Genomic DNA, 57,671 nt, shown 5'->3' on the forward strand with positions numbered 1-57,671 from the left:
CTTGATGCATCTTCGTTCCTTTTAAAAATGACGTGTAAGGACGTATCACTCCACGATATGATCGAAACGGATAAGCAAGGAAACGAAATTACGCTTATTGATATCCTCGGTATGGAAACGAATAAGGAAAAAGAAAAGTTATCTTCTCAAGTGGAACAGTCCAAACTAGAGATAGTTGAATTACTGTCCAATATAGGAGATACCGAAGATAAAGCAGTAGAAGATTACTTATATAAACATTTGAATGAGATTAGACGGATTGTAATATGAAGTGCGACACCTAGTTCAAAAAATATAAAAATGGCCCATGGCCTGATTCGTGTAGAATAAAGTTACCACACCAAATTCACACAGGAGAATCAGTCCATGAGCTACTCACATCTTACCATAATCGAACGAAGTAAACTAGAAGCACTCCATCAACTAGGGCTGTCTGCTCGAGCCATTGCTCGTGAATTGGAGCGGCACCACTCTACGATCAGCCGAGAATTAAAACGAAATCAAAGTTCAGATGGTTATCAGGCGGTAGCTTCAGACGAGCGGTATCAGTGTCTTCGCCAAGCCCAACGTTCACGAGGAAAGTGGACGAAGGCGCTTGGTGAAGAGATAGAGAAACGACTTCATGAAACCTGGTCACCTGAGCAAATTTCAATGAGCTATGCTTCAAAAGGCAAACTCATGGTTTCGTTCAAAACGATCTATCGGTGGCTCTATAAAGGTCGCTTGGCTCGTACGACAGTTCAACAGCTAAGGCACAAAGGCAAGAGACGAAAGCCTCAAGAAAGACGAGGTCGATTCCTCGTAGGCACTACTATCAAACAACGCCCTAAAGAGATTCGTTCCCGAGAAACCTTTGGTCACTGGGAACTGGACACGGTCGTGTCTAGCCGAGGAAAAAGCAAGGCTTGTGTGGCTACCTTTATCGAGCGAAAAACGCGGTTGTACACGGCCATTAAAATGCCAGATCGCACGGCATTATCTATGGAAATCGCTGTGGGCGTAGCTGCTGCACAGCACCCTTTGGGCACCTTCCAAACGGCTACCGTTGACCGTGGGAAGGAGTTCGCATGCTTTCATGATCTGGAAGCAATCCACGGCGTGAAGGTGTATTTTGCAGATCCTTATTCCTCATGGCAACGAGGATCCAATGAGAATGGAAACGGCCTCCTACGAGAGTTCTTCCCAAAAGGAAAGGACTTCGCAGAGGTATCTGAAGACGAGTTAGAACATGCCCTCCATCTCATTAACAACAGACCAAGAAAATGTTTAGGTTGGAAGACGGCTCACGAATCTTTTGAGAATGAAGTGTCGCACTTGGATTGACAATCTGTCAATAGAAAGAAGCAGCCGTGAACGGCTGCTTCTTTCTATTTTTAGCTACTGCTTAATATTTTTCAGCTGTTTTTGTAAATCAAAATTCTCTGGCTTAGGAAGGTAAACCCACTTCTCTCCATTTTGAATCCATTCTTTTAGATAACCCTCGTAGGTGTATTCCAGATCATCATCGTGAAAACCAAACTGAAATCCACAACATGGGCAAACGATAAATGTTTTATATCCATATTCATCTATAGGGGGTTCTTCCAATTCGTTGTATCCACATACAAGACAAATAAAAGTTTTCATATTAATCTCCTGATTTTATTATTGCCTTCTCCAATACTTCATCCCAGCTTTAGGTTTGTAATATGTTCTTATGTGACCTTTTCTATCTAATATTCCGAATTCATTTGTTTTTGGATTGTAATAGAGTCGATCTCCATTTGCTCTTGATTTCTTTAATACGTTCCGGCCATTTTTTGCTTTGAAGAATTTGTTAGCTTTTGTTGAGTATGCCCCTAAACTAAGTTTTTTAGCACCAAATTCATTCAAGTGGTGTTTATGATTCTTAGCAAATTTCATATTTCTAAAATTATAGTTCTTAGATTTAGATTTAGAAACTCTTCGAGCTGTGTAAGTAGCCTGTTTCGCTAATTTTTTTGGAGCTTGTTTCTTTAAATAATACTTCACTCCAATTTTAACTAATATAAATGTTACTTGAATAATAGCAAAGGGATTATCGCCATCATGGTCAACCAAATTCACTGGATTATTATCGCTATACGAATATTTGTTTTGGTTAATAGGGGAAGCACTATCTCCAGAATGTGAATCCATAGTTAGGAACACAGCTAGATCTGGATCATAATATCTCGCTGATAACAGATATAAACCAGTTTCATCATCATAGCGATATCCTGCGTAACGATAAGGGTTAACATCAGCAAGTTCACCACTTTGGGATATTATATTTCCCCAAGCATCGTAATCATAAGAAGCAACTATGTTCCCTGAATTATCAGTTAAACTGACAACGTCCCCGTGACCATTTAAGTGATAGTAATATGTTTGTCCTTCAAATATAAATGCAACTGGTACGTCACTTTCATCCCATATATATTCAATTACTATATTCCCGGATTCATCAGTTTCGTAGATAACTTTATCATCTTGGTAGAAATAGTTGCGTTTTTTATTTTTCGTCTCAGTACTGATACGTTTTCCATTATTATCATATCTAGCACTAAATATAGTAACATTATCAGTGTCCTTAATTTCCGTTAACTGATCAAAAACGTTATAAACATATACGTTTTGATTATCTTTAACTAAGTTACCATTCCGATCATACTCAAAAGCGGTACCATTAAATGTACTAATTTGATTAACTTTATTAAAAGTTAACTCATTGGTGGTAACATCGGAACCCTTTGTTACTTTTTTAGTATCTCGATTACCCATGAAATCATACGAATACTCAATTTTAGTACCATCAGTCAACGTTTCTGAAATCAACTGATTAAGGTTGTTATACTCGTATTCAACAGTTCCAGTGGAAGCAGTTACTGACTTAATCAGATTATTTTGGTCATAGGTATAATTGTATTCGTTGATGGCTGTTCCATCAGAACGATAATTTGCATAACCAGTTAAATTTTTAGCTTTATCATATTCAGTTTTTGTTGTTGCCCCATTACCTAGAGTAATATTTTTGAGGTCATCAGCGGTGTCATAACCATAGCTAATAATTTTAGTATTATTGAAATACAGATCTGTGAGTCTATCAAACTCATCGTAATTATAGTTAATTACGGAGTCAATAGCATTAACAGAGTACGTTAGAGACTTAACTTCCCCATTTTCAAAATATAGATATTTTTTTGAACTTCCTCTATCTATTTCTGAATCAATAGAACCACTATCCGTGTACTTAATAACTTTTTCGTCATCGTTAATGGTTTCCAAATTTCCATTCGGATCATATGTGTATGAGTAGATAACATTGTCATTTTCTTTGGTGGCAACCAATTGATTCAATTCGTTATAAACATAGGTAAAAATTCTGCCATTCGGAGTCTTAGTTTCAATAAGATTACCATTAGAATCATATTTATTATTTGTAGTGTTGCCCAAGGCATCTGTAGACAATAAGATCTGCCCAGTTCCATTGTAAGTATTTACCTCAACACTACCATTTGGATATGTTGTTCTTAAAAGGTTACCATTATTATCGTAGTCATACGTAGTAACCTGTTTGTTTGCATCAATAACTTTTACAAGTTCATTTTGTTGATTATATTCATAATAACTCGTATTTCCCTTACCATCAGTTTTGCTTAATTCATTCCCTTGTTTATCTGTTACCGATATTGTAATATTTCCATTCCCATCGGTTGTAGTTAATACTTCATTCCCAACTGCATTGTAAGAGTATGAATCCATAGAACCATCGGGTTTATCAACAGTTTTTAAGTTTCCGTATTGATCATAGGTATGCTTTGTTACCTGACCTTTTGAATCAGTAATGGTGTCTACTTTACCCTTATCATTATAAGCATAGGTTATAACATTCCCACTTGGATCTGTTTCTGTAGAAACAAAATTTAAAGAAGTATACGTGTATTTTGTTGTTCGATTTTCTTCATCAGTCTTCTCAAGAACATTACCGTATGAATCATATTTTTGAATATATTTCTTGCCAGCAGAATCAATAAAAATCTCTGGATTATAGTTTGTATCATATTCAACCTGTTCTTCTGTCCCGTCTGCATAAACAATTAATGTAGGGGTATAATTGCTATCCATGTGATACTCAGTTACATTACCTAGCGCATCGGTAACATAAGAGGTTCTTCCAGCAAATTGATAGGTTTTTCCCGGTCGTTCTAAACCATCTACACCAGAAACGTCTGTCGATGGCTCCTGAACTTTTACAACATATTCATTCTCATAAGTAAAGTCTGTCCTGCGGTTATTAGGATCAATAACTGAAGTAAGGTAACCTTCTGGGCTGTAACCATATTTTGTTCGGTTATAAGTTCCGTCAGTAGAATACTGATCCACCGAAACAAGTCTTTTATTAATATCGTAATTGTAATCTGTTTTTTGTCCTTCTAACATCGCATAGTCAACTAAACCACTAGTTGTATAAGTGAATACTAGTTCTCTACCCGTAGCATCGACTATACCAGTTAACTTTCCATCTGTTGAATATTTGTATTCAAGTTTATTTCCATATAGATCCTGTTCATAGCTTATTCTTGCAGTCACTACACTAAGTTCGTTATCTATATTTACAGTATCAAAATGAGTAATATATCCATTTTTATCAGTAATGGTGTATCCTGTTGTTCCTTTGTTTTGATCCGTTACTTTTGTTAACGTTAGGTATTTACCTGGTGGAGAAATATACTTCTTTGTAGATTGGTCATATTTGAAATAATGAGATGTTCCATCAGGTTCTGTATAAAGAACATTCCCTGTTTTATAAGCATCATAGATGCTTTCATACCCGTTATAAACCCATCCATACCCAAAAGGTGTTAATTCTACTGATTTAGAATTATATGTTCTACCAAATACTAGAGCAGTATCACCTCGTGAATCTAGATTATAATCTGTATACTGAATAACGTTATTACCAGTGCCTAAGTTGACGTTGCTAGTTCCTTCTCCCATACTAATGCCATCAAAAGTCCAATAATCTTCTAATCCTAGACGACTTGCTGAAGTGTAGGTCACACTAAGAAGAGGAGTATTTTTTGTGTTAGCGGTATCATCACCGGAAATAAATTTTTTATAGGTATTTGTGGTTTCAGATGAACTTTTGAGTAAAAAACCTAAATTCGAATCAGGATTATTAATCCACTTTTCCATCATGTACGGTGTGAGAGACCACTTATAATTGACATCCAAAGATGTAAGAGTATCTACATATGCAGTAGAAACTTGGGAAGCATTAAAATCTCCGCCTTGAGTATTCCACTGTGTTCCAGCATCAGAGTACATCCATGAAGCTGAATATTCTGTCCATGGTGTGTTTATTGAATGCAAGGTTACATTCATACCAGTGTCATTAGATACTGAAGCCAACCATAAATTCAAATCAGCTGTTAAAACATTTGCTCCTTGGGGAATTGAACTAGTATCAAATCTAATTAATGAACGAATAATATTATTTTGGGTTGCGTCTTTGTATAAACCTACTCCTAAGGTTGTTTCCGTTGGTGCTGTCTGTTTTGGGAATGCACTTCGAATGTTTGTATCAGAAAGTGCATATTTGGGCTGATATTTAACTATTGTAGGATCTAAAGTTATTGGATAGACCCTCTTGTCACTGAGCAACCATTCCTGATTGGGGACTAGGTCTATATACAACTGATTATTTTCAGTTCTCAGATCGTACTTAATATCATATGAAATTGCTTCCTCTGGTATTGTAGATATTCCTTCGTTCTCTTTATATCCATTAGGCTTAAAGGAATCATACATAATAGGTGCTTCAATATAATACTTTGTTTCACCTGACTCTTTATCTAATAAAAGGATTGAACCATTCTCTCGTTGCTTGTATGTTAAATTACCTAGATCTAATGAGAAGGTATAGATAACCGGTGTTTCCAGGTTAGCAGGTTTATCTTTTAAAATTATCTCCTCTTTAATACGATCGTTACCCAAGGAATATTTTAGATCCGCATTCTCAAACACTTCTGGATAGATTACAGTATTGTTAGAAACTTCCGCATCTATGGCAGTTTCTATTTCGGAGTAAGTAGTATTAGTAACCGATTCCTCCTTCATTGGAGTCAAATTTATCTCATAGTTATTTTCTGAAATTTCAAGTAGGTTGTCTTCGGAAGTGTGTTGTTTATCTAGTTTTACATCAAAAGAGTGGGCGTTATTGTAAATAGATGAATTATTCTCTTTAAGAACGTTATTAATTGGTTTCCATTTCTCCATGTTTTCATCAAAGTAATGGATCGGCGTTGGAGAAATGTCAGTTGTTAATGTACCATTGCTGTTTAGGTATGTTTTTGAATATTCACTTCGTTCTCCTATTAATTCCTGCCTTTCATTTTTGATATTTACGACATCAGATGTCTTGTTATCTTTAACATCTGCTATCGCTTTTGGATTAATTGCTGTTGAGGTCAATAATGAACCTGCCATTACAAGTATAATGGACTTTTGAAATAACCTATTCATTTTTCATCTCCTAATTAAAATTACTCTTCTTCTGAAATATAACCAATGAAAGTTATAACTATTTGAGAAGAAATTGGTAAGCAAAAATCATTATTACAAAAACAAATTTCAATAGCAATGAACAAAAAATTCCAAGTTGAAGCTAACAAAAATCAATCGAATTACCACTGGGGAGCTTGAGGAAAAGGAGAAGATCAATGCCCGAATTGCAGAAGCAGCATCCTATGTGCCGCTTGAACAGCTCTGCTTGAGTCCGCAATGCGGCTTCTCTTCGACAAAGGAGGGTAATATTCTATCGGAGGATGAGCAATGGGCCAAGCTTCGTTTTGTTAAAGAAATTGCAGATGAGATTTGGACATAACTCAGTTTATATGCAGCTTGAACCATTAAAGGGAGCGAATTTCGCTCCCTTTATGCTTTTGCGATAACGCTAAACGATATTGAATGGATTCAGTAGTGCATAAATTACATAATGAATATTTAACTGAGGATAATATTGGGTATACCCACACGAACATATGTGCTATAATGATGTCCATATTTCCCTTATGTAAGTTGCTCCTTCTTGTATATACATCAGGGGCTGTTCACAACTACAGATTGGGCAGAGAAAGGAAGTACAGGAATCATGATGGGCAGAACCCACATTATCGTCGGGACAGGTGTCTCGCTCTCACTCTTGCATATGGGAGGAATCAGCCTGTCCATTCCGGCGGCAGCCGTTGCCTTTATCAGCTCGGTGCTGCCTGACATTGACGAACCGAATTCACTGCTGGTTACTCGGGTCCTACCCAACTGGCTTCTTCGGATCGTTCAGGTGGCTCTTATTGCTGCGGCAGCTGTCGTGGGCATTTACGGGATGGAGAACTATCCATGGAATTTAATTCTTGCAGCACTAATTGCCATCGTATCCTTTATGCCCTCTCGATCACTTAGACAGTGGGTTATATTTTTTATTGGACTGGGGCTAATTGTTTATGGAGGGAGCTTTCATCCATGGCATTTGCTCGTGGGAAGTCTGCTTATATTGACAACGTTTTTGCCTCATCGTGGATTAACCCATACATTATATGGCGTAGGCGTTTGGACTTTTCTCCTCTATGGCTCGACGCAGTCTTATGGTGATGCGGTTTGGATGGCCGGCGGCCTGTCTTATTTGCTTCATTTGATTGCTGATAGTTTAACGAATCGCGGAATCAAGCCGCTTCCTCCATTCAAGTGGAAGCTTAAGTTCAAATTGATGAGTACAGGCACGAAGCAGGGAGCCTGGATAGAGATGTTCTTTATAGGAGCTACATTTATTATTGCTTGGATTGCATTCTCTCCTTTGTTTTTATAATGTCTCCAATAAAAGAGGTGTCTTGTTCGGCTTGCAGGCCGGTCAGGACACCTCTTTTCTATGCAATATTTAATTCTCTTGCTCCATCGTCTCTGGTGTATCCATCCCGAATGAATCTGACGAATCAAGAGTTTTCGATGATTGTATTAAGTGTTGTACGGTCTAAGCCTTTCACCAGCTTGATGAGCAGCTCCTTCGCAGCATCATAATCATCCGTATGCAGAATGGAAGTTGAGGTATGGATATATCTAGCACACACACCGATCACGGTCGATGGTACCCCGATACCACTCAAGTGCACCTGACCTGCATCTGTTCCCCCTGGTGAAATAAAATACTGATATTTAATCTTATGCGTCTCTGCTGTATCCTGTACGTATTCTACAACGCCGCGATGTGTAAGCATGCCGGGATCGAGGATACGGAGCAAGGCCCCATGGCCAATGTGTCCAAAAGCATTCTTATCTCCGGTCATATCATTGGCAGCACTGCAGTCAAGAGCGAAGAAAATATCCGGCTGAATCAAATTGGCCGAAGTGCGTGCACCACGCAGTCCGAGCTCCTCCTGAACGGTTGCGCCAGAATACAAGATATTCGGCAGCTTCTCCTTATGCAGTGCTTCCAGCAGCTCGATTGCAAGTCCTACACCATACCGGTTATCCCAGGCTTTAGCCATAATTTTCTTGGGATTCTTGAGTGGTGTAAACTCGCAGATCGGTACAATTTGCATACCTGGCTTGATGCCCCATGATTCGGCCTCCGCGCGATTGTCTGCACCGATATCGAGATACATGGAGTCCAGCTCTACAGGCTTAGCACGATCAGCTGGAGACAGCAGATGGGTCGGGGTTGAGCCTACAACACCTGTGATCGGGCCGTCTGGAGTAATAATTTGCAGACGCTGTGATAGAACAGCCTGGCTCCACCAGCCGCCAATCGGGCGGAATTTAACCATACCTGCTTCTGTGATGCCAGAAGTCATAAATCCGACCTCGTCAAAATGACCAGCCACCATGACCCGCGGGCCCTGCTCGTTGCCGCGAAGTACACCAAACAAGCTGCCAAGCCGATCCTGTACGAATTCTTCCGTGTATTGGGACATCAGGCCCTTGGCATATGCACGAAGCTCTCTCTCAAATCCTGGAGCCGAAGGGAATTCGGTGAGCGTCTTAAACAATTCTTTGGTTTTATTCTCCATCTTCATCTCTCCTTCTGATTGTAAGTACTTCTTTATGTACCACTGTTCAATTACTCTATTATGAACGGACGATCTTCGGTTGTCTATCCAATAAGAATGAGGATTTATGAAGCGGACTCACATGACAAGTGCCTAGTGCATATACTGAAGTGCATAGCTTTGTGAAACCATAAAATTCAGCCGACTTATGAAGGGAGTATGCGATCGATATGGACCCTCATGTACGAAAAGGATTAATTATGCTCGGCGTTTTGTTTATTTTAACTGTCTTTTTGCTTTTTTATAAATAATGCCTGATCGACCCTTTTTACAACAAAATAAATTTAATCCCCCATGCTCTATTGCACATAAAGCCTGCAAGAAAGGATGATTTACCATTCATAACATTTGCGGGCTTTAACCATAATTAAATTATCCTCGGTAAACAGTGTGAAAGACCCGAGTGAAATTTAAGACGGTAAGAGGGGGTGTCAACGATTCCAGATCAATCGCAGTCTCCATCGCAAGATACTAGCTCAAATACGCCATCGCTATCCCTTGATACGAAGGAATATAAGAAAATTGCCAAAAAACATGAACCGCCGAGAGCAGTACTTAAGAATTGTATCAAAGCTTTTTTTGTAGGCGGGTTCATCTGCTTCATAGGTCAGTGTGTTCAGCAGGCTTTTGTTGCCGGATTCGATATGAGCTCGAAGGAAGCATCGAGCCCGACCGTGGCGGTTATGATTCTAATCTCCATTATTTTAACCTGCCTCGGTGTATACGATAAGATCGCGCAATTTGCTGGAGCAGGTACCGCGGTCCCTGTTACAGGCTTTGCGAACTCCATGTGTTCGGCTGCACTGGAGCATCGGGCTGAAGGTCTTGTGCTCGGGGTAGGCGCCAACATGTTCAAGCTCGCTGGTTCAGTCATCGTGTTTGGTGTCGTTGCTGCATTTATTATTGGTATAATCTACGCTTGCCTTGGATTCGGAGGATACCATCTATGAGAAGAGTCGGAGGACAAACCTGGGAATTTGAGAACAAGCCGCGCATCATCGGTACATCCAGCGTGGTGGGACCTGAAGAAGGGGAAGGACCGCTGGCCGAGGATTTTGATTACATCTATGACAACCTGCAGATTGGCGAAAAAACATGGGAAAAAGCGGAGCGTCGGCTGTTTGAGCAGGCTGCTCAAATTGCGATCGCTAACGCAAACATATCGAAAAACGAACTGCAATATTTTGTGGGTGGTGATTTGATGAACCAAATCATCAGCAGTTCATTTTCTGCGCGGCAACTGGGTGTTCCATACTTAGGCTTATTCGGCGCTTGCTCAACGTCCATGGAAAGCCTTGCGCTAGCTTCCTTAATTGTCGATTCGGGAGGCGGAGATTACGTTCTGGCTGGCACTTCAAGCCACAATTGTACGGTTGAGAAGCAGTTCCGTTTTCCAACGGAATATGGGGCTCAGAAGCCGCCTACAGCGCAAAATACAGTAACAGGCTCCGGCTGCGCCATTGTAAGCAAGACGGGCAGCGGACCTGTCGTTCGCCGTGCAACCATTGGACGAGTTATGGATCTGGGCATCAAGGACCCTTATAACATGGGGGCAGCGATGGCACCTGCAGCAGCCGACACGCTCATATCTCATTTTCGGGATACGGGACTGGAGCCTGGATATTATGACTTGATCGTGACGGGAGACCTCGCCTCGGTTGGACTGCCTATAGCTAAGCAGCTGCTTCAAAAGGAAGGAATACCGATGGAGCAGACAGAGTTCAACGACTGCGGACTCATGATTTATGATATCAACACTCAGAAGTATGTATTTGCCGGAGGCAGCGGCTGCGGCTGTTCTGCAACAGTAACGTACGGACATTTAATCAAAAGAATTAAAAAAGGGGAATTAAATAAAGTATTGGTTGTAGCAACAGGCGCTTTATTATCTCCTTTGTCTTATCAGCAGGGCGAAACGATCCCTTGTATCGCTCATGCCGTAGCTATTGAGAGAGAGGAGGAATAAGACATGCAGTTTCTATGGGCTTTTCTTATTGGCGGACTGATCTGTGTGATCGGACAACTCATGTTCGATGTACTCAAGCTGACTCCAGCACACACGATGAGCACACTGGTCGTAACAGGCGCAGTTATGGATGCGGTGGGCTGGTATGATCCTTTAGTGAAGTTCGCCGGCGCCGGCGCTTCGATACCGATTACGAGCTTTGGCAACTCGCTTGTTCATGGAGCGCTGACCGAGCTGGAGCGGGATGGATGGCTTGGTGTCATCACAGGGGTGTTCAATCTTACCAGTGCAGGCATATCATCGGCTATTATATTTTCCTTTCTGGCTGCCTTGTTTTTTAAGCCGAAGGGCTGAGCTTAATAAAATGGGTTTCGTTATAAAGCTAAGATGAGGCAGAGAAAGAATGCCTCGTCTTTTTTTGTTGCTTAACAAGGATGAGTAAGTTACACTATCGAAGCTCGAGAGTCGTGTTTAAACCCCATAGTTTCAAATCTAGCAATTTCAATATGAAAAAAGGTAGAGCAAACATTGTACTTTGCCTACTCACTTCATGTACAATAAAAGGAAAATATACTGCCTATTAGGAGGTACATACGTACATGCCCGTAAGTAAGGAATCGATGCAGATCATATCCGAAGTAAAATCGAATCTCGAATCTACTATATTAGGCAAATCTTTTGAAATACAATTACTGCTCACAGCACTGCTGGCTGGAGGGCATGTTCTTATAGAAGACGTTCCCGGGACGGGGAAGACTCAGCTGATCAAGGCGTTAGCCCGCTCCATGCAGGGAGAATACCGCAGAATTCAATGTAATCCTGACATCCTGCCGAGTGATATTACAGGTGTATCCGTGTTCCATCCGAGGGATGAGCGTTTTTATTTCAGACCTGGTCCGGTCATGACCAATATTCTGCTCGCCGATGAGATTAACCGTGCCACCACAAAGACGCAATCCGCCCTGCTTGAAGTCATGGAGGAGCGAAGCGTCACGGTCGATGGAGACACGTATGAGCTTCCTAAACCGTTTATGATGTGCGCAACACAGAACCCAATAGATTTTGAAGGAACTTATATGCTCCCAGAGGCTCAGCTGGATCGGTTTATGCTCAAGATCAGCCTTGGCTATCCTGATGCCGCAACAGAGAAGCATTTATTGAGACAGCATCAGCAAGGACAACCGGCAGATAAGCTTAGACCTGTTACCCACATGGATCAAATTGCCGAAGTCCAGCAAGAAATTCGAAGTGTTTATATGGACGAGGCTGTAACCGATTATCTGCTTGGAATTGTGCGCAGCACAAGAGAGCATGCTTCCGTTCTGCTCGGGGCTAGTCCTCGTGCTTCCATTGCATTCATGAATGCGGTCAAAGCGTATGCCTTCTTGAACGGCAGAGACTACGTCATTCCAGATGACGTTAAAGTTCTTGCTCCGTACGTCATCTCGCACCGGGTTGTGCTGAAGCCTGAAGCAAGACTGGATCGAATGAGCCAGGAAGAAATTCTTGCCCAAATTATTGAACAGAAGCATGTTCCTGTATCGTTGGAGCGCTGAATATTATGCTGAAGTCAGTTCGCTATCGCACAGGTCGATATACGAAATCTAAAGCGTGGATTGTGCTCTTCGTCTGGATCATATGTTTATTTTATGTATTGTTTCAAGGAGGCAAGACCTCCATTATGCTGTTTGGCATGGTCACCTTGCTTAGCATCTACTTGCTGATTGGCCAATTCGGAGGCGCCAGAAGAGCTGTGGGAACACGGCAATTAACCTCGAGCGGAGAACATACAGAGCTGCTGCATGCAGGAGATCAGGTGCACGTTCAGCTTGGCCTTCAAATTCCAGGGCTGCTGCCGTTACCTTACGTTATCGTGAGGGAAGTGCTCAAGCGTCATAACGGAGAATCCTGGTCATTTGAAGAAAGTCTTGTTCCGAATATGCGGGGCAGCGGGAAATTGGTCTTTCTTACCCCTCCGCTTGAGCGGGGCAAATACAAGTTTATGGAGACAGAATGTATTAGCGAAGATATTTTCGGTCTTATTGAGCATAAAGGGACATTTAACGCCTACGGAAGCTTCAGAGTACTTCCAAGAACCGTATTTATTCCGTATTGGCAGCTCTACGATCAAAATTCTCGGCTGTCAGGTCCACAGGCTGCTCTCACACGGTCCCGCAGAGAAACCACGCAAATTAATGGAGTTCGAGACTATGTCTATGGAGACCGGTTATCTCGCATACACTGGAATGCGACAGCCAAGACGGGACAATGGAAATCCAAAGAGTTTGAGCATGAGTCGCTGCCGAAGACGATTCTGGTCTTGGATGCGACTGAGGAGGGCTACAAGAGCTCGGAGCAATTTGAACTTGCCGTCTCCACTGCTGCCTCGCTCCTTGAATATGGCAATCGTGAGCGTCTGAGCATGGGGCTGTGTACCATCAGTGAGGAGACCAAGCTGTTCCTGCCTACGGACAGTCAGAATGAGCGTCAGAAGATGGTTCAGCATCTTGTTGATCTGGATTATACAGGCACAAGTGATCTTCTCTCCAGCATTCAAGATTCCATCCGGTCCTTTCCGCAAGGCGCGTTTTTTGTACTCATCTCGCCGCTGGATAATGCAAATGTTCTGGAATCACTTCGATATGCCGGTACACGCGGAATGACTGCTTCTCATATTCGTATCGAGCAGCGTGCGAGCCAGGCGCATAAGAGTGAATGGCTGACACTTCTTCGTGGACGCGGGATCAAAGGATATGCGGTGTCTGATCTGCAAGAGCTGCCTTCAGCGATGGGAGGTGGAGGTCTATGAGAACATGGGCTGGCAAAGTTGTAGGGTCTTGGTACAATGCATTCGCCCTGTTGTGGATCGTCATGATCGGAATGCAATGGGTAGCTTATACGGAGCCGATCTGGTTTCAAGAAACGACCAGCTTGGTCGCTTTGACGCTGATTGGCATTAGTCTGGTAGAAATTATTTTTCCAATCAAGCAGGCGTACCGTTTTGTCATTAAAGCAATCGTTCTGTTATTCATTTTATATTATGTGCTCTCATCCTACTCCATTTTTAGCCCTGACGAAGAGTCGAGCTGGCTTATTGAATTTGTGCTTGCGACCAATCCTTATATCTGGTTTTCTGTAAGCACTTGGGTGATGCTGGAATGTATTATTCGGTTAGCAGTGAATGCCAAGCGAATTCTTGTATTTGTAGGACTTAACATTCTTGCTATGGGTATCCTGGATTCTTTTACAGTCGCTGTTCTGTGGGAAGAGGTGGCATGGATCGTGTTTGCCGCCATGGGCTGGCTTGTATGCCTTCATCTGCGCAGGTTCCAGCTTAAGTTTCCACAGGGATGGAAAAGGCTCAGACGGAATCCGCTCAAAGTCATCGCTAACGTGGTCGTCATCTTTGCACTGATTATTGTAGCGGGAGTAAATATGCCTGAAGTTCCGCCAGTTCTAACGGATCCTTATACAGCTTGGGTGAACTACCGAGGGGATGTTATCCCTGCGAGCAGCACGCCTGGAGGAGAAGGCGGACTCAATTCTGCCTCAGAATCCGGATACAGCAGGCAGGATAACAGCCTGGGCGGAGGCTTCAATTATGATTACTCTCCTGTAATGACAATTACTACGACAGAGCGAAGCTACTGGCGCGGAGAGACTCGGGATGAGTACTCGGGTACGGGATGGGAAGAGCCATCGACTTCAAGAAGACAGTTTGATGAAGTAGAATCGGGTAATGATTTAGAGAACGGAGATAGGGGCTCTATACAGACCAGGGAGGTAACCCAGACCGTCAGTATGCTGAATGATGATGTCTATCCCGTGCTTTTTGGAGCTTATGCCATTCGTCAGGTTCAGGCAATTAATGGTGAGACGGAATTTAATCAGCTGGATTGGAAGAGCGGCCAAGCTGAGCTTCACTGGGATTCTAATCCTAGAGAATTAAGCTACCCTTCGACTTATACCATTGTATCGGAGGTTCCTCTCGTTCCTGTTGAAAGACTGATTGGAGAGACTCACGAAGATCTGTACAGCAGCTCTGTGAACGATAACTACCTGCAGGTTCCGAATAACTTCCCTGACCGGGTAGTGAATCTCGCTGAGGAAATTACGGCTGAAGCCGAAACTCCGTATGAAAAAGTCGGTTTACTGCAAGAATATTTAACAACGAATTTCTCATACACAAACAATCCCAATTTATCGCTGAAACAAAGTACAGATTTTGTTGACAGCTTTCTGTTCGAAATACAGGAAGGCTACTGCGATTACTTCTCAACAGCTCTCGTAATGATGGCACGCTCTCTGGACATTCCGGCAAGATGGGTAAAAGGCTATGCTCCGGGTCAAGCAGCCTTTGGAGAGGACATGGCGTTGTCGCAGGCAACAGGCAACACACCAACCCTGTCTTATACCGTGACCAATGCGGATGCCCATTCCTGGGCAGAAGTGTACTTCGGAGAGGAATATGGCTGGATTCCGGTTGAAGCCACTCCGGGGTTCAATATGCCGCTGCTGACGGAACAGTCAGAGCCGGATCTTGCAGAGACACCGGAGGTTGAAGAAGAAGAGCAGGAGGAAGAACTCGCAGAGCCTGTGCAGAATACAGAAAGCTCTGACTTTACGGTAAGTCCGATTGTGATTTGGGCGGCCGGAGCAGTACTTGCCGCTTGGGCTGGTTACATGCTATGGCGCAATCGTTTTTCTCTCCATTTCTATTTACTAAGGCTACGAATAGGCAAACCGCTGACTCCAGACCAGAAGGTAGTCATTGAGACTGAACGATGGATACGTTCATTTAGGCGCAAGGGATTCAAGCGGTCCGAGCATGAGACGCTGAGAGAATCGGTACAAAGATGGGAGTCTGAAGCCCCGCAAGTCGCAGGTGAGCTTCATTCCTTATTGAAGCAATTCGAGATGGCAAGGTACAGCCCAAGCCATGTTGAAGAGAATGAATGGCAGGACGTCCAGCGGATTGCCGGACAAATGAAAAAAAGGCTGAGAACGGCACGGGCGTAAGCGCCCCGTGCCCGTTTGCCTTTTTACTAACCGTAAAGATTATGTTATAGTTTGTCGTATGAAAAAACGAGGTGAACATGTTGTTTGAAATGTTGATGCCCAAGCTGCGGGTTGACACGGTATTTGATATTGATTTGGCTGCGCTCTATGAGCAGGGCTACAGAGGGATTATAACGGATCTCGACAACACACTTGTCGGAGCAAAGGCTCCTGAAGCAACGCCTGAGCTGATCGCTTGGTTTGAGAAGGTCAGAGATGCTGGCTTCAAGCTGGTCATCGTGTCGAATAACAAGCTGACCCGTGTATCCACTTTTGCAACACCCCATAAGATTGAATACGTTCACGAGGCCAGAAAGCCTTCCAATATACCTTTTCGCAAAGCAATGAAAATGATGAATTTGGCTGAGGATCAAACGGTCGTTGTCGGTGACCAAATGCTGACGGACGTGTTCGGTGGAAATCGTCTGGGACTGTATACTGTCCTCGTGCTTCCGATCGCAATAGCGGATGAAGGATGGATGACGAAATTTAATAGACGGGTTGAGCGGATTGCACTGTCTCGCCTGCGCAGGAAAGGTTTATGGCTTGAGGAGGAAAAGAAAAAATGAATCATACGCATGACGGCCTGGGGAGATGCAGTGGATGTGGAATCGCACTGCAAACAGAACACCCTGAATTGCCGGGATATACTCCAATGAAAGCGCTGGATCGTGATCCTGTAATCTGCCAGCGTTGTTTTCGTATAAAAAATTACAGCGAAGCTTCTTCCGTGACCGTTGATCAGGATGAATTTTTGAAGCTTCTCAGTAAGATCGGCGACAAGGATGCGCTCGTCATTCATATTGTAGATTTGTTCGATTTTGAAGGAAGCTTGATCTCGGCATTACAGCGTTTTGTAGGGAATAATCCTGTGCTTCTCGCGGTGAACAAAACAGATCTGCTGCCCAAAGTGACCAATTGGAACAAGGTACGCAACTGGGTGCAGCAGCAAGCCAAGGCTCAAGGGCTTCGTACAGTGGATGTCGTACTCTGCAGTGCGAAACAGAATCAGGGGTTTGATTACTTGCTAGAAGCAGTGAATATGCATCGTGCAGATCGGGATGTATATGTTGTGGGTGCGACGAATGTAGGGAAGTCGACACTGATCAATCGATTGATTCGTGATTACAGTGATCTAGAGCAGGAGCTTACAACATCTAGATACCCTGGTACGACACTTGATATGGTGCATATTCCACTCGATGATGGGGCTTCCATTATTGACACGCCGGGAATCGTGTATCCTTGGCGCTACAGTGAGCTTGTATCCCGTAAAGATCTGCAGGCGATCATGCCGGACAAACCGCTTAAACCGAGTGTATACCAATTGAACAGCGGCCAGTCCCTGTTTATTGGTGGACTTGCAAGGTTTGATTTTATTGAAGGAGAGCATCAATCCTTCACTCTGTACACGAATAATACACTTAAGATTCATCGGACGAAGCTTGAAAAAGCGGACGAGCTGTTTGAGAATCATGCAGGTGAATTGTTATCACCTCCAACACGTGAAGGTCTTGAGGAATTGCCGGAGTGGACGAGACATGACATCCGTATTTCCAAAGGCAGCCGCAGTGATGTGTTCATCTCTGGTCTCGGCTGGATTAAAGTGAATGGGCAGACGGGTGCACTTGTCGCCGTTCATGCGCCTCGCGGAGTTCGTGTAATGGTTCGGCCATCCTTGATCTAATCGAGCTGCAGCCTGGAGCTGTGTGCCTTAAGAGTTTCATGGGAGGAAGGAATAAACTATGAACTTGACGACAGAGCTTGCCCGCCCCGTCAGCGGGTATTATCTTCTTGGTGTTATCGGGAATCCCATTGCCCATAGCAAATCTCCTGCAATGCATAACGCTGCACTGCAGGAAGCCGGTGTGCAGGGGGCCTATGTTCCGTTGCATGTGGAGACGGATCAGCTCCAGGCAGCCGTAATGGGAATGAAGGCGATGAATTTCCGCGGATTCAATGTGACGATTCCGCACAAAGTGGATATCCTATCCTATATGGACGAACTGGATGATAGTGCCCGGTTCATCGGTGCAGTAAATACGGTGGTAATCGAGCAGGGGCGGCTCATCGGGTATAATACAGACGGTGTCGGCTATGTGCGTTCCTTGAAGGAGGAAGCAGTTTCTACGATTGAAGGCAAGCATGTGGTTGTCATTGGGGCTGGCGGAGCCGCACGCGGAATCGTTTATGCTCTTCTATTGGAACGGCCTCAGTCTTTGACCATTCTCAATCGCACAGCGGAGAAGGCGGAAGAGCTGGCCAAGGATTTTAAGGTGCTCGGCAATGTTAATGGGTATAGTATAGATAGCGCGGAACAGGTATTGGCACAGGCCGATATCTTAATTAACACAACATCAGTAGGTATGCATCCTCATACGGATCAAACCCCGGTCAGCATCCAGCATATCCCTGAAGGGATCGTCGTCAGTGATCTCATCTATAACCCGCTGGAAACCAAATTGCTGACAGACAGCAAGCACAAAAATTGCATTACTCACGGTGGTCTCGGCATGTTTGTATATCAAGGTGCTATTGCGTTTGAGCACTGGCTGCACGTACAGGCACCTGTAGAAGCGATGCGCAGGGCAGTTCTCGCCAGCTTTACCTCGTGAGTTGATGATAACGAAATGAAAGTTTAAGGAGCAAATATAATGACGTTAACTGGAAAACAAAAAAGATATCTTCGTTCACAGGCCCACCACTTGGACCCTGTTTTTCAAATCGGCAAAGGCGGTACTAATGAGCATCTGTTCCGTCATATTGAAGAAGCGATTGAGAAGCGCGAGCTGATGAAGATCTCCATACTTAATAACAATCTGGATGACAAGCACGAAATTGCAGAAGAGCTGGCAGAACGTACGGGCAGCGAAATTGTGCAGATTATCGGTAACACGATTACACTGTACAAAGAATCGCGTGATAACAAGCAAATCGTACTTCCGTAACGCATACGAAGACAGCGAGTACAGTACAAAAAGGAGTTCACTGCATGAAAGTTGGAATTATGGGCGGAACATTTGATCCGATTCATATGGGACATTTGATGGCAGCGGAGGCGGTTAAGGATGCGTATAAGCTGGATGAAATCTGGTTTATGCCATCTCATATTCCGCCGCATAAGCATGCCGCAGGTGCTACCGGAGAGCAGAGACTCGAGATGACGAATCTTGCGACTGAAGAGTACGAGGATTATCGAGTGCTTGATGTCGAAATCGAACGCGGCGGCGTATCCTATACCATAGATACCATGGAGATCATTCGAAGACAGCATCCTGACATCGAACTGTATTTTATTATTGGAGCGGATATGGTCAATTATTTGTCACGATGGGAACGAATCGAAGATCTGACGAGGCTGGTCACATTTATAGGAGTAGGCCGCCCGGGCTTTGAGCTGCATCTCGATGATTTGCCTGATTTCTTACAGGAGCATGTGCTTCATGCCGACATGCCGCAGGTCGAAATTTCATCAACAGGGATTAGACGCAGGCTGGCGAAGGGAAGATCGGTTCGGTTTATGGTACCCAAAGCGGTGCTTGATTATATTACAAGGAGCGGATTGTATGCAGCAGAGCCGAGATGATCTGATTAAGGCCGTATCTGAGCAAATGCCGCCACAGCGCTGGAAACATACACAAGGAGTCATGGAAACAGCGGTAATATTGGCAGAACGCTTTGGTGCTGATCCCCGTAAAGCCGATCTGGCTGCCATTCTGCACGATGTTGCAAAGTACTGGCCGGTTAATGAAATGGAGAAGGTTATTCGGGAAAATGGACTGAATCAGGACCTTCTTCTGCACGACAAACAGCTGTGGCACTCTGAGGTCGGAGCTTTTGTTGCCGAACGGGACTATGGGGTGACGGATTCAGAGGTGCTGAATGCGATCAAATGGCATACCTCTGGAAGAGTCAACATGTCTCTCTTGGATAAGGTGGTGTGTCTGGCGGACTATATAGAGCCGGGGCGTGATTTTCCGGGGGTGCATAATATTCGCGAATTGGCGGAGCATAGCCTTGAGGAAGCACTTCTCGCTGGCTTTGACGGCACCATAACACATCTGATTTCATTAAAAAAAGTGATTTACCCTTTAACCTTATTTACGCGTAATGATCTTATTGCTCAATTAAAAGTATCACAAAATTTTACGAATCCAATTGGAGGTTGATCCATGACAGTATCATCTAACGAATTGCTTCAAATGGCGATGGATGCGGCAGACGATAAGAAAGCAATGAACATTGTTGCTCTGGACCTTAGAGGTATTTCTTTGGTCGCTGATTACTTTGTCATTTGTCACGGTAACTCAGATACCCAGGTTCAGGCGATCGCGACAGAAGTTCGTAAACGTGCGCAAGAAAAGAACGTAAAAATTAACGGAATCGAAGGCATGAACTCCGCCCGCTGGGTTTTGATGGACCTTGGGGATGTCGTTGTTCATGTATTCCATCGCGATGAACGCGAGTATTATAATATTGAAAGACTTTGGTCTGATGCCAAAGTGGTGAATACGGTATGAGTTTAATTGCAGGCACGGTCGTTACCCTCCCGGTCGCTCGGGAAGTGTCGCCGTACGGGTATTTTTTGACAACGGGCAGCGAGGATGTACTGCTGCATTATACAGAGCTGACACGCGAGATTAAGGTAGATGAGCAGCTGGAAGTATTTATTTTTTACGATACAGAGGATCGCCTGGCGGCTACGATGAAGAAGCCTTTCCTAACCTTAGGTGAGATGGCAAAGCTGGTGGTGGCAGACGTTCATCCACGACTAGGATGTTTTCTCGAAATGGGGCTGGGCCGCCAATTGCTGCTGCCGATCCGCGAATTGCCGGAAATGAAAGAACTTCATCCTCAGGTTGGCGATGAGGTTTTTGTTATGATGGAGCATGACAAGCAGGGCCGGCTTCGGGCCAAATTGGCCGGGGAGCGCGAGCTTGCACCACTGGCCTTTCATGCGCCGACGAGCTGGATGAATGAGTGGGTTGAAGCTACGGTGTACAAGCCGCTGCAGATGGGTACCTTTGTCCTGGTGCATGGCGGTGTACTTGGCTTCGGCGCAATCGGGATGATTCATTCTTCCGAGCGAAGCCGTCTATTGAGACTGGGTGAAACGGTGAGAGCACGGGTTACGCTGGTGCGAGAGGATGGCCGGGTGAACCTGGGTATGGCTCCGCGTAAAGAGATTGGAAGAACCGAGGATTCGGATCGAATTCTAGCCTTTCTGAAGGAGCGCCCAAATGGAGCGATGCCTTATTCCGATCAGACTCCACCGGACATCATTAAGTCCAAATTCGGCATCAGCAAGTCTGCATTTAAGCGCGCGATTGGGAAGCTGATGAAGGATGGACTCGTGACGCAAAAAGAGAACTGGACTTACCTTGCAGGTCACGAGGATAAGCCAGCTGAATAGAGAGATAGCTGACTTTATAAGTAGCCCTCTTGTCCTGGGTAAATTGCGTTAAATTTATGATTTTGATTTTTATGAATTGTGATCTTGCATGATTCGAGTGAAGCGAAGCTTTCACACTAAATCATGTACGGGTGTTTATGGGTGCTCCTGCCTCTAAACATAGAGGCAGGAGCACCCACCCTTTTTGCCCCCGTCTTGGGTGCAAAAAGGGTTTTTTAATAAGCGAGCCTGATTTCGGCAGATGCGGAATAAGGGAGTTTAATTCCTCTGTGAACAAGCAAACGACTATTTGAAAAAAATGAGTTCACGTGGTAGTGAGCTTTTTGGATGAAGAACGACTTTTGACGAAGTCAACCGGAGAGATTCAGCCAAAAAGCGAACGCAGCGCGACCTTATCATCTTTTTCAAATTTTTTCTTGCTCCACTTACAGAATTAATGTCCCTCATAAGTAATCAGCTGAGCTCATCTCGATTATTAACTCAAACTTTTTACACTAAGTTTTCATATGAAAGTGGTGTCAAACATGTCCTATCGGAAATTTGCCTATGTATACGACGAACTTATGGAAGATATGCCCTATCCGGATTGGCTGCGGTTTGCTAGAACAGCTTGGGAGAAGCATGGCATACCAAAAAGCATTGTCGAGCTCGGCTGCGGCACCGGTTCGATTACGATCCCGCTTGTTAAATCGGGCTTTGAAGTGACAGGCATCGATCTATCTGCAGATATGCTGTCTGTTGCCCGGCAGAAGCTGGACGAGTCACCGCAAGGGAACCGCTTTTTCCGAGAAGGTACCATTCGCTGGGTTCAGCAGGATATGCGGGATTGGGAGCTGCCGGAGCAGGCAGACACGGTCATCTCTTTTTGTGACAGTATCAATTATTTGCTCAAAGAAGAAGATATCGTAAGGACCTTCCAAAAAACCTATGCCGGCCTTAAGCCGGGCGGAGTATTCCTGTTTGATGTACACCATCCGAATACGTTTGTTCGTTATGATGAGGAGCAGCCCTTTGTGCTTGATGAAAAATCAATTTCTTACATATGGACCTGTGACTTCCATCGTCCCACGTATGAGATTGAGCACCATCTCAGCATTTTTACACGAGCCGAAGAGAGTGGACGGGATATGTACCGTCGATTCGAAGAGATTCATAATCAAAGGGCGTATGATCCGGTGTGGATGCAGCTGGAGCTGCACAAGGCAGGCTTCTCAGATGTACAGATTTATGCTGATTTTGAATGGAAGCCTGCAGGGGAAGACGCTTCGCGGTTATTTTTCGTTGCAGTTAAGCCTCTATGATAAAATAGGGAGTATTCCATCATCTAGCGAGGGTTCCTTCAATAGGAGTCCTCGTATTTTTGTCTTAAGCTGCCTTGATCTGCTGAGGAAACGGAGGGAGTACCTTGTTTGAACTGCTGATTACAATGACGGAGCGTATTGGTATCATCGTAACGATTGCGTTTATCGTATCCCGGCTGCGTTTTTTTCGGACCATGCTGAGCTTGGACAAGCTGACTTCCGTTCAACAGGTGCAAGCGGTGCTGGTGTTTGGTGTACTGGGTATCATCGGAACCTATACCGGACTTACCGTACATCCTGATTCATTGGCCCTCAACAAATGGATGCTTGAGGTATCTCAGGAGGAAGCCATCGCTAATTCCAGAGTCGTTGGCATCGTGATGGCTGGTCTCTTTGGTGGATGGAAGATTGGGCTAGGTGCCGGTTTGGTTGCCGGCCTGCACCGTTTTACCTTGGGAGGCTTTACTGGCCTTGCGTGCGGGCTTGCCACGATATTGGCTGGAATACTGGCAGGGGTATTTCGTAAGACAGGAGGACAGATCCGGTTCTCGAAAGCACTCATCCTAGGAGCGGTCGCTGAATCCCTGCAAATGCTAATTATTCTGCTGCTGGCAAGACCTTTTGAGCAGGCACTCAGCCTAGTAGGGTATATCGGTCTTCCGATGATCGTTGCGAATGGAATCGGGTGTGCCCTCTTTTTACTTATTATCCGCTCTGTCGTTAACGAGGAGCAGAAGGCAGCTGCTCAGCAGGCACAGACTTCACTCCGTATTGCCCGTCAGACGCTCGGATATATGCGGCAGGGAATGAAGCTCAGATCAGCTGAAGCGGTATGCCGAATTCTGTTCAGTGAGGTTAAGGCCAGTGCTATCGCTATGACCGATCAGCATGTTATTCTGGCCCATATTGGAATCGGAGACGATCATCATGTGGCAGGACGGCCGCTGCAGACGGAGGTGACCCGGCATGTGATTGAGCAGGGAGAAATGCTCATTGTAGACAACGAGGAGATTCATTGTCAGAAGCAGGGCTGTCCGCTCGGTGCAGCAGTCATAGGTCCGTTAAAACAGGGGGGCCAGACAGTGGGAACCCTGAAATTTTATTTTCGCAGCAAAAAGGATATAACCCATGTAACAACGGAGCTCATGTCTGGACTCACCATGCTGCTAAGCTACCAGCTGGAAGCTGCCCAGCTGGCTGAAGCCAAAGAGCTCGCACGGGAGGCTGAAATTAAGACACTGCAGGCACAGATTCATCCTCATTTCCTGTTCAACACGATGAACACGATTTTGTCATTAACGAGAATAGACGTGGACAAGGCTCGCAAGCTGCTTCGTAGCTTATCAGATTATATCCGCAAGAATCTGACAGCAGCCACCGCGGAACAATCGACGCTACTAGAAGAACTTCAGCATCTTCGCTCCTATTTAAATATCGAAGAAATAAGGTTTGAGGATAAGCTTACAGTTCATTATGATGTCAAGGAGTCCGCCCTGCAGGCCATGGTTCCGCCACTTACTTTGCAGCCGCTTGTGGAAAATTGTATCCGCCACGGCTTCCGTAACAGGACAGCACAGTGTGTTATCCACATCGAAATCACCGATGATCCCGTGACGGGTGTATCGGTGCTGATCAGAGATAATGGAGAAGGAATGAGAGAGGAACGGCTTAGTCAGCTTGGCACACAGAAGATAGAATCCTCAACAGGTACCGGGCTTGCAGTATATAACGTATCCCGTCGATTGACTCTGATGTATGGTATCGGAGCTTCGCTAGAGATTAAGAGCAGTGAGCAAGCAGGCACGGAAGTGAAGTTCCTCATTCCACCAGCATCTGCAAGCGGGAGATCAGACCAATGAAAGGCAGGGATCTTACCTAATGACAGAGAGAATCAGAACTTTAATTGTGGACGATGAACGGTATAGCCGGGAAGAGCTTGCGTATCTATTGGCGCAATATTCCTCAGTTGAGCTAGTAGGAGAAGCAGAGTCGGGGGAGCAGGCGGTCATGAAGGCAATTCAACTGCAGCCTGATGTGGTATTTCTAGATGTTGAAATGCCCATTATGAACGGACTGCAGGCCGCGGAAGCCATGATGAAGATGAAGAGCCCGCCAAAGATGGTGTTCGCAACGGCTTATCCTCAGTTCGGAGTGGATGCATTTCAAGTCGAAGCGCTCGATTATCTGCTCAAGCCGATTGACGAAGAACGCATGGCTGAGACCGTCAAGAGATTGGAGAGAGCAATTCTTAGTCCACATCAGGAGTCATCATCTCCTGCGCAAATGAAGTCTAGTGGGAAGCTGTCCATCGAGGAAGAAGGAGAGATTCACTTTATTGACCCGGATGACATCATTTATCTATCTCGTGAAGAGCCTTATACAAAGATTGTTACTGTCCATCAAGTGCATCAAGTTAAAACGCCGCTGAAGCACTTGGAGGCAAAGCTCAGGCTCTACCCGTTCTTTCGTATTCACAAGAGCTATATGGTTCACATGAAATATGTAAAAAGGCTGGTTCCGTGGTTCAATGGGGCATATCAGCTTGAACTGAAAGGAAGCAGTGAGCTGCTTGCCGTAAGCCGAAATTATGCAAAATCGTTCCGCGAAGCGATGGAATTATAACAGAGCCGGGATCTTCATTCATTGCATTTCATCACATGTCTGATGCACTTCATAGCAGATTTAATGCGTCTTGTCTCAAGATTACGACATGTTAATCGTAAATTGCCCCTTCGCTTGCTCATTTAATTATAATGAATGTAAGCGATTTCATAAGGAGGCGGTAATTTTGATTACATTTATCATATCAATCTTGCTGTTGGTACTCGGTTACTTCACGTATGGAAAATATATTGAAAAGATGTTCGGGGTTAAAGATTCACGTTCGACCCCTGCTTATGTAAATCAGGACGGTGTAGACTATCTGCCGATGAGCACAAGCAAGAACTCGTTGATTCAGCTGCTCAATATTGCAGGTGTCGGCCCGATTTTTGGCCCGATTATGGGAGCGTTATACGGACCAGTTGCTTTTTTATGGATCGTATTCGGCTGTATTTTTGCCGGAGCGGTACATGACTATTTAACGGGTATGATCTCCATTCGCAACCGCGGAGCCCACCTGCCTGAGCTTGCGGGTAAGTTCCTTGGAAAAGTAATGAAGCATGTTGTAAACGCATTCGCTATTTTGCTGCTGATCTTGGTAGGAACGGTGTTCGTCACTTCTCCAGCGAGCCTGATTCATAACCTGATAGAAGGACGAATCAGCATGGGAATTATACTCATCGCTATTTTCGTTTACTACATTCTGGCTACATTGCTGCCGATTGATAAGATTATCGGTCGTTTCTATCCAATCTTTGGTGCACTGCTCTTGATATCTTCAGTGGGTGTCGGAGCTATGCTGATCTTTAAGCAAGCCCCAATTCCTGAGCTGACGCTGACGAACCTCCACCCGGATAATCTGCCGATCTTCCCACTGTTATTCCTGACGATTACATGTGGTGCCTTGTCAGGCTTTCATGCGACGCAGACACCGATTATCTCACGGACAACACAGCGTGAAGGGCAAGGGCGCAAAATTTTCTATGGTATGATGATCGCAGAGGGGATTATTGCCATGGTATGGGCTGCAGCAGCGATGAGCCTGTTCCAAGGTCCGGTTGGCTTAAATGAGCTGCTTGCAGAAGGAGGCACCGGGTTAGTTGTAAGTGAGGTAGCGAAGGTGACCCTTGGTGCATATGTGGGTACGCTTGCTGTGCTTGGTGTTATTGTCCTGCCGATTACTTCAGGCGATACAGCGTTCCGAAGTGCACGAATGATCATTGCAGACTATATCAAGCTGCCGCAGCTGAGCATTAAGAGACGTCTGATCATTGCTGTTCCGCTCTTCGTTATTTCGATCGTACTGACTCAGATTGACTTTAACATCCTGTGGAGATATTTCTCTTGGGCGAATCAAGCAACGGGTGTCATTGCCTTGTTTGTCGGAGCGATGTATCTGTATGTCGCACGGAAAAACTTCTGGGTAGCCCTCATTCCGGGAGCTCTAATGCTGTACACAACCATGGTTTATATCCTGAATGCAGAGATTGGCTTCCGTATGAGCATGGATGCTTCGTATATAGCAGGAGGAGTCATTAGTGTTGTATTGGTTGTTGTCTTTTTCAGAGCTGCACAAAAAGCACGCGCCAATGAGCTTCCTCTGGACGTCGACGTATCAGATTACAACCGGGCAGCCTGAGCTTGAATGAGCAGGTAGATTATATGTTCTAATAAGAGGCACCGCTGCAGTGCGGATCATCTTGAGATGACGGGCTGCGGGGGTGCTCTTTATATTTCACATCTTTTTTAACCACATATCAATTAAATTCATTTACTCCATAGAACTGGACAACTAATTGGGATATAATGGGTAGGAAATCAAGAGAGGGCAGGTGTAACGTCGATGAAATTTAGTGAATATCGTTATGAAAGACCGGATGTAGCTCAGTTTGAACAAGAGTTTGGCAGTCTGCTTACCGTATTTCGCGAGGCGAAGAATGCGGACGATCAGGCCAAAGCGATGAATGAGCTTAACAAGCTCAGAGGAGCCGTCGCCACACAGCTTACACTTGTCTCTATTCGTCATTCCGTGGATACCAACGATGAGTTCTACAAGGCTGAGAAAGATTTCTCCGATGAGACAACACCACTGTTCCAGAAATACATAACTGAGTACTATGATGCCCTAGCCCATTCCGAATTTCGTCCAGAGCTCGAAGCCCGTTTCGGGAAGCAGCTGTTCCAGCTCGCCGAGCTCGAGATCAAGACGTTCAGCCCTGACATCATTAGCGATCTGCAGCTTGAGAATAAGCTGACAACGGAATACTCCAAGCTGATTGCATCAGCCAAGATTGAGTTTGAAGGTGAGGAGCGTACACTATCCCAGCTCATCCCATTTGGCGAATCAACGGATCGCTCCATGCGCAAACGGGCGGAGGAAGCACGTACTGCCTTTATGAGCGAGCATGAGGAAACACTGGACCGCATCTATGATGATCTGGTTAAGGTAAGAACAAGCATGGCGATCAAGCTGGGCTTTAACAATTTTGTAGAGATGGGCTATGCCCGCATGAGTCGTATTGGCTATAACGCCGAAATGGTTGAGAAATTCCGCGCTCAGGTGCTGGAGCATATCGTACCGGTAGCCTCCAAGCTCAAGGAGCGTCAGCGTAATCGGATTGGCGTAGACGAGCTCTACTACTACGACGAGAATGTAGTCTTCCCTACTGGGAATGCAACGCCTAAGGGGGACCCGGAATGGATTGTCCAGAACGGGAAGAAGATGTACGATGAGCTGTCACCAGAGATGAGTGAGTTCTTCAACTTTATGCTTGATAATGAGCTGATGGATCTGGTCAGCAAAAAAGGAAAGCGCAGCGGTGGATACTGCACGTTCATCTCAGACTACAAAGCTCCGTTTATCTTCTCGAACTTTAACGGAACATCCGGAGATATTGACGTACTGACCCACGAGGCAGGCCACGCTTTTCAAGTGTATCAGAGCCGTGACCTTGGCGTTCCTGAGTATATGTTCCCGACACATGAAGCTGCCGAGATTCATTCGATGAGCATGGAATTTTTCACTTGGCCGTGGATGGAGCTATTCTTCGAGCATGAAGTGGATAAATACCGTTTCGAGCATCTCGCAAGCGGTCTTATCTTTATTCCTTACGGCGTATCGGTAGATGAATTCCAGCATTTTGTCTATGCGAATCCAGAAGCGACTCCAGCAGAACGGAAGCAGGCATGGCGTGAGATCGAACGGAAGTATCTGCCGCACCGCAATTACGAGAACAACAGTTATCTGGAGCAAGGCGGCTTCTGGCATAAGCAGGGCCACATATTCGGCTCTCCGTTTTACTATATTGATTACACCCTTGCTCAAATCTGTGCATTCCAGTTCTGGAAGCGTTCGAGAGAAGATTATGCTGCGGCATGGGCCGATTATTTGAATCTCTGTCGTCAGGGAGGAAGCAAATCCTTTACGGAGCTGGTGGCCATCGCGGGCCTGATCTCTCCATTTGAAGAAGGCTGTGTCACCTCGGTGATCGGAACGATTGAAGAATGGCTCGACAGCGTGGATGATACGGCACTGTAAGTCGGACAATGATACTGACCATTAAAAGCGAGATTGAAATCAAGCTCCAAAACGTCAATATTTGACTTTATCCTTGTCAATCTTGTATAATGATCCCGATTATTACTGAATTTTCGATGAAGAGGAATAGTAATAGCGCCTGTGTATTTCAGAGAGCCAGCGGATGGTGCAAGCTGGTTGCCGGAGCACTATGAACTCGCCTTGGAGATATGAGGTTAAGCTATTTGTACAGCATTTGGTAAGCCTCATCGGTTCACCGCCGTTACAGGGTGCTTAAGGGAGTGGACGACGAAGCACGTTTGTCCGCTAACTAGGGTGGTACCACGGGAATTACAACCTCTCGTCCCTAGCGATGACACGCTATGGGATGCGGAGGTTTTTTTTGATTATAGAATTCATTTCGTTGCAAGCCGCATGGCTGGCTGAACCATTCTGTAATCGCGAGGAAGAGTCTGTCAGGACCATAACGATTGACGCTCTTCTTATTGGTTATGATGACGAGGAGGATGTACATTGAGTCAGAAAGAACAGCCGAAGCACGGCTATAATCCCCAGGCAATTGAGCCGAAATGGCAGCAATACTGGGATCAGAACAAGACATTTAAGACAGAGGAAAATCCGGACAAACCGAAGTTCTATGCCCTGGATATGTTCCCTTATCCTTCAGGTGCAGGACTGCACGTAGGACATCCAGAGGGCTATACGGCAACTGATATCGTGTCCCGATACAAGAGAATGCGCGGCTACAACGTGCTTCATCCTATGGGCTGGGATGCCTTTGGACTTCCTGCAGAGCAGCATGCCATTGATACAGGACAGCATCCACGGGATATTACCGTGAAGAATGTTAATAACTTCCGTCGTCAGATCAAATCACTCGGCTTCTCTTATGACTGGGATCGTGAGATCAGCACGACCGATCCTGATTACTACAAATGGACGCAGTGGATCTTCATCCAGCTGTACAATCGAGGTCTGGCCTATGTATCCGAAGTGCCGGTAAACTGGTGTGAAGAGCTGGGAACGGTGCTTGCTAACGAAGAAGTCATCGACGGCAAGAGTGAGCGCGGCGGATTCCCGGTTGTGCGCAAGCCGATGCGTCAATGGGTGCTGAAAATTACGGAATATGCCGATCGTTTGCTTGATGACCTCGACGAACTGGACTGGGCAGAGAGCATTAAGGATATGCAGCGGAACTGGATCGGAAGATCCAAAGGTGCGGAGGTGACCTTCCCTCTCGAAGGTCATAATGCAGGGGTTACGGTATTTACAACCCGCCCAGACACCCTGTTCGGTGCAAGCTATGCGGTACTTGCTCCAGAGCATGAACTGGTAGCAGACATCACAACAGCTGAACAGCGTGAAGCCGTTGAAGCATACATTGAGAAGGCTTCACGGAAGAGTGATCTCGAGCGTACCGATCTTGCGAAGGAGAAGACAGGTGTGTTCACAGGGGCTTATGTCATCAATCCTGTAAACGGGGCGAAGCTGCCTGTATGGATTGCAGACTATGTACTGGCTGGTTATGGTACAGGTGCGATTATGGCCGTTCCGGGTCATGACAGCCGTGACTGGGAATTCGCCAAGGAATTCGGCCTTGATATTATCGAGGTGGTATCCGGCGGTGATGTAACACAAGAAGCGTACACAGGTGACGGAGCCCACGTGAATTCCGGCTTCCTCGATGGTCTGCATAACGAAGAAGCGATCGCAGCTGCGATCTCATGGCTTGAAGAGAACGGCAAGGGTCAAGGCAAAGTGACCTACCGTCTGCGGGACTGGCTGTTCAGCCGTCAGCGTTATTGGGGAGAGCCGATTCCGATTCTGCATCTGGAAGACGGAACGATGAAGACTGTGCCTGAGGATCAGCTGCCGCTGGTACTGCCTGATGTAGAGCAAATCAAGCCTTCCGGCACAGGTGAATCTCCGCTTGCTAACGTAACGGAGTGGATTAATACTGTTGATCCGGAGACGGGCATGAAGGCTCGCCGTGAGACGAATACGATGCCGCAATGGGCGGGAAGCTGCTGGTATTACCTGCGCTTTATTGATCCTCACAATGACAAGGAGCTTGTCTCGAAGGAGAAGCAGCGCGAATGGCTGCCGGTAGACTTGTATATCGGTGGAGCGGAGCATGCAGTGCTTCACCTTCTGTACGCTCGTTTCTGGCACAAAGTGCTGTATGATCTGGGCGTAGTGGAGACGAAGGAACCATTCCACAAGCTGGTGAACCAGGGTATGATTCTTGGAACCAATAACGAGAAGATGAGTAAATCCCGCGGTAATGTCATTAATCCAGATGATATCGTTGATAACTTTGGTGCGGATACACTGCGTATTTATGAGATGTTTATGGGACCGCTCGAAGCGACCAAGCCTTGGAACGAGAATGGCGTTGAAGGCGCACACCGCTTCCTGGCTCGCGTATGGCGCCTGTTTATCAACGAGGATGGCACTCTGAACGAGAAGATCAGCGATCAAGGCACCGAGGAATTCAAGCGTACATGGCATAAGACGATTAAGAAAGTAACCGACGATCTGGAGCACCTGCGCTTCAATACTGCGATCAGTCAGCTTATGATCTTCATCAATGAAGCATACAAGGCAGAGCGTCTTCCGCGCGAAGCAATGGAGAACTTTGTTCAGCTCTTGTCACCGCTTGCTCCGCACATTGCAGAAGAGCTGTGGTCCCGCCTTGGTCATGAAGAGAGCGTGACTTATGTTGCTTGGCCGGGCTACGATGAATCACTCACAGTAGATAAGGAAGTCGAGATCGTTATTCAGATCAATGGTAAGATTGTACAGCGTGCACACGTGGCAGCTGACCTCGATGCCAAAGGACTTGAAGCCCATAGTTTAGAGCTGCCTGCCATTAAAGAAGCACTTTCTGGCAAAACAATCCGTAAAGTGATTGCTGTACCAGGCAAGCTTGTTAATATTGTTGCCGGTTAATTTCACCCGCTCCGAATTCGGCATCCAGCTGTTCCAGGTCTTCTTCGTATTTTGCATGCGTCACCTGGATCAATTGGTCGAATACGCCAGCTAGGTTGGAATCCAGTAAATTTAGTGCCTTGGCGGTAATACCGCCAGGGACGGCAACACGTTTTTGGAGCTGTGACGGTGTCATGGCTCCTTCTGTTAACAGCTTACCTGTTCCAAGGAGCATTTCACTGGCCAGGCAAGTGGCTTCCTCATGATCAATTCCGGTATGCTGCACGGCTGCCTGGATCCATTGCTCCAGAAAAAAAGCGATGAATGCGGGTCCGCAGCTGGTAAGATCAGAGCTGATCCGGGTAAAAGTTTCTTCTACCTGGACCGGTCTGCTGATATAGGAGAACAGCTGCTCGACCCGTTTTTTATCTTCATCCTTCATTCGATTTCCATGAATACATAGAGATGCCCCGCTTCCTCTCAAATGAGTGATGCTAGGGATGATTTTCGTAATTTTACAAGGCAGTACGGACTCCAAATGCCGGATTTGAACCGGGCTCGTAATCGAAATAAGAATATGCTCCGGTTTGATGAAGGGCTTGATATCCTGAGCAACTTCTTTAAATTCATGCGGCTTTACGCATAAGAAAATGAAGTTTGCTTTCATGACGGTTTCCTGATTGGTTTCAGCGGCTTTCAGACCCGGATAGATGGATGAAAGCTTTAGAACTTTGGCATGTGTCCGATTGCTTGCCACGATTTGTCTAGCGTCAAGTGCTCCGGAAGCAAGGAAGGCGTTAATGAGTAAACTTCCCATGCTGCCGGTTCCGATAAATCCAACCTTCAACATCTTGAGGTTCCCCCTTTCTTGCTTTACGGTACTTACGCAGGCTTACGTTCTTCTTAGTGTATGCACCAGGTCTTGGACTACATGACGACAAATTTTACATCAATGTCACAATAGTTTAGGAGGTTTTATGAGGTGAAGAGAGGAACCATTGCCATAGCCTTGACAGCTCTGTCTGCAAGCGCGCTCATATTGTTTGGAGGATCTGGTGATTCGGGCACGGAAGAATGGACCGAAATCAGTGACAGAGTTGCCCTATCTGTAAATGAAGGGAATGCAAATACGGAGGATAGAGCTGGGTCAGCTGAGGGCAAGGAGACGAAGGCTGATGGGAGTACGGAGACAGAAGCTTCATTGGGTATTGGTGAGCAAACTGTAGATGGGCAGTCTGTAAGTGAAAGTACTCCTTCTGCCAAGGCACACGTAACTTCAAGCGAGGTGGAAGAGGCAGTCAGTGATAAGGCAGTGGATCCCTTACCAGAGATGATGGAGGCTGACCGTGTTGCAGGGGAGGATCTAAGCTCTTCACAAGCGGTACAAAATACAGAGCCGGCCGCTGACACTATAGCGTCAGCAGAGTCAGCAGGGGTAAATTCTGCTGCTGAAGGCAAGGTAGCTGTTAACACAGCTGCGCTGGCAGAGCTGATGGAGCTTCCTGGTATAGGTGAGAAGAAAGCACAGGCGATCATCGATTATCGTGCTGAGCATGGCCCTTTTCAGAAACTGAGTGATTTGACGAATGTGAAAGGAATCGGCATGAAGATGCTGGAGAAAATGTCTCCCTATCTATATATTAATTAATATAATCAATTTCATAATACCTTTGGCTGCTATTTGGCTGCTTTAATCAAGAGTATATATAGATCAAAATGGTTTTACTTGTCTATATATAGTTCCAAATTCACCTTTTTTATGTTTATGAAATTGATTCAGTAACAGCGTAATCAATGTCTAAGGAGTAGTGAGGAACGATGTGTGCAGACATAAGAAAAGACTGGGATACTTACTTCATGGATATCGCTTATATGGTATCTACCCGTTCAAGATGCCCCCGCCGACATGTAGGAGCCGTACTCGTACAGGGAAAAAAGCTGCTCGGTACAGCTTATAATGGAGCACCCATGGGTGTACCGGATTGTTCAGAGGCTGGGTGTATGATCTCCGAGGAATACGAACTTACGAACCAGGATGGCAAGGAGGTTATGGTGAAGAAGCAGCGCTGTGTCCGCACCATTCATGCCGAGCAGAATCTGCTCTTGTTCACGGACCGAGCCGATCGGGAGGGCTCCTCTGTATATGTGACGGATGAGCCCTGCTGGACTTGTGCAAATATGCTGGCCAACAGCGGGATTACAGAAATTGTATTTCATAGACCTTATCCGAAGGATACGAGCAAGGTTCGCCAGATGATGGAGCATAAAGGGATTACATTCCGTTCGCTCAGCGGGTATGAGCCACCAAGAGAAACACTGATGACCGTATCGGATTAATGGCTCGAAAGTGAGCCTTAACAATTATAATGAAGAGGAAGAACCTCGAAGGCAGCCAGGGGAATGTGGCTTGTATTCGGGGTTCTTTTTTTGTGCTGCAGGAAGGAGGGTCCATTGAAGGGGAGACCGCTGGCCTTATTTTGTGCTTGCTGGATTGTAGGAAGCAGTGCAGCTCATCTATATGATGGGCTAAGACTATATGCCATTGTACTTGGTGTTATCCTGTTTCTCGGTATTTTGTTCTACTTCACAGAAATTAGAGGAATGCTGCTTACAGTTTTAATGACGAGCATCGTGCTGTCCTGTACTTATTATGAATGGAATGATCTGAAGAACGTAACTGAGCTTCCCGCCTACATGGAACAGGCTGAGGGTGAGGTACCTGGAATGACGGTTGAGCTTCAAGGTACAATTGCATCCAAAGTCGAGGTGGATGGAGACAGAGTGCAGTTTGTGCTGCTTGCGCATAAGGCAAGAGAGATTGGAGCTCTAGATCCGAATTTGCAAAGCTCTGCCGAGACGGGCACAGATGAGGGAGCAGAAGTAATAACGGATGGGGAAGGAGCATATGGAGGAAGGAATAAAGGATCAGTTAAAAAAGAAAATGATGTGCCCACAGAAGCTGCTCCTATACTAAATGAGAAAATTCAGGTGCAGATCAGGCTGCTTGAAGAGCAGGAGCAAACCATCGCAGACGCATGGCAGCGAGGAGATACACTCACAATGACCGGCACGCTGGAAGCTCCAGGAGAGGCCCGTAATTATGGCAGCTTTGATTACAGAACGTATCTGCATACGCAACAAATTCACTGGCTTGTGAAAGCCAAAGGAATAGACAGTATAGAGCATGACCTGCTGGACACTCTCTTTGATAGACATGTCATATTACGATGGAGCGACGCAGCGCGAGAAGAACTTGGAGGCAGGATGGAGGCGATGTTCGAGGAGCCGCATGCCGGTTATATGAAAGGGCTTGTTATCGGGATTGGGGATGAAATAGACCCGGATACCTACGGTGAATTCTCGCAGCTGGGACTTACGCACATTCTCGCCATCTCAGGAATGCATGTCGCCATTTATGTCTCTGCACTGCTGTTTGTACTGTCCAAATGCAGACTTAGTAAGGAGACAGCACTGACGATCACCTTATTTTTAGTGCCTGTCTATGTGCTTATATCCGGTTCTTCACCTTCTGTCGTCCGGGCCGGAATCATGTCGATGATTGGATTGTATATGGCAAGAAGAGGTCTCATGAAGGATGGTCTGAACATTCTCTGTCTAACCGCTCTTATTATGCTGCTGGTGGAGCCTTACATGCTGGTGAATGTGAGCTTCCAGCTGTCGTTTCTGGTAACAGCAGGTCTCATGATCTTCGTTCCACTGCTTACTCCGCATTTTGCCAAGTGGCCGAAGATCTTGTCCGGCACGGCGGTTGTAACCATCGCTGCACAGCTGCTGTCTTTTCCAATGACAGTCTATTATTTTAATCAGTTTTCGTTATTATCGTTTGGAGCTAATTTTCTGCTCGTAGGGTTTATCAGCTTCCTTGTACTGCCGTTAGGCACTCTTGCTCTGGCTCTCGTCTACTTGTGGGAGCCCGCGACGAAGCCGATTGTATGGATTACGGAATGGCTGAATAGTCTGACCTTCGATTTTGTCGCATGGCTGAACACCTTTGAGCAATTTGTTCTCATATGGGCAACCCCTCATTTTATGGCGGTAGCAGCTTATTACTTGGTACTATATATTATTTTCTTATTACTTAAAAAATGGAGAATCAGCAGACAGCCGTTAACGCCACGTGATGAGGATACAATTCCGCTAACGGCAGATCACATGATTCATTCAAGAGGGCAGCAGGCTGTTGGCATCATGCCAAGAAAACCAGGTGCATTCTTCCTTCGCGGCGAAACCCGGCTTCAAGGAGCGATTGATGCGCTGCAAATTTCATCAGCCTGGCCCGAGCTGGAGAGCGTGTTTGGACCACAAGGGGCAGGGTATTATGCTCGTGCTCCCTTTCATTTTTTTCACAAGGTGCTGTTGGCAGGTCTGTGTGTAATATTGTCTGCTGGGCTGTTCATTTCTTACCAAGGACCTTACCGAGCCTCCGAGGGGATTGTAGCTGTTCTTGACGTTGGGCAGGGAGACAGTATTCTCATCTCAACGCCGGCGGGCAAGCATATATTGGTGGATGGTGGAGGAACAATCCAGTTTGGAGAGCAGGAGGACTGGAAGCAGCGCCGAGATCCCTATGAGGTGGGGGAGTCACTGCTTGTACCGCTGCTGAAAAAAAGAGGGATCCAGCAGCTGGATGCAGTGATCCTAAGCCATGGCGACCATGATCATGCAGGGGGACTACAGGCCGTGCTAGAGGATATTCCCGTTTCAACATTTATGTTCAATGGACGGATGACAGATAAAGACGCCTTTCATGAGCTGCTGCAGACAGCACTAGATAAAGGAGTTCGTCTATATGAAGCATATGATGGAATGGTATACGAGCCGGACAAGGATACGAGGCTTACCTTTATGGCTCCAGAAGCTCCCCCTGAGGAGATACATTCTGAGACAGATGACAAGAAGCCTTTGCCTGTATCAGAGGAACAGAATCATGATTCGGTTGTATTCAAGCTGGATATGGAGCATCGCTCCTTCCTATTTACTGGAGATATTGATGCAGCGGCAGAGCTGGACATATTGGATCGGCTGCGAAGACAGAGTGAACCTGGCAGTCATGAGGATACGGCTCACAAGAGGGATGCCGGAGAACATTCTATTGCTTCGTCAGAAGGTGATATGGAGGCAAAGGCACAAACGAAGCAGCAACCGCCGCCGCCGCCGCAGCTTGTGAGTCAGGTGGACGTGCTGAAAGTAGCACATCATGGGAGCAAGACCTCCACGACTGAGGAATGGCTTGCCTATTGGCAGCCGCAGCTATCTGTCATTTCTGCCGGAGTCAACAATACGTATGGGCATCCACATCCTACGGTTACAGACAGACTGGATCAATACGGCTCAGAAATTTACCGCACAGATACGATGGGAGAGGTTCAGATCCGGGTAAGAGATGGAGTGATGGAAATACGGAGTAAGCTTGGGGAAGATTGAGCCCGAGAACGTGTCATCGTGTGAAGTAATCAGTCTGAATATAATCAAAAAACGGTAATGTAATATTAGGCAAACCGTCTGCTCTTTTCAAAAATGGTCTATTTTGCTAACATAAAATAAAAAAAGCAAAGGAATTGTGAGGAAATGTCTTCCCCTACACTAGAAACAAGAGCATATCAGGAATTGCGCCGCCGAATCATATTTGCAGAGTATATGCCAGGAACCCTGCTCTCCGAGAACGACCTTGCGGAACAGCTGAGTATGAGCCGAACGCCTATTAGAGCTGCGATTTCATTATTGGTCACAGAAGGCTTTGTCGAATCTTACCGCGGACGCGGCGTGTTGGTTAAGGAAATCAGCTTCCGCGAGTATACCGAGATTCTGGAAGTCCTGATCTCTCTGCAGCTGTATGTCATTAACGCGGTAGAAAGACGTAATTTGAAATTCGATCTTCAGGAGCTGCAGAAGCACTTGGAACGGCAGCAGCAGGCTAAGGATTCTAGTGATATCCCAGGCTACTATGTGAGCTACCTGGATTTTGTGGAAACGATGATTTACACAATCCGTAATCAGCATATGCTGGGTGTTCTCGAACAAACCAAAGGGAAATTTTTATACCGAATGATCTCCTATCGCAAGCAGTTTCCTCATCATCAGCCTTACAAATCTCTGGAATCGAATCAAAAGGCGTATGAAGCCCTTGTAAAAGGTGATTTAGATGCAGCAAGATCCGAAATTACGGGGATCTATACAGCCACGTACGAAACGTTAATAATGAATGGAATTATATAATCGTCCACAGCGAGCCCATAAGCAGGCTCGTTTTTTTATCGCTATTTTTTAACAATAGTGGTGTATTACGTTAACACACAACTTACATACAACCTGCATACTTATGTTGAGTCGAAATATGAGAGGAGAGAATCAATAATGATTACTCAAGTGAACAGCAAGCGTAATGAAGTGTTTGTGGATGAGAGCCGAATAGAGACAAGCAAGCGCCCTTGGTTTGGACAGCTGCCGGAAGCTCTGCCAGCCCAGTATTCTTTTGCAGTGATGGGCGACCGCTGCGGGATGATGACCCCGGGTGTATTCGAGCAAGGACTTGAGCTTCTCAAAGATCTAAATCCGGAGTTTGTCTTGTTTGTGGGTGACCTGGTCGAGGGCTACTGGAAGGACGCGGACAAGGCGCGCGAGGAATGGGAATACATAGATGCCCAGATCGAGGCAACCGGCTTACCCTTCTTCCAAACGATCGGAAATCATGATTTCGGCACGCAGGCTATGGTTGATGTATGGCGTGAACGTAAGGGGCATGAATACTATGCTTTCCGTGCAGGGGACCAGCTGTTTCTTACCTTGAATACCGAAGATCCGTTTGAAGAAATGCCGGACGAAATGATTGAGCTTATCAAGCGTTCAACGGAAAAAGTGCATGCGGACCCTGAGCATACGATGGAATATATGAAGGAATTTTACGAGGAGATCACAAAAGAACTTACGCCTGAGCAGCTGCAGAGCATGGGTAAGGTAGGCATTGGCATTAGTGCTGAGCAGCTCGCCTTTTTCGAAAAGGTATTAGAGGACAACAAGGACGTGAAGCATACCTTCGTCAGCATGCATAAGCCAGGCTGGAAAGCAGACAGCGCAGAATTTGCACGTCTTGAAGCGATACTGCAAGACCGGGAATACACGGTGTTTGCCGGACATTTTCACACACTGGAGTATACCGCTGATGCGAACCGCACGTATATTCAGCTGGGACGCACCGGAGCAGGTGCCCATGGAATCGGACGGGCTGACGACAATCTTATACTGTGGGTTACAGTGAACGAGGACCGCGTTTCATATAGAGTCATCCATTTGGATGGTGTTACCGATGTCATGGCGTACCCGCCTCAGCTGCATCATCAGGATTAATCACGAGTTCATCTATAAACCTTAGAGGGAGTGGAGAAAGTTCCATGCTGCAGAAAAAAATGTGGACAGCGGGGCTGTTGTCGTTAACGATTCTGGCAACGGCTGCGTGCGGAAATTCAGCTTCGAGCGGAGATTCGGCGGGAGCTGCAACTGGAGCGGACAGCGCACAGGGTGCAAGGGAAAAAACGAAGATTACATTTTACAGCTACAACTTGGCAACCGCATCACAAAAGGATGGAACCCAGAAGCTGATCGACGAATTTGAAGCAGCCAATCCGGATATTGATGTAGAAGGCATTCCTGTACCTTCGCCAGACATTAATGCCAAGGTCCAGGCCGATATTGCAGCCGGTTCTTCCCCGGACATAGCCCAGCTTACTTTTGACGGTCTTGATTATTTTGCAAACAATTTCGGAGTAAAGCCGCTTGAGGACATTGTTCCGGCGGACGAGCTTGCGGAGACATTCGAAGGATTCTCGCCCAATGGTCTGAAGCTCGGACAGCTGGACGGCAAGACCTACGGTCTTCCTTTTACATTTAGTACTCCTGTTTTATTCTATAATGCCAAATTGTTTGAAGAGGCAGGGCTTGATCCGGAGCAGCCGCCGGCTACATGGGCGGAAGTGAAGGAATATGCAGCCAAAATTGCCGAAGCTACAGACGCATCCGGTGTCCATATCGGCGGATCGATCGGCAACGACTGGATCGTGCAGGCCTTGATTGGAAGCAACGGTGGAAAAGTGCTCTCCGATGACCGTACCACCCTGCACTTTGATAGTCCGGAAGCGATTGGCGCCGTTGAAATGTGGCAGGACATAACTGCGAGCGGCGCCGGCAGCAAGCTGAACGACAGTGAGGTCATGGAGGCGTTCAGCCAGGGACAGGTCGGTATGTTACTGTTCACGAGTGCGCTGCAGAGTGCATTTCTCTCGGCGGCGGAAGCTGGAGGCTGGGAGCTCAAGGCGGCAGCTATGCCTTCCTTTGATAACAAACCGACGACACCAGTCAATTCGGGCAGTGCATTGTTTATTTTGTCTGACGATGAAGCCAAGCAGCAGGCTGCCTGGAAATTCCTCGAATTTGTGACCAGTGAGCGCGGCTATACCATTATTACTTCCGAGATCGGCTATCTGCCTCTTCGTCCGTCCATTGTTGAGGATGAGGAGTACTTAAAAGGCTGGGTGGAAGAGAATCCGCTGATCAAGCCTAATTTGGAGCAGCTGGACCGCCTTACCCCATGGGTGTCTTATCCAGGACCGAATTGGTATCAGATCGAGACGATCCTGCTGGAGGCAGTGCAGAAATCTATCCAATCCAGTGATGACGTCACCACCATAATGAAAGAAGCGCAGACGCGGGCTCAATCGCTTATGCCATAAATTCTGATGCAGAAGACAGAAGGAGTTTGCTCCTTCTGTCTTCAACAAAATCAGGGTCACTCGAAAGGAGAACCAGCATTGTGAATTATGATACGACGACTTCATCCGAACTGCCGGGTATAAACTCAGTGCCCAAACCGCGGGACAAGCAGCGCAAGAAGCTCGCCATCCGCTTAAGAGGAATTAAGCCTTATCTGTATCTGCTGCCGGTCCTTCTGTCCCTGGGCTTTTGGATATATAGGCCGCTCATCGAGACCTTCCAGCTCAGCTTCTATCAGTGGAATCTGCTCCCTACCTCACCAAAGGAGTATGTGGGCTGGGACAATTTCAAAAATCTTTTTACACTGCCGGAAATGGGAGCGGCGCTGACCAACACGCTCATCTATACCATTGGTGTTGTACCGTTTTCCTTGATTGTACCTTTGTTTATCGCGATTTTTACCGAAAATATCAGCAAGCGCTCGCGTAATGTGTACCGGGCCCTCATCTTCCTGCCCATGATTATGGCTCCTGTTGCCGTATCCTCTATTTGGCGATGGATTATGCATCCGACCAATGGCATCCTGAACCGCACGCTGCAGTATTTTGGACTCGAAGAACCGATCCACTTTTTCACCGATGAGCGGTGGGCCATTTACTCTATCATTTTTATTACTGGCTGGAAGCTTATCGGGTTCAGCACGCTTATCTTCTCTGCTGCCTTAACCGGCATTAACAAGGAATATTATGAAGCTGCCAAAATAGATCGTGCCAGCCGCTGGCAGATGATTCGTCATATTACGCTGCCGCTTCTATCACCCTCCATTCTGTTCATGGGCATGCTCAGCATCTTGTTTGCCTCCGAGTGGAGCTTCTCTTATGTCAATGTGCTCACTCAAGGCGGACCGCTGGATTCTACGACGAATATCTATTATTTACTGTGGCAATACGGCTTCCAGACATTTGCGGTAGGCTGGAGCTCTGCAGCCGCTGTCGTGCTCTTCATCGGTTTCGGGCTGATTGCTCTCGGATTCATGAAGCTGAGTAAGAAGCTGACGTTCTTTGACGACTAGGAGGGAAATCATGAGTCTGAAAAAATGGACCTTTACCGCTTTTTTTAAGCATGCACTTCTCATCGCGCTCTGTTTCTTATCCGTATTTCCTTTGTACTGGATGATCAATACATCACTTAAGCCCGAAGGAGAAGTGTTCTCTTCCGCACTATGGCCGACCCATTGGACACTGGACAATTATGTACAGGCTTGGAGTTCGATCCCGATGATGCGGATGATCAGTAATTCCCTGCTGGTAGCGATCGCACAGACGGTGGCTCAGGTGCTTACCAGCATTCTTGCTGCTTATGCGTTTACCCGATGGAGTTTTCGCGGGAGTAATCTGATATATGGGTTGATTGCACTGACATGGCTTGTTCCGTTTCAAGTCATTATGATTCCAAACTATGTGGTCATCAGTGAGATGGGCTGGAGAGATACATTGATGGGACTCATTGTACCGAATGTCGCTTCCGCTTTTGCGGTGATGCAGCTCTACAATGCCTTCAAAGCATTCCCCAAAACGCTGATAGAAGCTGCTCGTCTCGACGGAGCATCGGATTGGTCCGTGCTATGGAGAACGATATTCCCGAATTTAAAAGCCTCCATTGCTTCGATCAGCATCCTGCTGTTTATTACCGCATGGAATGATTATTTCTGGCCGCTGCTGGTGACAAATAAAATGGAAAACTCAACCATGCAGAAGGGGCTGCAGATGTTCATGTCTTCTGATGCAAACATGTGGGGGCCGCTGATGGCGGCAACGACGATAGCGAGCCTGCCGGTGCTTATCATTTATCTGGTGCTGCAAAGACAGATTATTGATTCGTTTGTAAAGGGCGGGTTGAGATAGAGGAGCTAGTCGTTAGTCTCGTAAATGCTGAGGACGGGAGAAGTCCAAGCATTTTGCCGGCTGCTTATATAATATAGAAGAGAGGGAGTGACTTTCACAAGAAAAAAGGGTGAGTGGACCTTGAGCGTACAGGATTTGAAAAAGAATTATGATCTTATCGTAAGTTTAGGTATTTCCTGTGCGCCTGCAATTCAGTTGAGACGGCACAATCTAAGGAGAATATCCTTGCCGCTCGACTGGATGATATCCACGAGGCTGTCCGATGTGAACAGACTATTGCAGCATCGATATCAAGGCTTTATGGAGATGAACAATTTGCAAGTGCTGGAAGATACTCATATTATGCTGGAGGACGGAAATCCGGTATTTCATGATCGGGGAGGGCTCGTAGAGTCCTACATGATTAAGGATACTTTGTACAACATCATTTCAGTTCATGATTTTCCCCTTGTTCCTGGTCAACATTGGTCAGTGCTCTATCCGGAATATAAAGAGAAACTGCAAAGGCGAATTCAGCGTTTCTATGATAAACTGGCAGGCAGCTCCTCCACTTTGTTTATCCGATGGTCCGCGAGTTATGAGGAGACTTTTCATTTACGTGCGATTTTGTCCCAGCTGACCTTAAGTGAGTTTCGCATATTGGTGTTGAATCCGGTAGAGGGACAGTATGGCATAACTGATGCCGGTTGGAATTTGGATCGGGTCTGTTCCCTGAACGTTCCTCCCGACATGAATGCCCTGGCGACCTGGGATGAACTTCTTGCAGGAATGACAATTAGTGAAGGCTAAAGGGGAGAACATAACAGGTTGCCGGATCCGATTTTTTGCCAATCATTACATTAAATTTTGGTATAATTTGAATAGCTTCATGTTCACGACGAATGGATGACGGTTTGTTTTCTGTTCGTTTTTTTATGGGGAGAACGAGCTGTCTATTAGACGGAGTAAAGGAGAGTTACATATCGCAGCAATCAGAGACTGTATAGAAGCGGGAACACGAGTGGAATTTACTATTAAAAGGCGGATACCAGGTGAGCTGGAGGGATCGCAGCTTCACTTTAAGTATTTTCGGAAGCATCAGCTTAAATATGAGCTTGATCGACTCGGTTGGACTAATATGACCATTCGAAATTATATCGAAGTAACCTCTGGGTTTCCTTTAGAGATTTTAAATGGTTTACGATTAAACCAAATGTATACATCGTTCGAGAGGGATCTCTATCAGCTAAGCTGGCAGGAAACCCCTTCTGAAGGAGTTTACGTGTTAAATTTCTATGGTGCGAAGCAGGACTTCTGTATTCATGCAACTGCAGATGAGATCAGGAGCTTTGGGCATGATCTTCAGCTGGAGTGGGAAGAAGCCCCATTAGCATAGGTTATAACAACCTTCAAGAAGACAACACTAAATTCACAAAAATAAAGCTGATCTCTAGTGAGACCAGCTTAAGAGAATTAGTATCGAATTTGAGCTCTGGTTTTTTTCATCCCGATCAGCCATCCGACAATACCCAGCACTAAAATGCCAGCAAGCACTACGATTTGCTGTGATGGGCTGAAGTTAAAATACGAGGTGAGTGTGTTCTGGACTGCGCGTCCCCCGATGATGATCAGGTAGGTCACAAGCCAGCCGCAAGCGGCGCCCAAGAGTGTCCAGTTCAGAACACGATCCGACAAGGTTGATTGGATCAAAATATACCCCGCTATGATCGCAATAATAGGCAGGTAATTGAATACTTGCGATGGAGCAAGTGTCATCAGCAGCGAATAGAGCCATAAGCCGGCTGCACCTCCAAACCATATTCCACGTATATTTATCTTGTTATAAATGATCACAAACAAAATAAAGATAACAAGCGTAACTGCCGGAAATAAGTAAATACCGGCAAGTGCTGCCGATAGACCCGGGAAGCTGCCAGGACCTGCAGCAGGCAACGAGCTGTAATAGAATACGTCCATTAATTGATATACACATAAATAGAGTGCGAGAGCAGTAACAATACTTCCAAGTAACGAGTAAATAATCTTCATGCTGAATATCCTCCGCAATTTCCCTTTATACATTTTAGTTTGACGCGCTTATCTTAAATAGGTTTCTTTCTCCTATCCATTTAATTCAAGCAATAGATATATTATATGTATCCCGTTCTGACCTGCATAAACATATTTTTCCTGATGAATAGGTAAATAAAGGGGCTAACACTCCCCTCCATGTCTTTAGACGCTTTTTCATGAGCAGGATGTTCTCGAATGCTTGGGAATGAAGGTTCTTCATTTTCTTCGTGAAGTGTAAATATACCCAGCATGATCCCGAACCTTGGAACTAACGGCTTCAGCAAACAGTCTAAATGAATGAACTAGTTAAATTTGGATGACGATGTTCCAGAATTTTGATATTGTAGAGGAAGCTTTTACTTTAAAAACCTAGTATTTTCTATATAAGGATTAGCATGACTTGCCCTTATGAGTCCGTAATTTGGGGTTTATGCAGCTTTCTCTATATACATAAATTCCGTATCAGCCCATTAAATGAGCATTAATCACGCATGTATGCAACAAATGGAGCATAACCTGCGTCTGTAAAGATACAAGGAGAGGGGGATCCTTTGTGGTAGAGCAGGGACTCATCAGAGCCGCTCAATCAGGCGATCGCGACGCTCTAATTACCCTATTGCGAGAAATCGAACAGCACGTCTACAAAACGGCATACTACATTTTAAATAATGAGCAGGATGCACTAGACGCTGCCCAAGAAGCGCTCATTCGCATTTACACCAAGATTGATTCGTACGAAGAAAAAGCACAGTTCAAAACCTGGGTGCAGCGTATAGTTACTAATATTTGTATAGATAAATTTAGAAGAACCAAACCGACCGTTTCCATTGATGAGCATGAAATGATATTTGAAGACAGGCAGGATGTCGAGCATGAGGTGATGCTGACTTATGTAACGAAGGATGTCCAGTCCGCGATTAATCAGCTATCTGAGCATCACAGGGCCGTGATCGTATTAAGGTATTTGCAGGACCTCTCTTATAACGAGATTGCAGATTGTCTCGATCTGCCGTTAAATACAGTGAAATCCTATTTATTTAGAGCCAGACAGCAGCTGCAAAATCTATTACAGGAGTACCAGAAAGGTGGTGTAACGTAGATGAAATGCCAAGAGGTGGTGGAAAGTATGCACCGATATATCGATAATGATCTGAACGATCAGGAAAAAGAGCAGATTTTTGCGCATATGAAGACTTGTCCGAGCTGTTCCGAGAAATTTCAAATATTAAAAGCATTGTCGCGGGATTTAGAAGCATTACCTGATGTAGCCCCGCCATTCAGCTTGGTAGATCGAATTATGCCGCAGCTTGATGCAATAGATCGTGCGAAGAAGGAACAGGGAAGTGCTCTTCAAGAGATGAAGAAGGAGCCTGAGCTGACTGTATTACCAGGCCGTCCGTCGACCAAGGCTTCAAAGGGATGGATAAAATCCCGTGTAGGTCGTATGATCATGGGTACTGTAGCAGCGGCGGTTATTCTCGGTGTTGCTGTATATAATTATGAACCGCAGCAATTGGATCAGGCCGAAGTGGACTCCCATCTGATGAGTGAAACGGAACAGGAATCCGATCCTACTAGCGGGAGCGGGGGCGTCGCTTCTCAGTCGGAAGAAGCAGATGCAAGCTTGAAGCTGAAGGGAGCCGATACGGAGACCGAGGCAGCGGGTACGGATCAGGAAGAGACCGAATCTGATCAGATGGATACAGCTAGAGCAGAAGAAGTACCGTCACCATCCAATTCAGGAGACAACCATGCTCAAGACACTGAAACCGCTCTTCCTAATACTGACGGGGAAGCTGCTCCAAGCAAAGAGGAAGATCCATCTTCTCCTACCCCTGGCTCAGGTAAAGGGTCAGGCAATAGTAATGGGGGAAGTCAATCCGAATCACCGTCAAAGTCGACTACGGATCATAAACCGGCCCCAAGCTCAAGCAGCTCACCATCATCAGAGCCTAACACAGGCGGTCAAACGGGTAGTGCACAGGGGTCAGAGAATCATGCTAAAGGGCAAAGCGATACGAGTGGGCAGAGCTCTGCTGGAGAGCAGGGATCCACGGATGCCGGCACGTTCAGTATCCAGTCCAATTCATCATCGGAGAAGAGCAGTGCATCAGATGCAAGTGAGCTTCCAAGCAGCGGCGATGAATCAGGGATTCAGAGCCAGGGCTTTAGAAGCTTGGATCTTCCAAGCCTGGTTATGACGATATCTCCTAATTGGCTCTCACCTGACGGTAAGTATCTCGTTGAAGTCAAAGATACGAAGCTTAACGTATATCAGCTGGATGGAGCCAATAAGGAAGAGAAGAAGCTATTGCAAGCCGTTGAGTTAAAGGGAACCTGGGTCAAAGGAAACTGGTCTGAAGATAGTTTGACGTACAGCTATGAGCTAGAGAATGAAGGAAAAACGACACAGCACAGCTATGCTGTACCGGTGAAGTCGGACAGCAGTACGGCAGCTCCATCATCAACGCAAAATAGCAGCACTCCAAGCACTAGCAAAAATACTGAGAATGCTGAACCGAAGAAATAAGACTTGGCCCACACCATTTAAGCAGCATCTGAATAAGTATATGATGATCCATCGTTTCTGATGAGTCGATTAAGTTAGGGAAGGCGTCGTATGACCGCCGGCCGAATGGTTTCTAGAGCCAGTCTTCGGATATCCGGTGTTTATATAGATGCTTGAACAATAGGGACCTGCCGCCTGTTTAGGACAGACGGCAAGGTCCCTTTGTTGTCTTCCTTTTTTTCTGTTAGGATAGTAGGGATGGAGGTGTGTTCGTGAGTGAGTGATGTAAAGGCAGCAGCAAAAGCAATTCGAGGCGGCAGTCCCGCTAGTGTCTATCTGCTGTATGGAACAGAGAAATACCAAATGAAGCAGTTTGCAGATTTAATGAAGGAGCAGCTCATTGAAGAAGCTCATCGTGATTTTGCGATAGCAACATATGACACAGCCGATACACCTATTGAACAAGTGATTGAGGAAGCGGAGACGGTTCCTTTTTTGGTGCCTCGGAAGCTGATCTTTATTCGGGATCATCAGCTGTTTACAGCAGGCAAAGACAACTCCAAGATGGAGCATCGAATGGAGTCACTGACGTCTTATTTGGACAATCCGGCTGAATACAGCATACTTATATTTATGGTCCAGGGTGAGAAGCTGGATGAGCGCAAGAAAATCGTAAAAACGATGAAAAGCAAAGCGACGGTATTATCCTTTGGAGCACTCCAGGGGGATGAACTGATTGGCTGGATTATTAAAAAGGCGGAGTCTCAGAAAGTAGTTATAGAGAAGCCAGCAGCCGATGCGCTTGTTTCTAGAGCAGGGACGAGCCTGCAGACCTTATCTGCTGAAGTAGACAAGCTGTGTCTCTATGCGGGTTCAGGAGGAACGGTTACAGTCTCTGACGTGGAGGCCATGGTAGCGAGAAATACCGAACAGAATATATTCGCCATGATTGAGGAAATCGCTCGATTAAGGCTGAGCAATGCACTTGAAATCTTCTACGAATTATTGAAGCAGAAGGAAGAGCCAATCAAGATTATGGCGCTGATCGCCAGACAATTCCGCATTATACTGCAGGTGAAAGAGCTGGCTTCCCAGAGCTATTCTCAGCAGCAAATTGCAAGTACGCTGGGGCTCCATCCCTATGCGGTCAAGATCGCTGGTGAGCAGTCGAAGAAGTTCCAGGCGGACCGGCTGCGCGTCATTCTGAAGCATCTGGCAGAGCTTGATTATCAGATGAAGACAGGAGCTATTGATAAGGTGCTTGGACTTGAATTGTTTCTGCTGAAGTTAGGGGCCTGATCTGGTAGATTCATCTCCATAATTTGGATATAATAGGATCGATAGGTGTAATGTCTTTTGCCTATACGCTTGTTATGGAATGAGGGCGAACGATGTCAATGGTGATATCACCGTATATTTATTTGGATGGACAGTGTGCTGAAGCAATTCCTTTTTACGAGAAGGTTCTGCAGGCGAAGAATCTGGGTGTTCAGACGTATGGTGAGCTTCCGAATTCAACTGAACCCATGCCGGAGCATTTGAAGAACCGGGTATTGCATGGAGCGCTGGAAATGGACGGGAACAAAATTTTGTTCTCTGATTCCATGTATGGACAGCCCTTTACTTTAGGCGATCAGGTTACCATTGCCATTACGACTACCGAGCTGGATCGGTTGAAGGGCATCTACGAGGGACTTGCTGACGGAGGGAAAGTGCTGATGGAACTTCAGTCTACCTTCTTCAGTCCTCTGTACGGCATGGTTCGTGACAAGTACGGAATTACGTGGCAGCTCAGCGGCGAGGCTTAACTTAACTTGACATTCACATGAAAAAAAGAAACTAAAAAATCCTGATCAGCCGGGCTGGTCAGGATTTTTGCTTAGTCATTATAAGAAACGCAGTCTTATGCGTTAGCAGTAAGAGCGTTCAATTTTTTAGCCAAGCGGGATTTTTTACGGGCTGCAGCATTTTTATGAACAAGACCTTTAGATACAGCTTTGTCCAATTTTTTGGAAGCAGCTTGAATCGCAGCTTTAGCTGTTTCAACTTCGTTCGTAGTCAGCGCTTGGTCAGCAGCTTTAACAGCTGTACGCAGTGCAGACTTCTGGGAAGCGTTCAGCGCACGACGTTTATCGTTAGTTTTAACGCGTTTCACAGCGGATTTGATGTTTGGCATTACATTCACCTCCTGTTAAGGCAATACTTATGAAATACAAAACGTTTCACAACTTAAAATATTCTAGCACGAGCACCCTCAAAAAGCAACAATAACATATGTGATGTTCTTGTGAAAATAGAGGATCAACTGGCAATTTTGCATAAAAAAGATCTTGTTCGGCGCACACTACGATAAACTTGTTACTTACTGAGGGAGGAACTACACAGCATGACACTAGATCTGCAAAAGTATGGCGTACGCACCGATCTTGCTATCGAAGCCCGCGAGCTTGCCGGAGTACAAGAGATGTCTGGCATCCAGGAGGACGTGGAGCAGTTAGGTGATGTCAAAGTAACTCGGCTTGATGTATTAAATGAACAAGGAGCACAGCGCTTGGGACGGATTATGGGACATTATGTAACTCTTGAAGTGCCCAAGCTCCGGAATGGAGACACGACTCTGCAAGAGCAGGTTACTGCCGTATTTACCAAAGAGATGGAAGATTTCATCGCGAAGATTGGCATTAACAAGCAATCGAAGGTATTTATCGTCGGACTAGGAAACTGGAATGTGACACCCGATTCTCTGGGACCCATTGTTGTAGAAAATACGCTCGTTACACGGCAATACTTCGAGCTGATGCCAGATCAGGTATCCCCTGGTTACCGCGAAGTCAGCGCCATAGCACCAGGTGTTCTAGGCCTTACAGGTATTGAATCCAGTGAGACGATCCAGGGAATTGTAGAGCTGACCAAGCCGGACCTGATCATCGCCATCGATTCGCTCGCCTCCCGTTCGCTTGAAAGGGTGAACACGACTATACAGGTTGCGGACATCGGCATTCATCCGGGCTCGGGTATCGGGAACAAGCGCAAAGGGATTACGAAGGAAATTATGGGCGTGCCTTGTATTGCCATCGGTGTGCCAACGGTGTGCTACGCCTCAACGATTGTTAATACCACCTTTGAACTCATGCAGGCTCACTTCAACAAGCAAACAGATGCAGGCAGCCAGATTCTCGGGGTGCTGAATGAGATCAGTGAGCAGGAAAGACTCGGTCTCGTAAAAGAAGTGCTTGATCCGCTTGGACATGATTTGATTGTGACCCCAAAGGAAATTGACGAATTTATCGAAGATATCGCAAATATTATCGCAAGCGGCCTGAATGCCGCCTTGCATGACGCTGTGAAGCTGGAGAATGTAGCGTCCTATACACATTAAGCAGCGTCATACACAGCTAGATACTTGGCAAAGTGCTGACAGCAAAGCTAAAGCTCCATCTGAACAAGAAGGCCGAATCTATCGGTCTTCTTTTTTTGCTATTTTCCGGTTCTACTTCTTCTTGAGAGTTCATAGTTTTGAAATATGAGAGATTACAAGACTCAAGCTGAATGGCTCGCGGAGGTGGAATAATCCCATTATGAATAAGATCCAAACCTGGAATGTTTCGAGAATGAGAGCACGAGTTCTTCGTATTTTGGCGACAGGGCGTGCACTATTGCTGCTTATACTGGTGTCTGCTTTATTTTTTGTTCTGCTTGGTTTGTCAGGGATGGCAGAGAGAAGACTGAATACTTCACCAGTCTCCTCCATGCAGGGCTTTGCCGGATCGATATCAAGCGGAATATTTATGGATGTGCTGGGTATGGAGATTCCGCATTTGGCCCAGGGCAAGCAGCAATCAACCTTAACTTCTGAACAGGTAACGTCCTTTGTGTTTGAACTGCTGACAGGTGTAGATCCGTTGAACCCCAAGAGCCTGATTGCAAGTCAGATTCCCGGTATGGCAAGCAATAAGCCGGTATTGCTGAGAAGCGGATCAGGTAATGAGATGGCGGAAGCTCCGCAGGATTATCAGCCGGACCCCGGTTTTGTCGCTTCTTCTGTTGAAGGAAGGGATGAAGAGACAGCCCCTGAACCAACAGAGAACGATACAGAGGAAGAATTGCCATCAGCAGAAGAAGATCCTCCGACGGAGGTGCCTGGTGAAGTCATTGATGAGCAAGATCCGGAGGAAGCTCTCAAAAAAACAGTACTCATCTATCATTCGCATCCACATGAAGCTTATAATCCCCTGCTCGGCACGGACAGCACGAATCCTTCGTCCGGTAAAGCCAGTGCTAATGTGTTCAGGGTAGGTTCCTTTGTCAGCAAACAGCTTGAGAAGCAGGGGGTAGGTGCGGTTCACGCACAGGAAGACTATGTAACCACTCAGGAGGACTATAACTGGAACTATTCCTATAAATATTCAAGAGAAACCGTGAAGTCTGCAATGGCGGAGAATGATGAGCTGACGTATCTGATTGACATTCATCGCGACTCTCAGCGTAAGAGCAAGACAACGGCGAAGATTGATGGAGTCACTTATGCCAAAGTGTATTTCATCATCGGTCATGACAACCCTAACTGGGAGAAAAATGAGGCTTACGCTGCACAGCTGCACAAGAAAATGGAGAAGAGGTATCCCGGAGTATCGAGAGGCGTATGGGGCAAGGACGGCGGGGGAGGAAATAACGGCGAGTATAACCAGTCCTTGTCGGATAACAGTATTTTGGTTGAAATCGGCGGCATCGATAACACGGAAGAGGAGCTGAAGCGCACATCGGAAGCTCTGGCAGATATCATTGCTGAAGTGTACATGGAAGATCAGAATGTGGAGAAGGCGAGCACTGACGATTCCTCATCGGCAAACAAAGGATAAGTGAGCTATGAATGGATTCAGGCAAATAGGCTCCAAGGGGCAAATTTGATATTGGGGGAAGAATAATGGCCGCATTTGGAAAAAGGCTGATTATATTCGCAATTCTGCTCATTCTGGGAATGCTGATGGGAATGCAGATCGCGGGTAGTGGGTTTTCAATTGAGGAGCAGCAAGGTCAGGGTGTGGCCCTGCAGCAGCAACTGCAGCAGGAATATCAGCAGGAACAGGCTGCACAGTCCGGTGATTTGGAGCAGACGGTATCTGCTTCCCTGCCTGAAGCACAGCCTCAGATTGTCACACCGAGGGATGTACTTACTACAGAGCCTGCTAAAGCTTCTGCCGTTGATGTCCTTGCCGAAAAAACAGCCGGTCTGCTCCAGCAGGTATCGCAGAGCGGCATCCGCTGGGTCGTTTCCCTTTTTAACGGTGTAACGGAATAGCTGATCCAAATATTGAAGGCTGTACCTCTAACTGCTATAATGAGATGATTGACATTAGGCTGTTTGTGGGGGTAAGGCATGACAGACATTCAGGCAAGACAAAAGAAAATTAGAAATTTCAGTATCATTGCACATATAGACCACGGTAAGTCTACATTGGCAGACCGTATTCTGGAGTATACCGGTGCGCTGACATCACGCGAGATGCAGGAGCAGGTGCTTGACCAAATGGAGCTGGAGCGTGAGCGCGGAATTACGATCAAGCTTCAGGCCGTACGTTTGACGTACAAGGCTGATAACGGTGAAGAGTACATCCTGAACCTGATTGATACGCCGGGACACGTCGATTTTACGTATGAGGTATCCCGAAGTCTGGCCGCCTGTGAAGGTGCGCTGCTGGTGGTGGATGCTGCTCAGGGGATCGAAGCTCAGACGCTTGCGAACGTGTACCTTGCGCTCGATAACGATCTTGAGATTTTGCCGGTTATTAACAAAATCGATCTCCCAAGCGCAGATCCTGAACGTGTGAAGCAGGAGATTGAGGATGTTATCGGTCTGGATGCCAGTGAAGCTGTACTTGCTTCCGCCAAAGCAGGCATCGGGATTAAAGAAATTTTGGAGCAGGTTGTAACAGGCGTGCCTGCACCTACAGGTGATCCGGACAATCCGCTGAAGGCACTTATTTTTGATTCACACTATGACCCTTATAAAGGAGTTATTGTATACATTCGTGTTGTCGACGGGAAGATCAAGGCCGGCTCGAAGATCAAGATGATGGCGACGAACAAATCGTTTGAAGTTATCGAGGTCGGTGCGTTCATGCCGCGAATGACGATTGTGGACGAGCTGAACGTCGGCGATGTAGGCTTTGTCGTAGCCGGGATCAAGCATGTCGGCGACACCCGGGTCGGGGATACGATTACCGATGCGAAGAATCCGACTCTGGAACCGCTGCCGGGTTATCGTAAGATTAATCCAATGGTATACTGCGGACTCTATCCGATTGATACGTCCGATTACAATGACCTGCGTGAGGCGCTAGAGAAGCTGCAGCTGAACGATGCTTCACTGAGCTTTGAGCCGGAGACATCCAGTGCGCTTGGCTTTGGATTCCGCTGCGGATTCCTTGGACTTCTACACATGGATGTTATTCAGGAACGGATTGAACGTGAATTTAATATCCCGCTCATTACTACAGCGCCAAGCGTTATTTACCGTGTTAACCTGACGAACGGAGAAGTTCTGGAGATCGACAACCCGTCGAACTACCCGGAGGTTGGACGGATTGATAACGTAGAGGAGCCATACGTCAAAGCTGACATCATCGTACCGAATGATTATGTTGGAACGGTAATGGAGCTGTGTCAGACCAAGCGCGGAGAATATTTGAATATGGAATATATCGATTCCAACCGGGTAACGATTACCTATGATATTCCCCTTGCCGAGATTGTATACGACTTCTTTGACCAGCTGAAGTCCAGCACGAAGGGCTATGCCTCTTATGACTACGAGATTTCTGGCTATCGCCAGTCCAATCTGGTGAAGATGGATATTTTGCTGAATGGTGAGCAGGTCGATGCACTCTCCTTCATCGTACACCGCGAGCGTGCGTATCATCGCGGCCGGATCATTTGCGAGAAGCTGCGTGAGCTGATTCCACGACAAATGTTCGAGGTGCCGATCCAGGCTTCTGTAGGAACGAAGGTTGTTGCCCGCGAAACCATTAAGGCGATGCGTAAGAACGTACTCTCCAAATGTTACGGCGGTGACATCTCGCGTAAGCGGAAGCTGCTAGAGAAGCAAAAAGAAGGTAAGAAGCGGATGAAGCAAGTAGGTAATGTAGAGGTGCCGCAGGAAGCATTTATGGCGGTACTGAAGATTGACGATAATTAATGTACAGAATAAGGGAAGCCGTATCGGCTTTCCTTTTTTCTTCATTAACGATACAATGGCTTCTTGTAAGCGATGAATGATCATGCATATTTTTGCAGGTTGAATCAATTTCATAGCAACTAAAGGTATTATGAAATTGATTCTATTAACTTATATTAGAGGGGGTATACCCGCATGACAGCAGAGATGCCGAAATTGATTAACAACGCACCCGAAGCGGTGTATATTCATATTCCCTTTTGCACCAATAAATGTTTCTACTGTGATTTTAATTCCTATGTGCTGAAGGATCAGCCGGTAATGAAATATTTAGAAGCACTCGAGCGGGAGATGGAATATACCGTCAAGAAGACACCACCAGGTGAGATTAAAACCATTTTTGTTGGCGGAGGCACACCGACCGTATTGAAGCCGGATGAGATGGATTACTTTCTGAGATCGGTTCGGACTTACTTCCCAGACTGGGCAGATGATATCGAATTCTCTATGGAGGCGAATCCAGGGACAACGGATCTGGAGAAGCTGTCCGTAATGAAAGAGGGAGGCGTTAACCGGGTCAGCTTCGGGGTACAGGCTTTTCAGAATGAGCTGCTGACCGGCATCGGCCGTATTCATAATACAGATGATGTATATCGCAGCCTGGAAAATGCGCGCAAAGCGGGCCTGACCAATTTATCTATTGATTTGATGTTCGGTTTGCCAAACCAGACGGTTGATATGCTCTCGGAGAGTGTGAATAGAGCGCTGGAGCTTGATCTGCCTCACTACTCGATCTATGGACTTAAGGTAGAAGAGAATACACTCTTCCATACCTTGTTCCAGAAGAATCAGCTGCCTCTTCCGGATGAAGATCATGAGCTGCAGATGTATAAGCATTTGATGCAGAGAATGAAGGATGCCGGATATATTCAATATGAGATCAGCAATTTTGCGAAGCCTGGAATGCAAAGCCGTCATAACATGACGTATTGGAGAAATGAAGATTACTACGGACTCGGTGCCGGAGCACATGGATATGTGGGACGTGAACGCCACATGAATGTCAAAGGTGTGAATCCTTATATAGAGAAGGCAGAACAAGGTCTTCCGAGACTCGAAACGGCTCAGATCACAAGAGAAGAGGCGATGGAAGACTTCATGATGGTGGGGCTGCGTATGCTGGATGGGGTATCGAGCAGCCGCTTTGAAGCACAATTCGGTGAACAAATCGAAGACATATTTGCTGGACCGCTGCATAAAATGGTGCATGCAGGTCTCCTTGATGCCACAGGTGACGGATACCGTTTGAGCAGTCAGGGAGTCCTGTACGGGAATGAAGTTTTTGCTGAATTTATTGGTGCGCTGACCGTTAAATAATCGCTTGAACTTTTATACGCTCTGATGTATATTTATACACATGTTACTTTTTGTCAGGGCGTAAGGAGGAGAGGCGGTCATGGCTGCGGTTTGCAGAAAGGCATCTCATGAGGATGTCGAGACATTGTACGAGATGATCAAGGGTTATGCAGAGAGAGGGATTATGCTCCCTCGTTCAAGAGACGTCCTGTATAGGCAGATTGATCTCTTCGTCGTCGCAGAAGTCGATGGAAATGTAGTGGGATGCGGTTCTTTATGCAAGCTGGGCAAGGATCTGGTCGAGATCCGGTCTCTAGGCATATCCGATGGTCATAAAGGGCAGGGGATCGGGTCGCTGCTTCTGGACAAGCTGGTTGAAGAGGCAAGAGAACAGGAAATTCCGAAGGTCATGGCACTAACCTACGAAGTATCCTTCTTTGTGAAGAATGGATTCTCCGTTGTAAATAAAGAGATTTTTCCGGAAAAAGTATGGACCGATTGCGTGAACTGCAGTAAGCAGCATGCATGTGATGAAATCGCAGTTCTTAAGATACTGAACTGACTTGACAATGCTCAGGTCAGTTTGGTATTTTTGTATTACTGGTTAGCACTCGTCTGTTGTGAGTGCTAATGATGATAACATCTTTTAGGGAGGGAGACACGTATGTTAACCGAGCGTCAAAGACTGATACTGAATGCTATTGTTGATGATTATATCCGTTCGGCAGAACCCGTTGGATCCCGCAGCATTTCGAAGAGAGGTGATGTCGGCTATAGTCCGGCAACGATTCGTAACGAGATGGCCGACCTGGAGGACATGGGATATTTGGAACAGCCGCATACTTCGGCGGGCCGAATCCCTTCACATAAAGGGTACAGGTATTATGTAGACCATCTGGTTCCTTTCAAGTTTACCGAGACATCGGAGCTCAAGGAGCTCAAATTGCTGCTCGCTGAGAAATTAAACGCGATGGAGCAGGTTATACAGCATACCTCCACCATTTTGTCGCATATGACGAACTATACTTCCATCCTGCTTGGACCGGAAGTTTTTCATACGTCGCTCCGTCATTTTCAACTGCTCCCGCTTGGAGAGAATATGGCCGTGGCGATCATAGTAACGAGCACAGGTCAGGTAGAGAATAAGACGGTCAGCTTGCCGGCAAATGTTTCGTTGTCTGAGATGGAGAGAGTCGTTAATCTGCTGAATACGAGGCTCGTAGGAGTACCTCTGTATAAACTGAAGACCAGACTATATTCAGAGATCGCCAAGGAAATGGAGCGAAATGTTTCTGAGTACGAGGCGTTCATGAAAATATTGGATACTGCCTTTGATGGGGAGCCTGATCATCGATTGTATCTCAGCGGCACGACGAATATGCTGTCCCAGCCGGAATTCAAGGATGTCGACAAGGTCAAGGATATTTTTGATTTACTTGAAGAGACATCGACCATAATGAAGATTATGACACCTTCTATTGGAGGTACCGGAGTACAGGTGAAGATCGGAACCGAGAACGATCATGAGGCTTTTGCTAATTGCAGTCTTATTACCGCCTCCTATTCAGTTGAAGGGGAAGCACTGGGTACGATTGGAATCTTGGGGCCAACAAGAATGGAATATGGCAAAGTGATCAGCATCTTGAACATGCTGTCTAAGAATTTGACCACCATGCTGACACATCGTTATAAATAAATAGATCCATCCATATAATCCACTGCCCATCAAGGACAAGGATCATGTTAAAGTTTAAGATAGGCGGTTTAAGCTTAATAATGAATTCCAGGTGCAACAAAGGGCTGGACCTTATGAATGTTGAATGATACTTAAGGGAACGTTTGGAACAGGAAGTTTTAGCTAAGTATAAGTTCTGTTTAAGGAGGTGAACATCTTGAAAGATGAACAAACAATAGAGAATACAGAAGAGAACACTCCGCAGGAGGACGTGGTGAATGAGGCTGCACAAGCCGAGTCCACTGAAGCGCAGGAAGCAGCCGTGAACGATACGGAAACTGCCGGTGCTGAGACTCTTGCTTCTACTG

Annotated in this window: 50 protein-coding genes, 3 pseudogenes and 1 other annotated feature (1 of these 54 running past the window's edge); of the genes and pseudogenes, 47 read left to right on the forward strand and 6 right to left on the reverse strand. The window is 46.1% G+C overall.

The window, feature by feature from the left end:
• Nucleotides 1-270 (forward strand): annotated as a pseudogene (locus TCA2_RS27975) (hypothetical protein); the annotation flags it as partial.
• Nucleotides 271-366: 96 nt separating this feature from the next.
• Entirely contained in the window at nt 367-1,323 is a 957-nt protein-coding gene (locus tag TCA2_RS06320) for an IS30 family transposase (RefSeq protein WP_047910760.1), read from the forward strand.
• Nucleotides 1,324-1,377: 54 nt separating this feature from the next.
• Here TCA2_RS06320 and TCA2_RS06325 read toward each other — a convergent pair whose 3' ends face one another.
• Entirely contained in the window at nt 1,378-1,626 is a 249-nt protein-coding gene (locus tag TCA2_RS06325; protein ID WP_047910761.1) for a hypothetical protein, read from the reverse strand.
• A gap of 18 nt (nt 1,627-1,644) precedes the next feature.
• Nucleotides 1,645-6,525 (reverse strand): DNRLRE domain-containing protein, encoded by a 4,881-nt coding sequence (locus TCA2_RS06330; RefSeq protein WP_047910762.1) that lies wholly within the window; start codon nt 6,523-6,525, stop codon nt 1,645-1,647.
• Between the two features lie 169 nt (nt 6,526-6,694).
• Here TCA2_RS06330 and TCA2_RS06335 point away from each other — a divergent pair.
• Together TCA2_RS06335 and TCA2_RS06340 are read left to right on the forward strand one after the other, a co-directional pair.
• Nucleotides 6,695-6,886: pseudogene (locus tag TCA2_RS06335) on the forward strand (5-methyltetrahydropteroyltriglutamate--homocysteine methyltransferase); the annotation flags it as partial.
• Nucleotides 6,887-7,153: 267 nt separating this feature from the next.
• Nucleotides 7,154-7,864, forward strand: coding sequence for a metal-dependent hydrolase (locus tag TCA2_RS06340; RefSeq protein WP_047910764.1), 711 nt, complete (start codon nt 7,154-7,156; stop codon nt 7,862-7,864).
• 124 nt (nt 7,865-7,988) lie between these two features.
• Here the strand turns inward: TCA2_RS06340 and TCA2_RS06345 are convergent, their stop codons facing one another.
• Nucleotides 7,989-9,062, reverse strand: coding sequence for a M42 family metallopeptidase (locus TCA2_RS06345; protein ID WP_047910765.1), 1,074 nt, complete (start codon nt 9,060-9,062; stop codon nt 7,989-7,991).
• Between the two features lie 476 nt (nt 9,063-9,538).
• Here TCA2_RS06345 and spoVAC point away from each other — a divergent pair, with 476 nt between their 5' ends.
• The 21 genes from spoVAC (at nt 9,539) to leuS (ending at nt 31,930) form a co-directional block, all read left to right on the forward strand.
• On the forward strand, nt 9,539-10,051 hold the full coding sequence (spoVAC, locus tag TCA2_RS06350; RefSeq protein WP_047911202.1) for a stage V sporulation protein AC: 513 nt from the start codon (nt 9,539-9,541) through the stop codon (nt 10,049-10,051).
• Nucleotides 10,048-11,067, forward strand: coding sequence for a stage V sporulation protein AD (spoVAD, locus tag TCA2_RS06355; protein ID WP_047910766.1), 1,020 nt, complete (start codon nt 10,048-10,050; stop codon nt 11,065-11,067). The genes spoVAC and spoVAD overlap by 4 nt, the downstream gene beginning before the upstream one ends.
• Before the next feature lie 3 nt (nt 11,068-11,070).
• Nucleotides 11,071-11,421, forward strand: coding sequence for a stage V sporulation protein AE (spoVAE, locus tag TCA2_RS06360; RefSeq protein WP_047910767.1), 351 nt, complete (start codon nt 11,071-11,073; stop codon nt 11,419-11,421).
• Between the two features lie 245 nt (nt 11,422-11,666).
• Nucleotides 11,667-12,623, forward strand: coding sequence for a MoxR family ATPase (locus TCA2_RS06365; RefSeq protein ID WP_047910768.1), 957 nt, complete (start codon nt 11,667-11,669; stop codon nt 12,621-12,623).
• A 5-nt stretch (nt 12,624-12,628) separates the two neighbouring features.
• The gene (locus TCA2_RS06370) at nt 12,629-13,876 is read left to right on the forward strand and encodes a DUF58 domain-containing protein (RefSeq protein WP_238546312.1); all 1,248 of its coding nucleotides are present in this window, start codon (nt 12,629-12,631) and stop codon (nt 13,874-13,876) included.
• The gene (locus TCA2_RS06375; protein WP_047910769.1) at nt 13,873-16,086 is read left to right on the forward strand and encodes a transglutaminaseTgpA domain-containing protein; all 2,214 of its coding nucleotides are present in this window, start codon (nt 13,873-13,875) and stop codon (nt 16,084-16,086) included. The genes TCA2_RS06370 and TCA2_RS06375 overlap by 4 nt, the downstream gene beginning before the upstream one ends.
• 80 nt (nt 16,087-16,166) lie before the next feature.
• Complete coding sequence (locus tag TCA2_RS06380; protein ID WP_047911204.1) at nt 16,167-16,694, forward strand: YqeG family HAD IIIA-type phosphatase; 528 nt, start codon at nt 16,167-16,169, stop codon at nt 16,692-16,694.
• Nucleotides 16,691-17,812: a ribosome biogenesis GTPase YqeH gene (yqeH, locus tag TCA2_RS06385; protein WP_047910770.1), complete on the forward strand. Its 1,122-nt coding sequence runs from the start codon at nt 16,691-16,693 to the stop codon at nt 17,810-17,812. The genes TCA2_RS06380 and yqeH overlap by 4 nt, the downstream gene beginning before the upstream one ends.
• A 58-nt stretch (nt 17,813-17,870) precedes the next feature.
• A complete protein-coding gene (aroE, locus tag TCA2_RS06390) occupies nt 17,871-18,740 on the forward strand; it encodes a shikimate dehydrogenase (protein WP_047910771.1) in 870 nt (289 codons plus the stop codon).
• Between the two features lie 39 nt (nt 18,741-18,779).
• Nucleotides 18,780-19,073, forward strand: a complete 294-nt coding sequence (gene yhbY, locus TCA2_RS06395; protein WP_047910772.1) for a ribosome assembly RNA-binding protein YhbY — start codon at nt 18,780-18,782, stop codon at nt 19,071-19,073.
• A gap of 44 nt (nt 19,074-19,117) precedes the next feature.
• Nucleotides 19,118-19,711 carry a nicotinate-nucleotide adenylyltransferase gene (gene nadD / locus TCA2_RS06400; RefSeq protein WP_047910773.1) on the forward strand — a complete coding sequence of 198 codons (594 nt, stop codon included), beginning with the start codon at nt 19,118-19,120 and terminating at the stop codon, nt 19,709-19,711.
• A complete protein-coding gene (gene yqeK, locus TCA2_RS06405; RefSeq protein WP_047910774.1) occupies nt 19,692-20,294 on the forward strand; it encodes a bis(5'-nucleosyl)-tetraphosphatase (symmetrical) YqeK in 603 nt (200 codons plus the stop codon). Before nadD ends, yqeK begins: the two co-directional genes overlap by 20 nt.
• Nucleotides 20,295-20,297: 3 nt before the next feature.
• Complete coding sequence (gene rsfS, locus TCA2_RS06410; RefSeq protein ID WP_047910775.1) at nt 20,298-20,645, forward strand: ribosome silencing factor; 348 nt, start codon at nt 20,298-20,300, stop codon at nt 20,643-20,645.
• Nucleotides 20,642-21,538: a S1 RNA-binding domain-containing protein gene (locus TCA2_RS06415; RefSeq protein WP_047910776.1), complete on the forward strand. Its 897-nt coding sequence runs from the start codon at nt 20,642-20,644 to the stop codon at nt 21,536-21,538. Before rsfS ends, TCA2_RS06415 begins: the two co-directional genes overlap by 4 nt.
• Nucleotides 21,539-22,062: 524 nt before the next feature.
• Nucleotides 22,063-22,839 carry a class I SAM-dependent methyltransferase gene (locus TCA2_RS06420; protein WP_047910777.1) on the forward strand — a complete coding sequence of 259 codons (777 nt, stop codon included), beginning with the start codon at nt 22,063-22,065 and terminating at the stop codon, nt 22,837-22,839.
• Nucleotides 22,840-22,943: 104 nt separating this feature from the next.
• Nucleotides 22,944-24,698, forward strand: a complete 1,755-nt coding sequence (locus tag TCA2_RS06425) for a LytS/YhcK type 5TM receptor domain-containing protein (RefSeq protein ID WP_047910778.1) — start codon at nt 22,944-22,946, stop codon at nt 24,696-24,698.
• Nucleotides 24,699-24,717: 19 nt separating this feature from the next.
• A complete protein-coding gene (locus TCA2_RS06430; protein WP_047910779.1) occupies nt 24,718-25,461 on the forward strand; it encodes a LytTR family DNA-binding domain-containing protein in 744 nt (247 codons plus the stop codon).
• 166 nt (nt 25,462-25,627) lie between these two features.
• Nucleotides 25,628-27,079, forward strand: coding sequence for a carbon starvation protein A (locus tag TCA2_RS06435; protein ID WP_047910780.1), 1,452 nt, complete (start codon nt 25,628-25,630; stop codon nt 27,077-27,079).
• Nucleotides 27,080-27,283: 204 nt separating this feature from the next.
• Nucleotides 27,284-28,978, forward strand: coding sequence for a M3 family oligoendopeptidase (locus TCA2_RS06440; protein ID WP_047910781.1), 1,695 nt, complete (start codon nt 27,284-27,286; stop codon nt 28,976-28,978).
• Between the two features lie 107 nt (nt 28,979-29,085).
• Nucleotides 29,086-29,329 (forward strand) — a binding site (T-box leader).
• 31 nt (nt 29,330-29,360) lie between these two features.
• Entirely contained in the window at nt 29,361-29,495 is a 135-nt protein-coding gene (locus TCA2_RS27850) for a hypothetical protein (RefSeq protein WP_274337381.1), read from the forward strand.
• Nucleotides 29,492-31,930 carry a leucine--tRNA ligase gene (leuS, locus tag TCA2_RS06445; protein WP_047910782.1) on the forward strand — a complete coding sequence of 813 codons (2,439 nt, stop codon included), beginning with the start codon at nt 29,492-29,494 and terminating at the stop codon, nt 31,928-31,930. The genes TCA2_RS27850 and leuS overlap by 4 nt, the downstream gene beginning before the upstream one ends.
• On the opposite strand, the pseudogene comER reads toward leuS, so the two are convergent.
• Nucleotides 31,911-32,774: pseudogene (gene comER / locus TCA2_RS06450) on the reverse strand (late competence protein ComER); the annotation flags it as partial. The gene leuS and the pseudogene comER overlap by 20 nt on opposite strands.
• Before the next feature lie 117 nt (nt 32,775-32,891).
• On the opposite strand from comER, the gene TCA2_RS27510 reads away from it, so the two are divergent.
• The 10 genes from TCA2_RS27510 to TCA2_RS06500 all read left to right on the forward strand — a co-directional run bounded on the left by TCA2_RS27510 (nt 32,892) and on the right by TCA2_RS06500 (nt 43,912).
• Nucleotides 32,892-33,557, forward strand: coding sequence for a helix-hairpin-helix domain-containing protein (locus tag TCA2_RS27510; RefSeq protein WP_052511794.1), 666 nt, complete (start codon nt 32,892-32,894; stop codon nt 33,555-33,557).
• 170 nt (nt 33,558-33,727) lie between these two features.
• Nucleotides 33,728-34,246, forward strand: coding sequence for a dCMP deaminase family protein (locus tag TCA2_RS06460; protein ID WP_047910783.1), 519 nt, complete (start codon nt 33,728-33,730; stop codon nt 34,244-34,246).
• A gap of 114 nt (nt 34,247-34,360) precedes the next feature.
• On the forward strand, nt 34,361-37,354 hold the full coding sequence (locus TCA2_RS06465) for a ComEC/Rec2 family competence protein (RefSeq protein WP_052511796.1): 2,994 nt from the start codon (nt 34,361-34,363) through the stop codon (nt 37,352-37,354).
• A gap of 144 nt (nt 37,355-37,498) precedes the next feature.
• A complete protein-coding gene (locus TCA2_RS26075) occupies nt 37,499-38,146 on the forward strand; it encodes a GntR family transcriptional regulator (protein WP_052511798.1) in 648 nt (215 codons plus the stop codon).
• 138 nt (nt 38,147-38,284) lie between these two features.
• On the forward strand, nt 38,285-39,274 hold the full coding sequence (locus tag TCA2_RS06475; protein WP_047910784.1) for a metallophosphoesterase: 990 nt from the start codon (nt 38,285-38,287) through the stop codon (nt 39,272-39,274).
• Between the two features lie 44 nt (nt 39,275-39,318).
• Complete coding sequence (locus TCA2_RS06480; protein ID WP_047910785.1) at nt 39,319-40,653, forward strand: ABC transporter substrate-binding protein; 1,335 nt, start codon at nt 39,319-39,321, stop codon at nt 40,651-40,653.
• Nucleotides 40,654-40,733: 80 nt separating this feature from the next.
• Nucleotides 40,734-41,705, forward strand: coding sequence for a carbohydrate ABC transporter permease (locus tag TCA2_RS06485; RefSeq protein WP_202964130.1), 972 nt, complete (start codon nt 40,734-40,736; stop codon nt 41,703-41,705).
• 10 nt (nt 41,706-41,715) lie between these two features.
• Nucleotides 41,716-42,537, forward strand: a complete 822-nt coding sequence (locus TCA2_RS06490; RefSeq protein ID WP_047910786.1) for a carbohydrate ABC transporter permease — start codon at nt 41,716-41,718, stop codon at nt 42,535-42,537.
• Between the two features lie 87 nt (nt 42,538-42,624).
• A complete protein-coding gene (locus TCA2_RS06495; RefSeq protein WP_238546313.1) occupies nt 42,625-43,326 on the forward strand; it encodes a DUF1796 family putative cysteine peptidase in 702 nt (233 codons plus the stop codon).
• A 211-nt stretch (nt 43,327-43,537) separates the two neighbouring features.
• Nucleotides 43,538-43,912 carry a hypothetical protein gene (locus TCA2_RS06500; RefSeq protein ID WP_238546314.1) on the forward strand — a complete coding sequence of 125 codons (375 nt, stop codon included), beginning with the start codon at nt 43,538-43,540 and terminating at the stop codon, nt 43,910-43,912.
• A gap of 77 nt (nt 43,913-43,989) precedes the next feature.
• Here the strand turns inward: TCA2_RS06500 and TCA2_RS06505 are convergent, their stop codons facing one another.
• Nucleotides 43,990-44,565 (reverse strand): hypothetical protein, encoded by a 576-nt coding sequence (locus TCA2_RS06505; RefSeq protein ID WP_047910789.1) that lies wholly within the window; start codon nt 44,563-44,565, stop codon nt 43,990-43,992.
• Between the two features lie 577 nt (nt 44,566-45,142).
• On the opposite strand from TCA2_RS06505, the gene TCA2_RS06510 reads away from it, so the two are divergent.
• From TCA2_RS06510 to TCA2_RS06525, 4 genes are all read left to right on the forward strand, one after another.
• Nucleotides 45,143-45,688: an RNA polymerase sigma factor gene (locus tag TCA2_RS06510; protein ID WP_047910790.1), complete on the forward strand. Its 546-nt coding sequence runs from the start codon at nt 45,143-45,145 to the stop codon at nt 45,686-45,688.
• Nucleotides 45,689-47,119, forward strand: coding sequence for a zf-HC2 domain-containing protein (locus TCA2_RS06515; RefSeq protein WP_047910791.1), 1,431 nt, complete (start codon nt 45,689-45,691; stop codon nt 47,117-47,119).
• A gap of 255 nt (nt 47,120-47,374) precedes the next feature.
• Nucleotides 47,375-48,397 (forward strand): DNA polymerase III subunit delta, encoded by a 1,023-nt coding sequence (gene holA, locus TCA2_RS06520; RefSeq protein ID WP_047910792.1) that lies wholly within the window; start codon nt 47,375-47,377, stop codon nt 48,395-48,397.
• Between the two features lie 92 nt (nt 48,398-48,489).
• A complete protein-coding gene (locus TCA2_RS06525) occupies nt 48,490-48,906 on the forward strand; it encodes a VOC family protein (protein ID WP_047910793.1) in 417 nt (138 codons plus the stop codon).
• Nucleotides 48,907-49,001: 95 nt separating this feature from the next.
• Here TCA2_RS06525 and rpsT read toward each other — a convergent pair whose 3' ends face one another.
• Nucleotides 49,002-49,274: a 30S ribosomal protein S20 gene (rpsT, locus tag TCA2_RS06530; RefSeq protein ID WP_047910794.1), complete on the reverse strand. Its 273-nt coding sequence runs from the start codon at nt 49,272-49,274 to the stop codon at nt 49,002-49,004.
• 210 nt (nt 49,275-49,484) lie between these two features.
• Here rpsT and gpr point away from each other — a divergent pair, with 210 nt between their 5' ends.
• From gpr to grpE, 8 genes are all read left to right on the forward strand, one after another.
• Nucleotides 49,485-50,477 (forward strand): GPR endopeptidase, encoded by a 993-nt coding sequence (gpr, locus tag TCA2_RS06535; RefSeq protein ID WP_047910795.1) that lies wholly within the window; start codon nt 49,485-49,487, stop codon nt 50,475-50,477.
• A 199-nt stretch (nt 50,478-50,676) separates the two neighbouring features.
• On the forward strand, nt 50,677-51,957 hold the full coding sequence (locus TCA2_RS06540; RefSeq protein WP_047910796.1) for a stage II sporulation protein P: 1,281 nt from the start codon (nt 50,677-50,679) through the stop codon (nt 51,955-51,957).
• Between the two features lie 65 nt (nt 51,958-52,022).
• The gene (locus TCA2_RS26080; protein WP_052511802.1) at nt 52,023-52,397 is read left to right on the forward strand and encodes a hypothetical protein; all 375 of its coding nucleotides are present in this window, start codon (nt 52,023-52,025) and stop codon (nt 52,395-52,397) included.
• Between the two features lie 78 nt (nt 52,398-52,475).
• A complete protein-coding gene (gene lepA / locus TCA2_RS06550) occupies nt 52,476-54,293 on the forward strand; it encodes a translation elongation factor 4 (RefSeq protein WP_047910797.1) in 1,818 nt (605 codons plus the stop codon).
• Between the two features lie 174 nt (nt 54,294-54,467).
• Complete coding sequence (hemW, locus tag TCA2_RS06555; RefSeq protein ID WP_047910798.1) at nt 54,468-55,649, forward strand: radical SAM family heme chaperone HemW; 1,182 nt, start codon at nt 54,468-54,470, stop codon at nt 55,647-55,649.
• Between the two features lie 79 nt (nt 55,650-55,728).
• Nucleotides 55,729-56,190 (forward strand): N-acetyltransferase, encoded by a 462-nt coding sequence (locus tag TCA2_RS06560; RefSeq protein WP_047910799.1) that lies wholly within the window; start codon nt 55,729-55,731, stop codon nt 56,188-56,190.
• 102 nt (nt 56,191-56,292) lie between these two features.
• A complete protein-coding gene (gene hrcA / locus TCA2_RS06565; protein ID WP_047910800.1) occupies nt 56,293-57,324 on the forward strand; it encodes a heat-inducible transcriptional repressor HrcA in 1,032 nt (343 codons plus the stop codon).
• 196 nt (nt 57,325-57,520) lie between these two features.
• A protein-coding gene (gene grpE / locus TCA2_RS06570; protein WP_047910801.1) for a nucleotide exchange factor GrpE crosses the window boundary here: on the forward strand, nt 57,521-57,671 show its start. Its footprint extends 446 nt past the window's final position; only the first 151 of its 597 coding nucleotides appear in the window; the start codon lies at nt 57,521-57,523; the stop codon falls past the right edge of the window.

Source organism: Paenibacillus sp. TCA20 (assembly GCF_000732325.1).
In the GTDB taxonomy this organism is placed as follows: Bacteria; Bacillota; Bacilli; order Paenibacillales; family Paenibacillaceae; genus Paenibacillus; species Paenibacillus urinalis.

Bases quoted from the DNA above. Each gene is read 5' to 3' on its own strand.
- TCA2_RS06320 (WP_047910760.1), top strand. From the start codon at position 367: ATGAGCTACTCACATCTTACCATAATCGAACGAAGTAAACTAGAAGCA.
- TCA2_RS06325 (WP_047910761.1), bottom strand. From the start codon at position 1,626: ATGAAAACTTTTATTTGTCTTGTATGTGGATACAACGAATTGGAAGAA.
- TCA2_RS06330 (WP_047910762.1), bottom strand. From the start codon at position 6,525: ATGAATAGGTTATTTCAAAAGTCCATTATACTTGTAATGGCAGGTTCA.
- TCA2_RS06340 (WP_047910764.1), top strand. From the start codon at position 7,154: ATGATGGGCAGAACCCACATTATCGTCGGGACAGGTGTCTCGCTCTCA.
- TCA2_RS06345 (WP_047910765.1), bottom strand. From the start codon at position 9,062: ATGGAGAATAAAACCAAAGAATTGTTTAAGACGCTCACCGAATTCCCT.
- spoVAD (WP_047910766.1), top strand. From the start codon at position 10,048: ATGAGAAGAGTCGGAGGACAAACCTGGGAATTTGAGAACAAGCCGCGC.
- spoVAE (WP_047910767.1), top strand. From the start codon at position 11,071: ATGCAGTTTCTATGGGCTTTTCTTATTGGCGGACTGATCTGTGTGATC.
- TCA2_RS06365 (WP_047910768.1), top strand. From the start codon at position 11,667: ATGCCCGTAAGTAAGGAATCGATGCAGATCATATCCGAAGTAAAATCG.
- TCA2_RS06370 (WP_238546312.1), top strand. From the start codon at position 12,629: ATGCTGAAGTCAGTTCGCTATCGCACAGGTCGATATACGAAATCTAAA.
- TCA2_RS06375 (WP_047910769.1), top strand. From the start codon at position 13,873: ATGAGAACATGGGCTGGCAAAGTTGTAGGGTCTTGGTACAATGCATTC.
- yqeH (WP_047910770.1), top strand. From the start codon at position 16,691: ATGAATCATACGCATGACGGCCTGGGGAGATGCAGTGGATGTGGAATC.
- aroE (WP_047910771.1), top strand. From the start codon at position 17,871: ATGAACTTGACGACAGAGCTTGCCCGCCCCGTCAGCGGGTATTATCTT.
- yhbY (WP_047910772.1), top strand. From the start codon at position 18,780: ATGACGTTAACTGGAAAACAAAAAAGATATCTTCGTTCACAGGCCCAC.
- nadD (WP_047910773.1), top strand. From the start codon at position 19,118: ATGAAAGTTGGAATTATGGGCGGAACATTTGATCCGATTCATATGGGA.
- yqeK (WP_047910774.1), top strand. From the start codon at position 19,692: ATGCAGCAGAGCCGAGATGATCTGATTAAGGCCGTATCTGAGCAAATG.
- rsfS (WP_047910775.1), top strand. From the start codon at position 20,298: ATGACAGTATCATCTAACGAATTGCTTCAAATGGCGATGGATGCGGCA.
- TCA2_RS06415 (WP_047910776.1), top strand. From the start codon at position 20,642: ATGAGTTTAATTGCAGGCACGGTCGTTACCCTCCCGGTCGCTCGGGAA.
- TCA2_RS06420 (WP_047910777.1), top strand. From the start codon at position 22,063: ATGTCCTATCGGAAATTTGCCTATGTATACGACGAACTTATGGAAGAT.
- TCA2_RS06430 (WP_047910779.1), top strand. From the start codon at position 24,718: ATGACAGAGAGAATCAGAACTTTAATTGTGGACGATGAACGGTATAGC.
- TCA2_RS06440 (WP_047910781.1), top strand. From the start codon at position 27,284: ATGAAATTTAGTGAATATCGTTATGAAAGACCGGATGTAGCTCAGTTT.
- TCA2_RS06460 (WP_047910783.1), top strand. From the start codon at position 33,728: ATGTGTGCAGACATAAGAAAAGACTGGGATACTTACTTCATGGATATC.
- TCA2_RS26075 (WP_052511798.1), top strand. From the start codon at position 37,499: ATGTCTTCCCCTACACTAGAAACAAGAGCATATCAGGAATTGCGCCGC.
- TCA2_RS06475 (WP_047910784.1), top strand. From the start codon at position 38,285: ATGATTACTCAAGTGAACAGCAAGCGTAATGAAGTGTTTGTGGATGAG.
- TCA2_RS06480 (WP_047910785.1), top strand. From the start codon at position 39,319: ATGCTGCAGAAAAAAATGTGGACAGCGGGGCTGTTGTCGTTAACGATT.
- TCA2_RS06490 (WP_047910786.1), top strand. From the start codon at position 41,716: ATGAGTCTGAAAAAATGGACCTTTACCGCTTTTTTTAAGCATGCACTT.
- TCA2_RS06505 (WP_047910789.1), bottom strand. From the start codon at position 44,565: ATGAAGATTATTTACTCGTTACTTGGAAGTATTGTTACTGCTCTCGCA.
- TCA2_RS06515 (WP_047910791.1), top strand. From the start codon at position 45,689: ATGAAATGCCAAGAGGTGGTGGAAAGTATGCACCGATATATCGATAAT.
- TCA2_RS06525 (WP_047910793.1), top strand. From the start codon at position 48,490: ATGTCAATGGTGATATCACCGTATATTTATTTGGATGGACAGTGTGCT.
- rpsT (WP_047910794.1), bottom strand. From the start codon at position 49,274: ATGCCAAACATCAAATCCGCTGTGAAACGCGTTAAAACTAACGATAAA.
- gpr (WP_047910795.1), top strand. From the start codon at position 49,485: ATGACACTAGATCTGCAAAAGTATGGCGTACGCACCGATCTTGCTATC.
- TCA2_RS06540 (WP_047910796.1), top strand. From the start codon at position 50,677: ATGAATAAGATCCAAACCTGGAATGTTTCGAGAATGAGAGCACGAGTT.
- TCA2_RS26080 (WP_052511802.1), top strand. From the start codon at position 52,023: ATGGCCGCATTTGGAAAAAGGCTGATTATATTCGCAATTCTGCTCATT.
- lepA (WP_047910797.1), top strand. From the start codon at position 52,476: ATGACAGACATTCAGGCAAGACAAAAGAAAATTAGAAATTTCAGTATC.
- hemW (WP_047910798.1), top strand. From the start codon at position 54,468: ATGACAGCAGAGATGCCGAAATTGATTAACAACGCACCCGAAGCGGTG.
- TCA2_RS06560 (WP_047910799.1), top strand. From the start codon at position 55,729: ATGGCTGCGGTTTGCAGAAAGGCATCTCATGAGGATGTCGAGACATTG.
- hrcA (WP_047910800.1), top strand. From the start codon at position 56,293: ATGTTAACCGAGCGTCAAAGACTGATACTGAATGCTATTGTTGATGAT.